This is a genomic window from Sphingobium sp. WR1 (assembly GCF_059693745.1).
Map to the genome: position 1 here is coordinate 120,693 of NZ_JCATID010000002.1, position 55,833 is coordinate 176,525.

At 66.5% G+C, this 55,833-nt stretch carries 55 protein-coding genes and 1 riboswitch (1 of these 56 cut by a window edge); of the genes, 17 read left to right on the forward strand and 38 right to left on the reverse strand.

Features of this window, described 5'->3' with window-relative positions; all coding sequences use genetic code 11:
- Both AC58EF_RS03025 and AC58EF_RS03030 read left to right on the forward strand, forming a co-directional pair.
- Positions 1 to 2,259 (forward strand): patatin-like protein (locus AC58EF_RS03025; protein WP_497274391.1); only part of this gene is annotated, 2,259 nt, incomplete at its 5' end.
- A gap of 29 nt (positions 2,260 to 2,288) precedes the next feature.
- Entirely contained in the window at positions 2,289 to 2,774 is a 486-nt protein-coding gene (locus AC58EF_RS03030) for a hypothetical protein (RefSeq protein WP_497274958.1), read from the forward strand.
- A 3-nt stretch (positions 2,775 to 2,777) separates the two neighbouring features.
- Here the strand turns inward: AC58EF_RS03030 and AC58EF_RS03035 are convergent, their stop codons facing one another.
- A complete protein-coding gene (locus AC58EF_RS03035; RefSeq protein WP_497274392.1) occupies positions 2,778 to 3,068 on the reverse strand; it encodes a 4a-hydroxytetrahydrobiopterin dehydratase in 291 nt (96 codons plus the stop codon).
- Positions 3,069 to 3,108: 40 nt separating this feature from the next.
- Here AC58EF_RS03035 and AC58EF_RS03040 point away from each other — a divergent pair, with 40 nt between their 5' ends.
- The 6 genes from AC58EF_RS03040 to AC58EF_RS03065 all read left to right on the forward strand — a co-directional run bounded on the left by AC58EF_RS03040 (position 3,109) and on the right by AC58EF_RS03065 (position 7,325).
- Positions 3,109 to 3,516: a metallopeptidase family protein gene (locus tag AC58EF_RS03040; RefSeq protein ID WP_497274960.1), complete on the forward strand. Its 408-nt coding sequence runs from the start codon at positions 3,109 to 3,111 to the stop codon at positions 3,514 to 3,516.
- The gene (gene ccmA / locus AC58EF_RS03045) at positions 3,513 to 4,124 is read left to right on the forward strand and encodes a heme ABC exporter ATP-binding protein CcmA (protein ID WP_497274394.1); all 612 of its coding nucleotides are present in this window, start codon (positions 3,513 to 3,515) and stop codon (positions 4,122 to 4,124) included. The genes AC58EF_RS03040 and ccmA overlap by 4 nt, the downstream gene beginning before the upstream one ends.
- Entirely contained in the window at positions 4,121 to 4,768 is a 648-nt protein-coding gene (locus AC58EF_RS03050) for a heme exporter protein CcmB (protein ID WP_497274395.1), read from the forward strand. Before ccmA ends, AC58EF_RS03050 begins: the two co-directional genes overlap by 4 nt.
- A 331-nt stretch (positions 4,769 to 5,099) precedes the next feature.
- The gene (locus AC58EF_RS03055; protein ID WP_497274396.1) at positions 5,100 to 5,351 is read left to right on the forward strand and encodes a hypothetical protein; all 252 of its coding nucleotides are present in this window, start codon (positions 5,100 to 5,102) and stop codon (positions 5,349 to 5,351) included.
- Between the two features lie 60 nt (positions 5,352 to 5,411).
- The gene (locus AC58EF_RS03060) at positions 5,412 to 6,308 is read left to right on the forward strand and encodes a DMT family transporter (RefSeq protein WP_497274398.1); all 897 of its coding nucleotides are present in this window, start codon (positions 5,412 to 5,414) and stop codon (positions 6,306 to 6,308) included.
- Positions 6,309 to 6,374: 66 nt separating this feature from the next.
- Positions 6,375 to 7,325 (forward strand): cupin-like domain-containing protein, encoded by a 951-nt coding sequence (locus AC58EF_RS03065; protein WP_497274399.1) that lies wholly within the window; start codon positions 6,375 to 6,377, stop codon positions 7,323 to 7,325.
- A 59-nt stretch (positions 7,326 to 7,384) separates the two neighbouring features.
- Here AC58EF_RS03065 and AC58EF_RS03070 read toward each other — a convergent pair whose 3' ends face one another.
- Entirely contained in the window at positions 7,385 to 7,834 is a 450-nt protein-coding gene (locus AC58EF_RS03070; RefSeq protein WP_497274401.1) for a chorismate mutase, read from the reverse strand.
- Here AC58EF_RS03070 and AC58EF_RS03075 point away from each other — a divergent pair.
- The 7 genes from AC58EF_RS03075 to AC58EF_RS03105 all read left to right on the forward strand — a co-directional run bounded on the left by AC58EF_RS03075 (position 7,765) and on the right by AC58EF_RS03105 (position 16,502).
- Complete coding sequence (locus tag AC58EF_RS03075; RefSeq protein ID WP_497274403.1) at positions 7,765 to 8,805, forward strand: polyprenyl synthetase family protein; 1,041 nt, start codon at positions 7,765 to 7,767, stop codon at positions 8,803 to 8,805. The two genes, AC58EF_RS03070 and AC58EF_RS03075, sit on opposite strands and share 70 nt — an antisense overlap.
- A gap of 109 nt (positions 8,806 to 8,914) precedes the next feature.
- On the forward strand, positions 8,915 to 9,694 hold the full coding sequence (locus AC58EF_RS03080; RefSeq protein WP_497274404.1) for a TSUP family transporter: 780 nt from the start codon (positions 8,915 to 8,917) through the stop codon (positions 9,692 to 9,694).
- A gap of 198 nt (positions 9,695 to 9,892) precedes the next feature.
- Positions 9,893 to 12,349 carry an ATP-dependent helicase HrpB gene (gene hrpB / locus AC58EF_RS03085; RefSeq protein ID WP_497274406.1) on the forward strand — a complete coding sequence of 819 codons (2,457 nt, stop codon included), beginning with the start codon at positions 9,893 to 9,895 and terminating at the stop codon, positions 12,347 to 12,349.
- Positions 12,350 to 12,405: 56 nt separating this feature from the next.
- Positions 12,406 to 12,684 carry an ETC complex I subunit gene (locus AC58EF_RS03090; RefSeq protein ID WP_497274408.1) on the forward strand — a complete coding sequence of 93 codons (279 nt, stop codon included), beginning with the start codon at positions 12,406 to 12,408 and terminating at the stop codon, positions 12,682 to 12,684.
- A gap of 119 nt (positions 12,685 to 12,803) precedes the next feature.
- Positions 12,804 to 13,046: an acyl carrier protein gene (locus AC58EF_RS03095; RefSeq protein ID WP_497274410.1), complete on the forward strand. Its 243-nt coding sequence runs from the start codon at positions 12,804 to 12,806 to the stop codon at positions 13,044 to 13,046.
- Positions 13,047 to 13,153: 107 nt separating this feature from the next.
- Complete coding sequence (gene spt, locus AC58EF_RS03100; protein ID WP_497274412.1) at positions 13,154 to 14,386, forward strand: serine palmitoyltransferase; 1,233 nt, start codon at positions 13,154 to 13,156, stop codon at positions 14,384 to 14,386.
- A gap of 124 nt (positions 14,387 to 14,510) precedes the next feature.
- Positions 14,511 to 16,502 (forward strand): ATP-binding protein, encoded by a 1,992-nt coding sequence (locus AC58EF_RS03105; protein ID WP_497274414.1) that lies wholly within the window; start codon positions 14,511 to 14,513, stop codon positions 16,500 to 16,502.
- Here the strand turns inward: AC58EF_RS03105 and AC58EF_RS03110 are convergent.
- From AC58EF_RS03110 to AC58EF_RS03245, 28 genes are all read right to left on the reverse strand, one after another.
- Positions 16,459 to 17,337: a hypothetical protein gene (locus tag AC58EF_RS03110; protein WP_497274416.1), complete on the reverse strand. Its 879-nt coding sequence runs from the start codon at positions 17,335 to 17,337 to the stop codon at positions 16,459 to 16,461. The genes AC58EF_RS03105 and AC58EF_RS03110 overlap by 44 nt on opposite strands.
- 69 nt (positions 17,338 to 17,406) lie before the next feature.
- Positions 17,407 to 18,060: a DUF938 domain-containing protein gene (locus AC58EF_RS03115; RefSeq protein ID WP_497274417.1), complete on the reverse strand. Its 654-nt coding sequence runs from the start codon at positions 18,058 to 18,060 to the stop codon at positions 17,407 to 17,409.
- Positions 18,057 to 19,631, reverse strand: coding sequence for an aminomethyl-transferring glycine dehydrogenase subunit GcvPB (gene gcvPB, locus AC58EF_RS03120; protein ID WP_497274418.1), 1,575 nt, complete (start codon positions 19,629 to 19,631; stop codon positions 18,057 to 18,059). Before gcvPB ends, AC58EF_RS03115 begins: the two co-directional genes overlap by 4 nt.
- Positions 19,628 to 20,986 (reverse strand): aminomethyl-transferring glycine dehydrogenase subunit GcvPA, encoded by a 1,359-nt coding sequence (gene gcvPA, locus AC58EF_RS03125; protein ID WP_497274420.1) that lies wholly within the window; start codon positions 20,984 to 20,986, stop codon positions 19,628 to 19,630. The genes gcvPB and gcvPA overlap by 4 nt, the downstream gene beginning before the upstream one ends.
- 132 nt (positions 20,987 to 21,118) lie before the next feature.
- A complete protein-coding gene (gene gcvH / locus AC58EF_RS03130; RefSeq protein ID WP_497274422.1) occupies positions 21,119 to 21,490 on the reverse strand; it encodes a glycine cleavage system protein GcvH in 372 nt (123 codons plus the stop codon).
- 30 nt (positions 21,491 to 21,520) lie between these two features.
- On the reverse strand, positions 21,521 to 22,672 hold the full coding sequence (gene gcvT, locus AC58EF_RS03135) for a glycine cleavage system aminomethyltransferase GcvT (RefSeq protein WP_497274423.1): 1,152 nt from the start codon (positions 22,670 to 22,672) through the stop codon (positions 21,521 to 21,523).
- A 175-nt stretch (positions 22,673 to 22,847) separates the two neighbouring features.
- A riboswitch (glycine riboswitch) is annotated at positions 22,848 to 22,947 on the reverse strand.
- A 63-nt stretch (positions 22,948 to 23,010) separates the two neighbouring features.
- Positions 23,011 to 24,174, reverse strand: a complete 1,164-nt coding sequence (locus AC58EF_RS03140; protein WP_497274424.1) for a deoxyguanosinetriphosphate triphosphohydrolase — start codon at positions 24,172 to 24,174, stop codon at positions 23,011 to 23,013.
- 291 nt (positions 24,175 to 24,465) lie between these two features.
- Positions 24,466 to 26,388: a tetratricopeptide repeat protein gene (locus tag AC58EF_RS03145; protein ID WP_497274426.1), complete on the reverse strand. Its 1,923-nt coding sequence runs from the start codon at positions 26,386 to 26,388 to the stop codon at positions 24,466 to 24,468.
- Positions 26,389 to 26,513: 125 nt separating this feature from the next.
- Complete coding sequence (ftsZ, locus tag AC58EF_RS03150; protein WP_497274428.1) at positions 26,514 to 27,971, reverse strand: cell division protein FtsZ; 1,458 nt, start codon at positions 27,969 to 27,971, stop codon at positions 26,514 to 26,516.
- A 108-nt stretch (positions 27,972 to 28,079) separates the two neighbouring features.
- Positions 28,080 to 29,363: a cell division protein FtsA gene (gene ftsA, locus AC58EF_RS03155; RefSeq protein ID WP_497274429.1), complete on the reverse strand. Its 1,284-nt coding sequence runs from the start codon at positions 29,361 to 29,363 to the stop codon at positions 28,080 to 28,082.
- A 6-nt stretch (positions 29,364 to 29,369) separates the two neighbouring features.
- The gene (locus AC58EF_RS03160) at positions 29,370 to 30,326 is read right to left on the reverse strand and encodes a cell division protein FtsQ/DivIB (protein WP_497274430.1); all 957 of its coding nucleotides are present in this window, start codon (positions 30,324 to 30,326) and stop codon (positions 29,370 to 29,372) included.
- Positions 30,319 to 31,266 (reverse strand): D-alanine--D-alanine ligase, encoded by a 948-nt coding sequence (locus AC58EF_RS03165; protein WP_497274431.1) that lies wholly within the window; start codon positions 31,264 to 31,266, stop codon positions 30,319 to 30,321. The genes AC58EF_RS03160 and AC58EF_RS03165 overlap by 8 nt, the downstream gene beginning before the upstream one ends.
- A gap of 166 nt (positions 31,267 to 31,432) precedes the next feature.
- A complete protein-coding gene (gene murB / locus AC58EF_RS03170; protein ID WP_497274432.1) occupies positions 31,433 to 32,374 on the reverse strand; it encodes a UDP-N-acetylmuramate dehydrogenase in 942 nt (313 codons plus the stop codon).
- A complete protein-coding gene (locus AC58EF_RS03175) occupies positions 32,356 to 32,553 on the reverse strand; it encodes a hypothetical protein (protein WP_497274434.1) in 198 nt (65 codons plus the stop codon). Before AC58EF_RS03175 ends, murB begins: the two co-directional genes overlap by 19 nt.
- Positions 32,553 to 33,980: a UDP-N-acetylmuramate--L-alanine ligase gene (murC, locus tag AC58EF_RS03180; protein WP_497274436.1), complete on the reverse strand. Its 1,428-nt coding sequence runs from the start codon at positions 33,978 to 33,980 to the stop codon at positions 32,553 to 32,555. The genes AC58EF_RS03175 and murC overlap by 1 nt, the downstream gene beginning before the upstream one ends.
- 151 nt (positions 33,981 to 34,131) lie before the next feature.
- On the reverse strand, positions 34,132 to 35,313 hold the full coding sequence (murG, locus tag AC58EF_RS03185; protein WP_497274438.1) for an undecaprenyldiphospho-muramoylpentapeptide beta-N-acetylglucosaminyltransferase: 1,182 nt from the start codon (positions 35,311 to 35,313) through the stop codon (positions 34,132 to 34,134).
- Complete coding sequence (locus AC58EF_RS03190; RefSeq protein WP_497274439.1) at positions 35,310 to 36,512, reverse strand: FtsW/RodA/SpoVE family cell cycle protein; 1,203 nt, start codon at positions 36,510 to 36,512, stop codon at positions 35,310 to 35,312. Before AC58EF_RS03190 ends, murG begins: the two co-directional genes overlap by 4 nt.
- Before the next feature lie 40 nt (positions 36,513 to 36,552).
- Positions 36,553 to 37,998: a UDP-N-acetylmuramoyl-L-alanine--D-glutamate ligase gene (gene murD / locus AC58EF_RS03195; RefSeq protein ID WP_497274441.1), complete on the reverse strand. Its 1,446-nt coding sequence runs from the start codon at positions 37,996 to 37,998 to the stop codon at positions 36,553 to 36,555.
- A gap of 4 nt (positions 37,999 to 38,002) precedes the next feature.
- Positions 38,003 to 39,076 carry a phospho-N-acetylmuramoyl-pentapeptide-transferase gene (gene mraY, locus AC58EF_RS03200; RefSeq protein ID WP_497274443.1) on the reverse strand — a complete coding sequence of 358 codons (1,074 nt, stop codon included), beginning with the start codon at positions 39,074 to 39,076 and terminating at the stop codon, positions 38,003 to 38,005.
- A complete protein-coding gene (locus AC58EF_RS03205) occupies positions 39,076 to 40,467 on the reverse strand; it encodes a UDP-N-acetylmuramoyl-tripeptide--D-alanyl-D-alanine ligase (RefSeq protein ID WP_497274962.1) in 1,392 nt (463 codons plus the stop codon). Before AC58EF_RS03205 ends, mraY begins: the two co-directional genes overlap by 1 nt.
- Positions 40,468 to 40,600: 133 nt before the next feature.
- Positions 40,601 to 42,043, reverse strand: coding sequence for a UDP-N-acetylmuramoyl-L-alanyl-D-glutamate--2,6-diaminopimelate ligase (locus tag AC58EF_RS03210; RefSeq protein WP_497274444.1), 1,443 nt, complete (start codon positions 42,041 to 42,043; stop codon positions 40,601 to 40,603).
- The gene (locus AC58EF_RS03215) at positions 42,043 to 43,746 is read right to left on the reverse strand and encodes a peptidoglycan D,D-transpeptidase FtsI family protein (RefSeq protein ID WP_497274446.1); all 1,704 of its coding nucleotides are present in this window, start codon (positions 43,744 to 43,746) and stop codon (positions 42,043 to 42,045) included. The genes AC58EF_RS03210 and AC58EF_RS03215 overlap by 1 nt, the downstream gene beginning before the upstream one ends.
- Positions 43,746 to 44,396 (reverse strand): colicin transporter, encoded by a 651-nt coding sequence (locus AC58EF_RS03220; RefSeq protein ID WP_497274448.1) that lies wholly within the window; start codon positions 44,394 to 44,396, stop codon positions 43,746 to 43,748. Before AC58EF_RS03220 ends, AC58EF_RS03215 begins: the two co-directional genes overlap by 1 nt.
- Complete coding sequence (gene rsmH / locus AC58EF_RS03225; RefSeq protein WP_497274450.1) at positions 44,393 to 45,355, reverse strand: 16S rRNA (cytosine(1402)-N(4))-methyltransferase RsmH; 963 nt, start codon at positions 45,353 to 45,355, stop codon at positions 44,393 to 44,395. Before rsmH ends, AC58EF_RS03220 begins: the two co-directional genes overlap by 4 nt.
- Positions 45,352 to 45,852, reverse strand: coding sequence for a division/cell wall cluster transcriptional repressor MraZ (locus AC58EF_RS03230; protein WP_497274452.1), 501 nt, complete (start codon positions 45,850 to 45,852; stop codon positions 45,352 to 45,354). The genes rsmH and AC58EF_RS03230 overlap by 4 nt, the downstream gene beginning before the upstream one ends.
- A 185-nt stretch (positions 45,853 to 46,037) precedes the next feature.
- A complete protein-coding gene (locus tag AC58EF_RS03235; RefSeq protein WP_497274454.1) occupies positions 46,038 to 47,246 on the reverse strand; it encodes a Gldg family protein in 1,209 nt (402 codons plus the stop codon).
- 33 nt (positions 47,247 to 47,279) lie between these two features.
- Entirely contained in the window at positions 47,280 to 47,588 is a 309-nt protein-coding gene (locus tag AC58EF_RS03240; protein ID WP_497274456.1) for a hypothetical protein, read from the reverse strand.
- A 44-nt stretch (positions 47,589 to 47,632) separates the two neighbouring features.
- Positions 47,633 to 48,628 carry a cysteine synthase A gene (locus tag AC58EF_RS03245; RefSeq protein WP_497274457.1) on the reverse strand — a complete coding sequence of 332 codons (996 nt, stop codon included), beginning with the start codon at positions 48,626 to 48,628 and terminating at the stop codon, positions 47,633 to 47,635.
- Between the two features lie 205 nt (positions 48,629 to 48,833).
- Here AC58EF_RS03245 and AC58EF_RS03250 point away from each other — a divergent pair, with 205 nt between their 5' ends.
- The gene (locus AC58EF_RS03250) at positions 48,834 to 49,802 is read left to right on the forward strand and encodes a cell wall hydrolase (RefSeq protein WP_497274459.1); all 969 of its coding nucleotides are present in this window, start codon (positions 48,834 to 48,836) and stop codon (positions 49,800 to 49,802) included.
- A gap of 356 nt (positions 49,803 to 50,158) precedes the next feature.
- Positions 50,159 to 50,287, forward strand: coding sequence for an entericidin A/B family lipoprotein (locus AC58EF_RS03255; RefSeq protein WP_497274461.1), 129 nt, complete (start codon positions 50,159 to 50,161; stop codon positions 50,285 to 50,287).
- Positions 50,288 to 50,408: 121 nt separating this feature from the next.
- Here AC58EF_RS03255 and tatC read toward each other — a convergent pair whose 3' ends face one another.
- The 8 genes in view from tatC to AC58EF_RS03295 are tightly spaced (at most 28 nt apart) and all read right to left on the reverse strand, a layout consistent with a single transcriptional unit that may run on beyond the window.
- The gene (gene tatC, locus AC58EF_RS03260) at positions 50,409 to 51,188 is read right to left on the reverse strand and encodes a twin-arginine translocase subunit TatC (RefSeq protein WP_497274463.1); all 780 of its coding nucleotides are present in this window, start codon (positions 51,186 to 51,188) and stop codon (positions 50,409 to 50,411) included.
- Positions 51,185 to 51,640, reverse strand: a complete 456-nt coding sequence (gene tatB / locus AC58EF_RS03265; RefSeq protein ID WP_497274465.1) for a Sec-independent protein translocase protein TatB — start codon at positions 51,638 to 51,640, stop codon at positions 51,185 to 51,187. The genes tatC and tatB overlap by 4 nt, the downstream gene beginning before the upstream one ends.
- 27 nt (positions 51,641 to 51,667) lie before the next feature.
- Positions 51,668 to 51,919, reverse strand: coding sequence for a twin-arginine translocase TatA/TatE family subunit (locus AC58EF_RS03270; RefSeq protein ID WP_497274466.1), 252 nt, complete (start codon positions 51,917 to 51,919; stop codon positions 51,668 to 51,670).
- Positions 51,920 to 51,947: 28 nt separating this feature from the next.
- Positions 51,948 to 52,541, reverse strand: coding sequence for an SMC-Scp complex subunit ScpB (gene scpB, locus AC58EF_RS03275; protein ID WP_497274468.1), 594 nt, complete (start codon positions 52,539 to 52,541; stop codon positions 51,948 to 51,950).
- Complete coding sequence (locus tag AC58EF_RS03280; protein ID WP_497274470.1) at positions 52,538 to 53,314, reverse strand: segregation and condensation protein A; 777 nt, start codon at positions 53,312 to 53,314, stop codon at positions 52,538 to 52,540. Before AC58EF_RS03280 ends, scpB begins: the two co-directional genes overlap by 4 nt.
- Positions 53,315 to 53,322: 8 nt before the next feature.
- Positions 53,323 to 55,146, reverse strand: a complete 1,824-nt coding sequence (gene glmS, locus AC58EF_RS03285; protein ID WP_497274472.1) for a glutamine--fructose-6-phosphate transaminase (isomerizing) — start codon at positions 55,144 to 55,146, stop codon at positions 53,323 to 53,325.
- A 15-nt stretch (positions 55,147 to 55,161) separates the two neighbouring features.
- Positions 55,162 to 55,542, reverse strand: a complete 381-nt coding sequence (locus tag AC58EF_RS03290) for a PIN domain-containing protein (RefSeq protein ID WP_497274473.1) — start codon at positions 55,540 to 55,542, stop codon at positions 55,162 to 55,164.
- Positions 55,539 to 55,833, reverse strand: the 3' portion of a protein-coding gene (locus AC58EF_RS03295; RefSeq protein WP_497274475.1) for a ribbon-helix-helix domain-containing protein. It continues 68 nt past the right edge of the window; 295 of the gene's 363 nt are visible here — the last part of the coding sequence; its start codon lies off the right edge, out of view; its stop codon occupies positions 55,539 to 55,541. The genes AC58EF_RS03290 and AC58EF_RS03295 overlap by 4 nt, the downstream gene beginning before the upstream one ends.

The following is a 55,833-nucleotide window of genomic DNA, read 5'->3' on the forward strand; positions in this document are numbered from 1 at the left end:
ACCAAGGAAGTGTGGCGGCTCGCGCGCGCGAGCCGGGCCTTCCATGACCATGCGCCCAGCGGCGAAGGCAGCGAGGCGGTCTATCGGCGGATGCTGGAAGCGATCGAGGCGCAGAGCGGCATCCGGTTGCGGGTCATGCCCGACATCATCGCCGGCGCGAGCGCGGGCGGGATCAACGGCATTTTCCTGGCGCAGGCGATAGAGACGGGCCAATCGCTAGAGCCGCTGACCGACCTGTGGCTCGACAATGCCGATGTCGACCGGCTGCTCGACCCGGACGCCCGCCCGGCCCGCGCCCTGACCAAATTCTGGGCGACGCCTCTCGTGTGGATGGCGGCACGGCGGCCGGGCGACGCGGTGGAACGCACCGTCGCCCCCGACACTCGGGAGGAGGTGCGCATGAAGCTGTCCCGCTTCATCCGCTCGCGCTGGTTCGAGCCGCCCTTTGGCGGGGAGATTTTCTCCACCATGCTGATCGACGCCTTCGACGCCATGGCGGCCGCCGACAAGGGGCCGCCGCTGCTGCCCGAGGGCCATCCGCTCGACCTGTTCGTCACCGTCACCGATTTCGAGGGGCATCCCCAGAGTCTCAATCTCAACAGCCCGCCACAGGTGATCGAAACAGAGCATCGGCTGTCGATCGGCTTCCGCGCGCGGGGCCGGGGCGAGCGGCTGTTCGCCGATCCGGCCGAGCTGGTCTTCGCCGCGCGGGCGACGGCCAGCTTTCCCGGCGCCTTCCCGCCCTTCACCGTGCGCGAACTGGACCGGGTGCTGAAGCGCAAGCATCGCGGCTGGCCGACGCGCGACGCCTTCCTCGCCCGCGCCCTGCCCCGCCACGCGGCGCGCGGCACGGCCGAGAATGCGGTGCTGATCGACGGGTCGGTGCTGGCCAACGCCCCCTTTGCCCAGGCGATCGGCGCGCTGCGCAACCGGCCGTCGCGGCGCGAGGTCGATCGGCGCTTCGTCTATATCGATCCCAAGCCGGGCATCCGCTCCATCCGCCTGAACAAGGAAGGCGAGCAGCAGGATGCGCTACCGGGCGAGCCCGCCCCCCTGCCCGGCTTCTTCCGCACCATCTTCGGCGCGCTGTCCGACATCCCCCGCGAACAGCCGATCCGCGACAATCTGGAGGCGATCGACCGCCACTCCGCGCGCATCCGGCGGATGCGCCGCATATTGGACGCGCTGCGGCCGGGCATAGAGGAGGAAGTGGAAGGCGCGATCGGGCGGATGCTGTTCCTCGACCGGCCGACGCCCGCGCGCCTGTCCGCCTGGCGCGCCAAGGCGCAGCAGCGGGCGGCGAGCGCGGCAGGCTTCGCCTATCCGGCCTATGGCCATCTGAAACTGTCGGGCATCGTCGAATCTCTCTGCGCCCTGCTGTTCCGCCTGAGCGGGGAGGACAGCGCGATGATGCGCGAAGCCTATCGTCAGGCGATCTGGGCAGAAATCCGCAGGTCCGGCGCGGATCATCTGGGCGAAGGCAATGGATCGGCCGCGGCTCCGGTCGCCTTCTTCCGCGCGCACGACCTGGCCTATCGCATCCGGCGCCTGCGCTATCTGGCGCGGCGGTTGGCCGACACGCTGGAGCTGGAGGCGGATGCCGACGATCCGGCGGTGCAGGCGATGCACGACGCCATCTATGGCGCGCTGGCCCTCTATGCCGAATGCGAGGAAAGCGATTTCCACGGGCCGGCGGTGGTCGCCGCGGCCAGGGCCGTGCCCACCGACGCCGCCGCCGCGCTGGCGGCGGTGGCGCTGGCGCGCGGCCTCAAGGCGCGGGACGATTCGGCCGACCTGATGCTGGCGGAAGCCTTCGCCGGATTGCCCAGGGCCGGGCGGCGGACGATGCTGCTCGCCTATCTGGGCTTTCCCTTCACCGATATCGCCACCCTACCGTTGCTTCAGGGTGACACTCTGGATGAATATGATCCGGTGAAGGTCGACCGCATCTCTCCCGAAGATTGCGCGGCGATCCGCCCCGGCGGCGCTCAGGCGACACTAAAAGGCATAGAATTCAATAATTTCGGTGCCTTTTTCAGCCGGGTCTATCGGGAGAATGATTATCTCTGGGGCCGGCTGCACGGCGTCGAGCGGCTTCTGGATATCGTGAATTCGGCAACACCCGCGGCAAGCCGTCTTTCCCCCGAGATGCTCGCCGACTATAGGCGGGCCGCGTTTCTGGCGATCCTCGACGAGGAAGAGTCGCGGCTGCCGCATGTTGCGGATCTGATCGCCAGCTTGCAGGAGGAAATCGGGTGAGCAGGCGAGTGGTGCTGGTTCCGATGGTGATGATGCTGGCGCTGGTCGCCGGCTGCCGCGCGTCGGACGACGGCGCCCAGGCGGACAATGGCGTGCCCACGCCGCCGCTGGCGGTCGCCGAACCGGACAATGCGGTGCCGCCGCCACCCCCCGCTCCCCCGGCCGAGCCGCCCAGGCCCGGACCGCCCAGACCCGGCCCGGTCGTGACCGTCCGCGCCCAGCCCGCGCCCTATTTCCCGCTCGACCTGCCGCCGTCGGACGTGGCGGCCAGCGCCGCGCCCTTCCCGCGCGAAGTCACCGAATTCATGGTGAACCGCGACGGCTGCGACCATTTCCGCGGCGAGGAACCCTATGACGCGGAACGCCGCGCCTATATCGAGGAAAGCGTCGCCGAACTGTGCCGCGGCACCGACGCGAAGCTGGCCATGCTGCGCCGCCGCTACGCCGGCGACCCGTCGGTCATCTCCGCCCTCAAGGGTTATGAGGACCGGATCGAGACGCCGCAGACCTACTGAGGATCACCCCAGCAGCGCGTCGATGGCGTGGGCGAGATCGATGTCGCGCCGTGACAGGCCGCCCGCGTCATGGGTGGTGAGGACGATGTCCACGCGATTATAGACGTTCGACCATTCGGGATGATGGTCGGCCTTTTCCGCCAGGATCGCCACGCGGGTCATGAAACCGAAAGCGGCGTTGAAGTCGGCGAAGGTGAATCGGCGCGACACGCCTTCGGGATCGGCCACCCATGTCCATTCGGGCAGTTCGGCCAGCGCCAGGGCGCGTTCCTCTTCGGTCAATTTGGCAATCATATCCCTATCCTGCACATTGGCTTTGCCTTATGTGGCAGCCATGTCGTCCAACGGTCAATCGCCCCGCTTCGCTCCCACCAAAGAAGAAATCGAGACGCTCGCGCTCGCGGCGCTCAATCGTCTGCCCGCGCCGTTCAGCGAGCATCTCGCCAATGTGCTTCTGTTCGTCGAGGAGTTCGCGTCGGCCGAAATCCTGAAAGAGATGGAACTGGACGATCCCTTCGAACTGACCGGCCTCTATAGCGGGCGCACCGTGGGGCAGGATGCGCAGACCGGCGACATGCCGCCCACCGTGCATCTGTTCCGCCGCCCGCTGCTGGACGAGTGGGTCGAAACCGGCGTGCCGCTCGACGCGCTGATCACCCATGTCGTGGTGCATGAGATCGGCCATCATTTCGGCCTGTCCGACATCGATATGCATGTGCTGGAGGATATGGTCACGCTATGATCGGCGCAGCACTGCGCCTAAGCAATGTCGCCTGTCTGCGGGGGCAGCGGATGCTGTTCCGGGGCGTCGGCCTGACGCTGGCACCGGGCGGCGGGGCGCTGCTGACCGGTCCCAACGGCGTGGGCAAGTCGAGCCTGTTGCGGGTCTGCGCCGGATTGCTGCCGACCTTCACCGGGACGGTCGAGCGGTCGGGCGCCATTGCCCTGACCGACGAGCGACTGGCGCTGGACCTTGAACTGCCGTTGGCCCGGGCGCTGCGTTTCTGGGCGAAGCTGGACGGCGCCGGGCCGGATGTGGTGGCGAAGGCGCTGGAGGCGATGGCGCTGACGCCGCTGGCGGGCGTGCCGGTGCGGATGCTGTCGACCGGGCAGCGCAAGCGGGCGATGCTGGCGCGGGTGATCGCCGGAGGTGCGGACATATGGCTGCTGGACGAGCCGGGCAATGGGCTGGATATGGCGGCGCTGGACCTGCTGGGCCGGGCGGTGGCGGGGCATCTGGCGGCGGGCGGGATCGTCGTCGCCGCGTCGCACCAGCCTTTGCCGATCGACGCGCCGGTGACGCTGGATTTGACCGATTTTGCCGTCGGCGACGGGGAAGAGGCGGCATGAGGCTGCTGTGGCTGCTGGCCGCGCGCGACCTGCGCCGGGCCTGGGCGTCCGCCGGCCTGTGGCTGCCGGTCGCCTTCCTGCTGCTGGTCGCCAGCCTCTATCCCTTCGCGGTCGGGCCGGATGCGGCATTGCTGGCGCGGACGGGCGGCGGGATGCTGTGGATCGCGGCCCTGCTCGCCAGCCTGTTGCCGGTCGACCGGCTGGTCGCCCCGGACCGGGATGCGGGCGTGCTGGACCAGATCGCGCTGCGCGGCATCGGCGAGGAGATGGTGGTGATGGCGCGGCTGGTCGCGCACTGGCTCGGCTTCGGCCCGCCCTTGATGATCGCCACCCTGCCCGCCGCCGCCCTGCTGAAGCTGGACGGCGCCATCATTTTGAAGCTGGAGTTTGGCCTGTTGATCGGCACCCCCGCCCTGGCCGCGCTGGGGCTGCTGGTGGCGACGCTGACGGCCGGGCTGCGGTCGAGCGGGGCGCTTGCGGGACTGCTGGCGCTGCCTCTGGCGGTGCCGCTGCTGATCTTCGGCGCGGGCACGCTGGGGGATGGCAGCGGCGCGGCGCTCAAATTCCTGGGCGCGGCCTCGCTGCTGCTGGTGGCGATCACCCCCTTCGCGGGCGGCGCGGCGATCCGGGCCGGGCGCGAATAAGGCCAATCCCAGTCATCAAGCAGGAAAGATTCCGGCAAAAAACTGGGCCGACCCGTCCAAGTCGGCCCAAGTCGGAGTCTCTTCGTCAAAAGAACCTCCGGGTCGCCCTTTGACCTTTAAGCAATCATGCCGATTCGGATTGTATAATTTGGACATGGCCAAGTATTTTTTCGAATTCATGGGAAAATATTATAAAATAGGATAATATATTGCATTATATAATTGATATTACGTGATTTTTATCGATTTTTGTCTTGTTGACGGCAAAGCGCGAATCATGCAGTTTCCGCTACGGCAGTCGAGGAACATCGACGCCGGGGAGAGGATGCCAATGAGCCGAATTCAGACGAATTCCGGAAACTTTTTTCATCAACTTTTAATTCGGTGTCTTGCCGAACAACATCGACCAACAGAAGAAGAAATAGAGTTGGTCGCGGGCAAGATTTGGCAGGACAGTCATGGCGCCACGACCGGCCAGCCATGGCCGGATGTCGCCAGGGGCAGCGATGCGCATAGACAAATGATCGAAGCGGCCATGATGGCCCTGGGCGCCCCCGTACGGGACGCCGTGCCGGTTCAATAGCCTTATATTGCGCTTTCCTCCGGCTCGACATCGCCCTGCCCTTCCGCCAAAGGCGGCGGCATGTTCGGTCTTGCCGCGTCCTTCCTCTTCGTCCTGATATGGTCCACCGGTTTCATCGTCGCGCGCGCCGTGGTGCCGCATGGCGCGCCGGAGCTGGTGCTGGCGGTGCGGCTGAGCGCGACGACGCTGCTGCTGGCGGCCGCAGCGGCCTTTGCGCGGCAAGGCTGGCCCAGAAGCAGGCGGCTGCGCCTGCACCTCACCGCCGGAGCGATGCTGCACGGCCTCTATCTGACCGTCAGCTGGTGGGCGGTGAGCCATGGTATGCCGGCCGGGATCATGGCGTTGCTGGGCGCGACCCAGCCGCTGATGGTGGCCGTGGCCAGCGTCGCGCTGCTGGGCGAGCGGCTGCCGGGACGCGCCTGGGGCGGCCTGGCCATCGCAATCGCGGGCGTGACCTGCGTGCTGCTGCCCGCGATCGAGCGCAGCGGCGCGGGCGCCGTGCCGGTGGTTCCCGTGGTGGCGGGCATCGTCGCGATCATCGCCATGACGGGCGGGACGCTGATCCAACGCGGCGCGATTGCCGGCGATCCGATCCTGATGTCCGGCGCAGCGCAGAATCTGGGCGGCGCGCTGGTCGCGATCATGGCCACGCTGATCGTGGGCGAATGGCGCTGGGACAATGATCCGCTGCTGTGGATCGGCCTAACCTGGTCGGTGCTGGGGCTGTCGGCGGCGGGGCTGTCGCTGCTGGTCTGGCTGGTGCGGCATCAGGGGCCGACGCGCATGTCGATGCTGTTGCTGCTGGTGCCGCCGCTCGCCGCGATCGAGGCCTGGCTGCTGTTCGGGGAAAGGCTGGGACCGGTGCAGCTCGCCGGCTTTGCGCTGGCGCTGGGCGGCGTGCTGATCGGACGGTCGCAGGGGAAGAAGGCCGAGGCGGAGATGGTCGAGCCGGCCTGAGGATACCCGTCACATAAATGTCATCCACTGCAACATCGCCGTCATGATGGCGCGCTATCGGAGGGCATGAGCAAGCGCCCGCCGTCCCTTCCCACCCATGCCGCCGACATGCGGATGCAGATGGCCCTGCGCCAGATCAATTTCGGCGCCGCGCCTGCTGCCCGCCCCTCCGCCCCCGCGCCCAAGCCGCAGACCGCCGAGGATGCGCTGGCGCTGAAGCGCCGCGAGTGGCTGCTCGACGTGCAGGAGCGGCAGCGCGCCCTGTCCCCCTATGCCTCCGGCCTGCTGACCGCCGAGAATCTGTCGGGCGAGGATTTTCTGCACAGTTTCTATGCGCCGGGCCGGCCAGTGGTGATCAAGGGCGCGATGGCGGGCTGGCCGGCGCTGCAACGCTGGACGCCCGATTATCTGGCCGAAATGGTCGGCGACGCGGTGATCGAATATCAGGGCGGACGCGGCGACGCGGGCGATTATGAACTGGCGAAGGACCGGCACAAGCGGCGCGGGCCGTTCCGCGACTTCATCGCGCTGGTGCGGGACGGCGGCAACGACGCCTATCTCACCGCCTATAACAGCGCGGCCAATGGTCCGGCGCTGGCCCCGTTGCAGGCGGACCTGGGCACGATCGACGCCTATCTGACGCGCGCGCCGGGGATGCTGTGGATCGGCGGCGAAGGCGCGTTCACCCCGCTGCATTTCGACCTCACCAACAATATGCTCGCGCAGGTGACGGGGACCAAGCGGGTGATCCTGGTCCCGCCGTCGCAGACGAAAAGGCTGGCGCACCGGACCCATGTGTTCAGCGAGGTGCGCGACGTGACCGACGAAGCGCGGCTTGCGCTCCATCCGCAGGCGCGCGACGTGCTGCGCTACGACGTGCTGCTGACGCCGGGCGACCTGCTCTTCATCCCGATCGGCTGGTGGCATCAGGTGTTGTCGGAAAGCTTTTCGACCATGCTGACCTATACCGGATTCCACTGGCCCAATGCCGGGCATGAGGGCTATCCGGCGGGATAGGGATCAATCGCCCAAGCGCGCTTCCCGCTTCTCGACACGCTCGAAGCGAACGGGGGTGGTCAGCCCTCGCGCAGCCGTTCGTGATGACGGATCACTTCGTCGATGATGAAGCGCAGGAATTTCTCGGTGAAGTCCGGGTCCAGATTGGCGTCGAGCGCCAACTGGCGCAGGCGCGCGATCTGGCGCTCCTCGCGGCCGGGATCGGCGGGGGGCAGGTCGTGAGTCGCCTTATATTCGCCGACCGCCTGCGTGACCTTGAAACGCTCGGCCAGCATGAACACCAGCGCCGCGTCGATATTGTCGATGCTCTCGCGATAGCGCTTCAATGTCTCGTCCACTTGGGCCTCCGGTTCAGATCGCGCGCTTTTTGCCGTATCCGGCGGCGGGCGCAAGCTATTCCCGCTTGCGTTTAGCTTTTTGCGCCGCCACATGACGCGGCATGACAGCACCAGCCCCCGGTAACGTCCATCCGATCGGTCGCGCGCCCAACGCCTCGGCGCCCGAGCCATCGCTCACGCCCATATTGAACCTGGTCGCCGATGGCATGAACCAGGTCAATGCCGTCATCCTGGACCGGATGCAGTCGCGCATTCCGCTGATCCCCGAACTGGCCGGCCACCTGATCGCGGGCGGCGGCAAGCGCCTGCGGCCGATGCTGACGCTCGCCTGCGCCGACCTGGTGGGCTATGCGGGCAGCCGCCATTACAAGCTGGCCGCCGCGGTCGAATTCATCCACACCGCCACGCTGCTGCACGACGATGTCGTCGACGGATCGGGCCTGCGCCGGGGCCGCAAGACCGCCAACATCATCTGGGGCAACAGCGCCAGCGTGCTGGTGGGCGATTTCCTCTTCTCCCGCTCCTTCGAGCTGATGGTTGAGGCCGAGTCGCTCAAGGTATTGAAAATCCTGTCGAACGCATCGGCCGTGATTGCCGAGGGCGAGGTCAACCAGCTGACCGCCCAGCGCAAGATCGACACCAGCGAAGAACAATATCTGGATATTATCGGCGCGAAGACCGCCGCCCTGTTCGCCGCCGCCTGCCGCATTTCCGCCGTGGTCGCCGACCGCAGCGAAGGCGAGGAGCAGGCACTGGACGTCTATGGCCGCAACCTCGGCATCGCTTTCCAGCTCATCGACGACGCGATCGACTATGAATCGGACGGGGCGACCATGGGCAAGGATGCGGGCGACGACTTCCGCGACGGCAAGGTGACGCTGCCGGTGATCCTGGCCTATGCGCGCGGGTCGGACGAGGACAGGGCCTTCTGGAAGGCGGCGATCGCGGGCCACAGGATCAGCGATCAGGATCTGGCCCATGCGACCGGCCTGCTGCGCCAGACCGGCGCGATCGCCGACACCATGGCGCGCGCGCGCCATTATGGCCAGCGGGCGATCGATGCGCTGGGCATGTTCGATGCCGGCAAGGCGAAAGCGGCCCTTACCGAAGCGGTCGCATTCGCTATAGCGCGCGCCTATTGAGGTTTTTCGGGGCCAGATCGTCCGATCAGCCGCCATCCCCTGACAAAGAAAGTGCAGGGCTTCGACTTGGCTCAGCCCGAACGGGTGAGAGGGCGGAGCCGATCCGCCCATGATCCTGTCCCCCGAAACCATCGCCTTCCTCATGGCCGCCGCTTTGATGGCGGGGTGCATCGACGCGATGGCGGGCGGCGGGGGATTGATTGCCCTGCCGGCGCTGCTGGCCGCGGGCGTGCCGCCGGTGCAGGCGGTCGCGACCAACAAGCTGCAGAGCAGTCTGGGCACCTTCGGCGCCTGCGTCGCCTATGCCCGGCGCGGGCATATGGACCTCAAAACCTATAAAGGGCCGGTGATGGCGGCCTTTGCCGGGTCGGTGGCAGGCGCCTGGCTGCTGCAACGGGTCGATCCGTCGATCCTGGCCGGGCTGATGCCGGCGCTGCTGATCGCCATGGCGGCCTATTTCACCTTCTCGCCCAAGCTGAGCAACGCCGACAGTCATGCACGGGTGGGCATGGCCGGCCTGTCGGGCCTGATCGGCGTGGTGGGTTTCTATGACGGCTTTTTCGGGCCGGGCGCGGGGGCCTTCTACACCACCATCTTCCTGGCGCTCGGCGGCCTCTCCATCCTGCGCGCCACGGCGCAGACCAAGGCGGCCAATTTTGCGAGCAATATTGCGGGCCTGCTGACGATGATCGCGGGCGGGCATGTGATCTGGATCGCGGGGCTGGCCATGGCGGTGGGCAGCATCACCGGGGGGCAGATCGGCTCCTATCTCGCCATGCGCTTCGGATCGCGCCTCATCAAGCCGCTGCTGATCGTGATGTCGCTGGCGCTGACCGCCAAGATGCTGCTGGACCCGAAGAACCCAATCCACAACTATCTGTTCGGTTAGAGCCTGTTTGAAAATGCGCGGAAGAGCGCATTTTAGAGCGGCACCAGCCCTCTCCCCCACCCGGCCACCCATATGATACTGCCGTTGGGTGGCCGGGTGGGGGAGAGGGCCGGCGCGGCAACGCGCCGAAGGCGCATTTTCCAACACACTCTTGGGCCCGCCTTGCGCTCCGCGCCGATTGGCGCGAGAGGAACGGCGATGAGCGCCCTCCCCATCCATGCCGTGCTGCCCGACCTGCTTGCCGTCCTGCGAAAGGGCAGCAACGCCGTGCTGGTGGCGCCGCCGGGCGCGGGCAAGACGACGGCGGTGGCGCCCGCGCTGCTGGACGAACCCTGGTGCACGGGCCAGGTGCTGCTGCTCTCCCCACGCAGGCTGGCGGCGCGGGCGGCGGCGGAGCGGATCGCGGAGCTGATGGGCGAGCAGCCGGGCGGCACGGTCGGCTATGCGACGCGCATGGACAGCAAGCTCAGCGCCCGGACCCGGCTGCTGGTGCTGACCGAGGGCATTTTCGTGCGGCGGATACAGGATGATCCGGAACTGGCGGGTGTGTCGGCGGTGCTGTTCGACGAAGTGCATGAGCGCAGCCTGGACAGCGATTTCGGGCTGGCGCTGGCGCTGGATGCGCAGGACGCGCTGCGGCCGGACCTGCGGATCGTGCCGATGTCGGCGACTTTGGACGGGGCGCGTTTCGCCGCTCTGCTGAACGGCGCGCCCGTGATCGAGAGCGAGGGACGCATCCAGCCGCTGGACCTGCGCCATGTCGGGCGCGCGTCGGAAAAGCGGATCGAGGATGAAATGGCGGCGACGATCCGCCGCGCGCTGACCGAGGAAGCGGATGGCGACCTGCTCGCCTTCCTGCCCGGCGTGGCGGAGATCGAGCGTACGGCGGAGCGGATCGAGGGCGGGCCGTTCGAGGTGCACCGGCTGCACGGGTCGCTCGATCCGGCGGCGCAGCGGGCGGCGATCCGGCCGTCGCGCGAGGGGCGGCGCAAGGTCATCCTCGCCACCTCGATCGCGGAAACCAGCCTGACCATCGACGGCGTGCGGATCGTGGTTGACAGTGGATTGGCGCGGCGGCCGCGCTATGACCGGGCGGCGGGCGTGACCCGGCTCGTCACCGAACGCGCAAGCCAGGCGTCGGCGACCCAGCGCGCGGGCCGCGCGGCGCGGCAGCGGCCGGGCGTCGCCTATCGGCTGTGGGAAGCGGCGGCGAGCGCGGGGATGCCGCCCTTCGATCCGCCGGAGATAGTGGAGAGCGACCTGTCCAGCCTGCTGCTCGACTGCGCGCTCTGGGGCGTGAGCGATCCCGGCGCGCTGCGCTGGCTGGATGCGCCGCCCGTCGCGGCGGTGGAGGAAGCGCGCAAGCGGCTGACGGTGCTGGAGGCGCTGGACGCGGACGGGCGGATCACCGCGCACGGCAAGGCGTTGGCGAAGCTACCGCTCGCGCCCCGTATCGCTCATATGCTGGTGCGCGCCGGGGAAATGGGGCTGGCGGAGGTTGCGGCCGAAGTCGCGGTGCTGCTGGGCGAACGCGGGATTGGCGGGCAGGACATCGACCTGACCTTGCGACGGCAGCGCTGGCGGCGCGAGAGCGGCAAGCGCGCGGATGCGGCGCGAGGGCTGGCGAAGCGGTGGGCGAAGCTGGCGCCAGGCACGCAGAACGCGGCCTTTGGCGATCATCAGGTCGGCCTCTGCCTCGCCCTCGCCTTCCCCGACCGGGTGGCAAAACGCCGCTCGGCCGACGGCGCCGACTGGGCGAGCGTGGGCGGGCGCGGATTCCGGCTCGATCCCCTGTCGCCGCTGGCGCGGGAGGACTGGCTGGCGGTGGGCGAGGTGCAGGGCAGCGCGGCGGGCGCGCGCATCCTGTCCGCCGCGCCGATCGGCGAGGCGGACGTGATCGCCCTGTTCGGCGCGCGGATCGCCGAGCATCGCACGGTGCGCTTCCGCGCCGCCAATGGCGGAATCGAGGCGTTGCGCGAACGGCGACTGGGCGCGGTGCGGCTGTCGTCCGGGTCGGACGACAGCCCCGATCCGCAAGCGGTGGTCGCGGCGCTGGTCGAAGGCGTGCGGCAGGGCGGCCTCCCCCTCCTCCCCTGGTCGGAGGCGGCGCAGTCGCTGCGGATGCGCGCTGGGTTCGCCGGGATCGATGCGCTGTCCGATGCCGCGCTGATGGAGACGCTGGATCAATGGCTGCCGCCTTTGCTGGCGGGCAGGCGGCGGCTGTCCGACATCGATCGTTCGCAGCTTTCGGGCGTGCTGGACGGGCTGATCGGCTGGGACGGCAAGAGCCAACTTGGCCGGCTCGCCCCGCCCGACTTCCGCTCCCCCGCCGGAAGCCACCATGCGATCGACTATGCGGCCGAGGGTGGGCCGCGCGTGGAGTTGCGCGTGCAGGCGCTGTTCGGCCTGTCCGACCATCCCACCGTGGGGAGCCAGCGCATTCCGCTGGTCCTCTCGCTCACCTCGCCCGCCGGGCGGCCGATCCAGACGACGCGCGACCTGCCCGGCTTCTGGGCGGGCAACTGGCGCGACGTCGCCAAGGAGATGCGCGGCCGCTATCCCCGCCATCCCTGGCCCGACGATCCGGCCGCCGCCAGCGCGACATTACGCACCAAAAATGCGGATGCCAGAGGACATGGCTCCCGCAAGTCTTGACTTCGCATCGGCCGCTGGTGCAACGCACCATGACGCATTACCGGAGTCCCATCGCGATGAACGCGCGCATCTATCAGATCCAGAAGAACGCCCTCCAGTCCGGCAAGGCGCTGACCCGCAAATGGGTGCTGGAATATGCGCCCGCCGAAGCGAAGCAGCCCGATCCGCTGACCGGCTGGGCCGGTTCGGGCGACACGCGGCAGCAGTTGACGCTGACCTTCCCCTCGCAGGATGCCGCCATCGCCTATGCGCAAAAGCAGGGTGTCGCCTATACCGTCATCGCGACCCCGCCCAAGACGCTGAAATTGCAGGCCTACGCCGACAATTTCCGCTGATCGATCGTTTTTGGCTTGCACATTCGGGCGCGATGCTGCCCGATTGACGCCTTATTCCCCTGCCAAAGAGCGGGCTGAGGCGGCAATGGCCGCGCTTTGACGGAAAGATTTTCACGATAATGACGGATCGCACCGAGATTTTCGACAGCGTTGCGGCGCAGATCGCCCTCTTCAACAAAAAGGGCGTCGAACTGACCGAAGCCACCACCTTTGCCGGCGACCTGGAATGGGACAGCCTGACGGTGATGGATTTCGTCGCGGCCATCGAGGATGAGTTCGACATCATCATCACCATGAACATGCAGGCCGAGATCGAGACCGTGGGCCAGCTGGTCGACGCGGTCGCCAAGCTGAAGGGCTGATAAGCTCTTCCTCCTTCCGTTCGGTTCGAGCTTGTCGAGAACCATGTGCTGATGGTTCTCGACAAGCTCGAACCGAACGGCGGTTTTGACTTGAACGGAATTCTTCTATGACCGACGCCGCCATCGCTACCGAAACGCGCGACCTCTTTTCCAAATTCGATCCGCTGATCGCCGAGCGCGAGGCGCTGCTGGCGACGGGCGTGCGCGATCCCTATGCGATCGTGATGGACAAGGTGCTCTCGCCCACCCGCGCGATCATCAAGGGCAAGGAAACCATCCTGCTCGGCACCTATAATTATATGGGCATGACCTTCGATCCCGAAGTGGTCGCGGCGGGCAAGAAGGCGCTGGACGAATATGGCGCGGGCACTACCGGCAGCCGCGTCCTCAACGGCACCTATCAGGGCCATAAGGAAGTCGAGGACGCCCTCAGGGAATTTTACGGCACGTCGGGCGCGATGGTCTTCTCGACCGGCTATCAGGCGAATCTGGGCATCATCTCCACCCTCGCGGGCAAGGGCGACTATGTCGTGCTCGACGCCGACAGCCATGCGTCCATCTATGACGGCTGTGGCCTTGGCAATGCGGAGATCGTCCGTTTCCGCCACAACAGCGTCGAGGATCTCGACAAGCGCCTGGGCCGCCTGCCTGCCGACGCGCTGAAGCTGGTGGTGCTGGAAGGCGTCTATTCGATGCTGGGCGATGTCGCCCCTCTGCCCGAAATGGTCGCCGCGATCCGCAAGCATCCCAATTGCATGATCCTGTGCGACGAAGCCCATGGCATGGGCTTTTTCGGCCCCAATGGCCGCGGCGCCTATGAGGAGCAGGGCGTCGAGGGCGAGATCGACTTCGTGGTCGGCACCTTTTCCAAGTCGGTGGGCACGGTCGGCGGCTTCTGCGTGTCGAACCATCCCAAGTTCGAGATATTGCGCCTCGTCTGCCGTCCCTATGTCTTCACCGCGTCGCTGCCCCCCAGCGTCGTCGCCACCGCCGCGACCAGCATCCGCAAGCTGATGCACGCCGGCGAAAAGCGCGCGCATCTGTGGAAGAACAGCCAGCGGCTGCACAAGGGCCTCTCCGACCTCGGCTTCAAGCTGGGCAGCGAAACGCCGCAGTCGGCGATCATCGCCGTCATCCTGACCGACCAGACGCAGGCCGTCGCCATGTGGCAGACGCTGCTGGAGCTGGGCCTTTACGTCAACATGGCGCGCCCGCCGGCGACCCCGGCCGGCACCTTCCTGCTCCGCTGCTCGCTGTGCGCCGAGCATAGCGACGAGCAGGTGGGCCAGATCATCGCCATGTTCGAAACGGCGGGCAAGGCGACCGGCGCAATCGGTTGACATCGCGCCATAACGCGCAGATTACGATGGATCGAGCCTTAACCACGACAAAATGTTGCGGGCCAATGGAACCTCTGATCTATCATATTCCGCCGTTAATCTTGTTCGTCTAGTGTAACGGTCGATGGCCGAGGGCGATTTTCAGGATGTTCAGACCAGCGGCTGGCGCGCCTTGGCGCGGCGCGTCATGCCGTTGCTGCTCGTCGTGCTGCTGATCGGCTCGCTCGGCGCGCTGCTCTATACCGCCAGCAATGCCTCGCGCGATCATCAGCGCGCGCTCGCCGAACAGCAGCGCAGCTTCGAAATCATCGCCCTCGCCCGCGCGTTCGAGGCCCGCACCGCCCGCGCCGAAGTGACGCTGGCCCGCTATGTCATCAGCCTCGACCCCGACACTGGCCGCCTGTTTCAGGACCAGTGGCGCAGCGCGGCGAGCCAGCTCAAGGCGCTCTATTATGCGACGCGCCGGGCCGGCTGGCAGCGCGGCAATGTCGAGGCGCTGCAATATGCCTTCGAACAGCGCGGCAAGACCCTCAACGAAATCGGCCTGCGCACCACCTACGACCAGAAGATGTCCGCGCTCGGTCGCTTCCATCAGGCCGGCAAGAGCCAGGATCTGCGCCGCATCACCGCCCTGCTCGATCTGGTCATCAATGCGGAGAATGCGCGACTGCGCGAGCGCAGCCTGGCGGTGACGATCGCCGGCGACCGGAACGAATGGGTGGGCAAGACGTCGCGCCTGCTGGGCCTGGCCATGCTGGTCTGCATCCTGTTCGCCGCCTGGTTCGCCAATTCCGCCTATGGCGAGCGGCGCAAGGCGCGGCGGCAGGCGGAGCTGGAAACCGAGCGCGCCGATCGGCTGGAGGCCGCCGTGCGCGCCCGCACCGCCGAACTGTCCGACGCCTATGAACAGCTGAAGCGCGAATCGGCCGAGCGCGCGGCGGTGGAGGATAATCTGCGCCAGATGCAGAAGATGGACGCGGTCGGCCAGTTGACCGGCGGTATCGCCCATGACTTCAACAATATGCTGGCCGTCGTCGTCGGCGGGCTGGAACTGGCCAAGCGCAAGCTGCGGCTGAAGCCCGAAGAGGCCGGGCGCCATCTGGACAATGCGATGGAGGGCGCCAACCGCGCCGCCGCGCTGACCCGCCGGTTGCTGGCCTTCGCCCGGTCCGAGCCGCTGCTGCCCAGCGCAATCGATCCCGACTCGCTGCTGCGCGGCATGGCCGACCTGATCGATCGCACGATCGGCGACCAGATCATCGTCAGCTTCACCCAGCAGGCGCAGGGCTGGCGCATCTTCGTCGATCAGCATCAGATGGAGAATGCGATCCTGAACCTGTGCGTCAATGCGCGCGACGCGATGGAGGGACGCGGCAAGCTGATCCTGTCGACCGACCGCACGACGCTCCGGGCGGGCGAGATCGGCGAATGCGCGGCGGGCGACTATGTCATGCTCAGCGTGACCGACGACGGCTGCGGCATGACCCCCGACGTGCTGGCGCGGGTGTTCGAGCCTTTCTTCACGACCAAGCCCGTCGGCAAGGGCACGGGCCTTGGGCTCAGCCAGATTTTCGGTTTCGTGCGGCAGAGCGAGGGCGAGATCCGAATCGAGTCCGAGGCCGGCAAGGGCAGCAGCGTGCATCTCTACCTGCCGCGATCGACGCGCGAAGTGGAGGAGACCGAAGGCGATGGCGGCGGTTTCGCTCGCACGCCGGTGCAGCATCCACCCACCCGCATCCTGGTCGTGGAGGATGATCCGCGCGTGCTGAACCAGACGCTGGCGGCACTCAGCGAACTGGGGCATCTGCCGATCCCCTGCGACCATCCGTCCAAGGCGGTCAAGCTGCTGGCGAACAACGCCGATATCGGCCTGATCATGAGCGACGTGCTGATGCCCGACATGACCGGGCCGGAAATGATCAGGAACCTGCCGCATCTTTTCCGGCATTTGCCGGTGCTGTTCGTCACCGGCTATGCCGGCGACGCCAATGACAGCGCGGCGTTCGAAGGGCACGCCGTGCTGCGCAAGCCCTATACGCTGATGGCGCTGGGTCAGGCGCTCTCGATCGCGCTCAACGGATCGCACCACCCCGGAACAGCCGCGGCAGCAGAGTGACCGCGCCCAGCAGCGGCCAGCGCCGCTGCCAGGGCTTGATCTCTATCCGCGTGCCGGCGTGGCGATTGATCTTCCACGCGAGATAATCGATGCCGCCGGCATAGGTGAAGCTGGCCTTGACCAGACGCAGCACCGACAGCCGCTTGCCGCGCCGTTGCAGGCGGCGCCAGATCGCAGGCGCATCCTGCGGCGAAGGCGGCAGGCCGTCGGCCAGCGCCGCCTCGCCAAAGCGGCGATAGCGGTCGGGATCGGCCTCCACGATGGAGAGCGAACGCCCCTTCTTCTCCGCGCGCAGTTCCGCATTATAGGTCTGCGTGAAGCCCGCCTTCCACAGAGCGAGCGCATCCCCCTGCCCTTCGGTCATGGGCCGGGCCAGCGACAACAGGGTCGGCGCCGCCTGCGCCACGGCGGCGATGGCGCGCTGGCGGGCGAGATCGTCGGCGGCCCAGAGCAGGCGCGAGGGCTGGGCGAAGCGTGCCCAGACCGAGACATTATCCGCCGCGGGGCTGTTGAGCCGGGCGAAATCGGCTTCGGACAGGATCGCATATTTGGCGATCAGGCCACCATGTTCGAAGGGGAAGACATTGGGCGGGATCAGACGGTTGGCTGTGGCCAGCCAGCTTTTGCCATAGGCGGCCGGATAGTCCGACACGATCAGGTAGAAATCCAGCATCAGACCGTCGAGATTCTGTTCGCGCAGGCAGGAACCGTAGAAAAGGACGGCGCGGGCGGCTTCGGGATATTTCGCTGCGAGCGCGCCCGCCATCGCCGCGGCGCGCGGATCGGCGGGCGCGGTCAGTTCGGCGGTGACGAGGGGGAGGAGTTGGCTGGGCATTGGACCGTTGAAATGGCTTTCACGCATGTTCCGTTCGGGCTGAGCCTGTCGAAGCTCGGATAATGTGGGCTATCGCTTGCGAAACAGCAATGACAGGTTGTTCGCTGGCATTTCGATCAAGCGTTCGAACACCAGCCCCTGCGCCTCGGCCGCCGCGACCACATCCTCCAGCCGCCGCAAGCCCCAGTGCGGGTCGCGGGCCTTGAGCGAGGCGTCGAAAGAGACATTGCTGGGTGCGGTGTCCACACCATCACGCAGATAGGGTCCATAGAGATAGAGCAGGCCACCGGGCGGCAGCAACGCCCCTGCCCCCTTCATCAACCCCAGCGTGGCCGCCCATGGGCTGATATGGACCATGTTGATGCACAGGATCGCATCAGCCTGCGCGATCGGCCAGTCGGCGCTGGCGTCCAGCAGGATCGGCGGGCGGAGATTCGGGAGGTTCGCGTCGGCGCGCCATGCCGCGATCGAGGCCAGAGCGGCCGGATCGGGATCGCTGGGTTGCCAGATCAGATCGGCAAAGGCGTCGGCGAAATAGACATTATGCTCGCCGCTGCCGCTCGCCACCTCCAGCACGAGACCGGAGGATGGGAGGGCGTCGCGCAGCACGGCGACGATAGCATCGCGGTTGCGCCCGGTCGCGGGGGCATGGCGCCTGAGATCAGGCTGGCCCGCCGCAACGGGGCCGGAACCGGGTTCCCACGGCTCCGGCCCATTCGTCATTCGGCGGCCTGCGCCAGCGCCGGCTCGGTCCAGGTCAGCACCGGCTTGCGCGCGGCCAGCGTCTCGTCCAAGCGGCGGCGCGGCGCGAAATAGGGCGCGCCCTTCAGCGCTTCATCTCCTGCCTTGGCGCGTTCCGCCAGGCTGCGCAGCGCCAGGATGAACTGGTCGAGCGCCGCCTTGCTTTCCGTCTCGGTCGGTTCGACCAGCATCGCACCATGGACGACCAGCGGGAAATACATTGTCATCGGGTGGAAGCCCTCGTCGATCAGCCCCTTGGCGATGTCGAGCGTGGTGAAGCCTTCGGCGAGGCCTTTGTCGCTGAACAACGCCTCATGCATACATGGGCCGCTGCCGCCGAAGGGCGCGTCCAGCACATCGTCCAGGCTGCGCAGGATATAATTGGCGTTGAGGACGGCGTCCTCCGCCACCTGACGCAAACCGTCGGCGCCGTGGCTGAGGATATAGGTGAGCGCGCGGGTGAACATGCCCATCTGGCCGTGGAAGGCCGACATGCGGCCGAAGCTCTGCGGCATTTCCTCGCCGACATTCTCCTCCTCAATGAGGTGGATCGTGCCGTCGGCCATGCGCGCGGTATAGGGCAGCGGGCCGAAGGGCGAAAGCGCCTCCGACAGCACCACCGGACCCGAACCCGGACCGCCGCCGCCATGGGGCGTCGAGAAGGTCTTGTGCAGGTTGATGTGCATGGCGTCGACGCCCAGGTCGCCGGGGCGGACCCGGCCGACGATGGCGTTGAAGTTCGCGCCGTCGCAATAGACGAAGGCCCCGGCGGCATGGACCGCGTCGGAAATCACCTTCATGTCGCGCTCGAACAGGCCGCAGGTATTGGGGTTGGTGATCATCACAGCCGCGACATCGGGGCCAAGCCGCGCCTTGAGCGCTTCCACATCGACGCGGCCGTCCGGGGTCGCGGGAATATCCTCGACCTTGTAGCCGCAGAAGGCGGCCGTCGCGGGATTGGTGCCATGGGCACTTTCGGGCACCAGCACGACGCTGCGCGCATCGCCCCGCGCTTCGAGCGCGGCGCGGATGCAGAGCAGGCCGCACAGTTCGCCATGCGCGCCAGCCTTGGGCGTCATCGCGACGCCGTGCATCCCGGTCAGCGTGATGAGCCACATCGCCAGTTCGTTGATGACGCCCAGCGCGCCCTGCACCGTCGATTGCGGCTGGAGCGGATGAAGGTCCGCGAAGCCGGGCATACGCGCCACCTTTTCATTGAGGCGCGGATTATGCTTCATGGTGCAGCTGCCGAGCGGGAACAGGCCCAGGTCGATGGCGTAGTTCTGACGGCTGAGGCGGGTATAGTGGCGCACCGTTTCCTGCTCCGACAGGCCGGGCAGGCCGATGCCGTCGGTGCGGGCGAGGCTGCCGAGGCGGCTGGCGACCTTGGGCGCGACAGCGAAGTCGACACCTGTGGTATCGGTCGAGCCGATCTCGAAGATCAGCGCTTCCTCCAGCATCAGCGCGCGATTGCCGGTGGCGGTGGCGGGGTTATTGTCTATTTCGGTGACGGCTTGCGGCGCGGTGGGGCGGCCTTCCTTCAGCATGGTCATGCCAGTTCCTCCTCAAGCGCTTGCGCCAGGGTTTCGATATCCTCCGGCGTCACCGTTTCGGTGACGGCGACGACCAGGCCGTTGCCGATCTGCGGCGCGTCTGGGAACAGGCGGCCGAGCGATACGCCGCCCAGCACGCCCTTGTCGGCAAGATTGCGGACGATTTCGCGCGCGTCCTTCGACAGGATCAGAGTGAATTCGTTGAAAAAGCTGTCGTTGAGCAGCGTGACGCCCGGCACCTTGGCAAGGCGGTCGGCAGCCTGACAGGCGAGCGCATGATTGAGGCCCGCCAGTTCGCGCAGCCCCTTCTCGCCCAGCAGGGTCATGTGGATGCTGAACGCCAGCGCGCAGAGGCCGGAGTTGGTGCAGATGTTCGACGTCGCCTTCTCGCGGCGGATATGCTGTTCGCGGGTCGAGAGGGTCAGCACGAAGCCGCGCTTGCCCGCCGCATCGACGGTTTCGCCGCACAGGCGGCCGGGCATCTGGCGGACATATTTCTGCTTGCAGCCGAAGAGGCCGAGATAGGGACCGCCGAACTGGAGGCCGACGCCGATCGACTGGCCTTCGCCCACGACGATATCCGCGCCCATCTCGCCCGGCGCTTTGATCGCACCCAGCGCGACCGGCTCCGTCACGACCGCGACCAGCAGCGCGCCGGCGGCATGGGCGGCGTCGGCGAGCGGGGTCAGGTCGGCGATGCGGCCGAGAATGTCGGGATATTGGACGACGACGCAGCTCACATCCTTGTCGATGCCCGCGATCAGCGCGTCGATATCGGTCGCGGCGTCGAGGGTCGGCGCCTGATGCTCCAGCACGTCGCCGGTGAACTTCGCCATGGTGTTGGCGACCGAGACATAATGGGGGTGCAGGCCGGAGGACAGGATCGCCTTGCCGCGCTTGGTGATGCGGCGGGCCATGCCGATCGCTTCCCAGCAGGCGGTCGAGCCGTCATACATGGAGGCGTTGGCGACGTCGCAGCCCAGCAGGCGGGCGACCTGGGTCTGGAATTCGAACAGCACCTGGAGCGTGCCCTGCGCGATTTCCGGCTGATAGGGCGTGTAGGCGGTCAGGAACTCGCCCCGCTGGATCAGATGATCGACGCTGGCGGGAACATGATGCTTGTAGGCCCCGGCGCCGAGGAAGAAGGGCGCCTCCCCTGCCGACAGGTTTTTCCGCGCGAGCGCCGCCATATGGCGCTCGACCGCCAGTTCGCTGGCATGGGGCGGCAGGCCCTCGATCGTGCCGGTCAGGCGGGCCTCGGCGGGGACGTCCACGAACAGGTCGTCGATGGACGCCGCGCCGATGACGGACAGCATCTGCTGCCGGTCGGTGTCGGTAAGGGGTAGGTAGCGCATTTCCAAAAACTCCCCCCTCGCCCCTTGGTCTCCCCTCCCGCTTGCGGGAGGGGTCGGGGGAGGGTCTGTTACGGAGATGGCGCTACACGCCCTCCCCTAGCCCCTCCCGCAAGCGGGAGGGGAACTTCAAAATCAAAGCGCGGCCACGAACGTCTTGTAGGCGGCTTCGGTCATCAGGCCTTCCAGTTCGCTGGCGTCGGCGATGCGCAGCTTGAAGAACCAGCCATCTTCCTCGGCATCGCTGTTGACCAGCGCGGGTTCATCCTCCAGCGCGCTGTTGGATTCGACGACCTCGCCCGAGATCGGGGCGTAGACGTCGGATGCGGCCTTGACCGATTCCACGACGGCAGCGTCGTCGCCCTTTTCAAAGCTGGTGCCCTCAGCCGGCAGTTCGACGAACACGATGTCGCCCAGCTGCTCCTGCGCATAATCGGTGATGCCGACGGTGGCGATATCGCCCGCGACGTCGATCCATTCATGTTCGTCGGTGAAATAACGGCTCATGATGATACTCCCCTCGGAAAATCTGAAAATTCAGGCCTTGCGGCGGTAACGATGCGGAACGAACGGCATCGGCGCAACCGTGGCGGCGATGCGGCGCCCGCGCACATCGATTTCGAGCGCTTCGTCCAGCCCGGCATGGGGCAGGCTGACCCAGCCCATGGCGATCGGCGCGCCCACGGTCGGCGCAAAGCCGCCGGAGGTCACTTCGCCCACCAGCACGTCGCCGGCGTAGATTTGCGCGCCTTCGCGCGCCGGCAGGCGGCCCTCGATCCTGAGGCCCACGCGCTTGGAGCCTGGACCTTCGGCCAGTTCCTTCACCACCCGGGCATGGCCGATGAAGCCGCCTTCCTCGCGGCGGCGCTTGCCGATGGCGAAGCCCAGATCGGCGCCGATGGTGCTGACAACGGGTGTCAGATCATGGCCGTAGAGCGGCAGTCCCGCCTCCAGACGCAGCGAGTCGCGCGCGCCAAGGCCGATCGGCTTCACCTGCGGCAGCGCGCACAGCGCATCGGCGAGCAAGGTCACATCCTCGGCAGGCACGCTGATCTCGAACCCGTCCTCGCCGGTATAGCCCGAACGGCTGATCCACAGCGGAACGCCGCGCCAGGCGAACAGGCCCGACTGCATGAAGAGGAGATCGGCGGTTTCGGGGATCAGCGCCGCCAGCGCCTCGCCCGCTTCCGGACCTTGCAGCGCCAGCAGCGCCTGTTCGTCCATATGGTTCATCACGACTTCGTCGGGCAGATGCTCGATCATCCAGCCCATATCGTCATATTTGGTCGCACCGTTGACCACCATGTAGATGGCCGCGCCGTCAAAGGCACTGTCGCCGAGGCGCGAGATCATCAGATCGTCGAGAATGCCGCCCTCTTCGTCGAGCAGCATCGAATAACGCTGGCGGAAGGGCTTCAGCCCCTTGATGTCGCTGGGCAGCAGATGTTCCAGCGCCTCATCCACGCCCTCGCCCGAGAAGGTCAGCTGGCCCATATGGCTGACATCGAACAGGCCGGCATGTTCGCGGGTCCAGCCATGTTCGGCCATGATGCCTTCATATTGGATCGGCATGTGATAGCCGGCGAAACCGACCATACGCGCGCCTTTCGCGCGGTGCCAGGCATCCAGCGGCAGATCCTGCAGCGGCAATTCTTCTTCGAGATGGGTGATATCGTCGATGCCGGACATGGGGCAGCCTTTCCGTGCGGGGTTGGGTGCGACAGCTTAGCCATGCCCGGAGTCGGGCCGGTTACATCTGCCACCCCCTCTGTCACGGAACCTGAGAGCTTTGACCAGCAGCCGTGCGGCCACTTGGCTTACCCCTTCGGTGGGACGGAAAAACGTCCGCTTTCCAGAGTGCCTTGCGCGCGATGCGGTCCTTTGGCCTGAGAGATTCCGGGGCGGTTGCTCCTTCGGCGACGGGGTGGCCTGAAAGGCTTCCCATGCTCTCCCGCATCATGCCCGGCGGACGAATCCGCCAGAGACATAAGTGCATTGCGTCAAAGGAGGGAGCGCGTCAATCGCTCTTATTCGCCGGCCGCCGCGACCGGCCCATATATCTCCGAATGGCGCTTTTCGGCGTAGCGGTCGGTCATGCCGGCAATGAAATCGGCGATGTGGCGGCTGCGGGTCGGTTCCTCCAGTGCGCACTCGTCGCGCCATTCTTCGGGCATCAGCGCGGGATCGGCCTGATAGGCGCGAAACAGGTCGGTAACGATCACCCGCGCCCGATCGGCCGCCGCCAGCTGGTCGGGATGATGGTAGAGGGTCGCATACATGAAGCGCTTGAGGTCGCGCTCCTGCCGCGCCAGTTCGGGCGAGAAGGCGACCAGCGTGCGGCCGAGCGCGCGGACATCCTCGACCGTCTGGACACCCGACTCCGCGATGTTGCGCCGGGTCGCGTCGATCAGGTCGTTGGCCATGACGCCGATCTGCTCACGCACCAGTTCGCGCAGCAGCCGGTCCGGCGCCACATCGGGATAGCGGCCGCGCACCCGGTCCCAACAGCGCCGCACCAGCGGCACCTCCAGCAACTGGTCGAGTGTCAGCAGCCCGGCGCGCAGGCCATCGTCGATATCATGATTGTCATAGGCGATATCGTCGGAAATCGCCGCCAGCTGCGCCTCCAGCGAGGCATGGCTGGCGAGGTCGAGCGGATAGAGCGCGTCCAGCTCGCGCATCGCCCAGCCGGGGCGGCCGATCGGGCCATTATGCTTGGCCAGCCCCTCCAGCATTTCCCAGCTGAGGTTGAGGCCCCGGAAACGCGGATAGGGGCTTTCCAGCAGCATCAGCGTGCGCAGCGTATGGGCGTTGTGATCGAAGCCGCCATGATCGTCCAGCGCCACCTCCAGCGCATCCTCGCCCGCATGGCCGAAGGGCGGATGACCGATGTCGTGGGCGAGGCAGAGCGCTTCGGTCAGATCCTCGTTCAGACCCAGCGTGCGCGCCGTGGTGCGGCCGATCTGGGCGACTTCCAGGCTGTGGGTCAGGCGGACGCGGAAATGATCGCCGTCGGGCGACACGAACACCTGCGTCTTGTGGCGAAGCCGGCGGAAGGCGATGGAATGGATGATCCGGTCGCGGTCGCGCTGGAAGATGTCGCGCGGCCCGCGCATCTCCCCGTCCGGCTCGACATGCAGACGTCCACGGCTGGCGGCGGGATGGCAGGCATAGGGGGCGAGCGTCGTCATGCGCCGCCTCTTAGAGCAGTATCGGCCGAGATTGAACGGCTACTATTCCCCGGTCGGCATATTCGCGCATTTTTGCGCGGCGATGGCCGGCTTTGGTGGAAACATGATCACCTCCCGCTTGCGGGAGGGGGAACGAAACTTAATGACCCCGGCTTTGTGCCGGGGGAATTTAGTCGCAGCGGGCTGGGTATAGCATCAAGGTCGCGCAGGCCCACCCCCTAACCCCCTCCCGCAAGCGGGAGGGGGAACAAGGTCCGCTCCCAATCGCGCCTGTCTACCGGAGGCAACCGATCATTCTCCCGCCAATTTCTCCACTTCTTCCCCCGCCTCGCTTTTCCACGCGAACACGTCGGCGCCGTCCTTCTTCAGATCGGCTTCCAGTTCCCTGGCGCGGGTGAAGCTGGCGAAGGGACCGACCAGCAGGCGGTTGGTGCGACCCCAACTGGCGCTCCAGCCATCCTGCTTCGCCAGGATCGCATATTTCTTGCGCAAACCCCGCATGGTGAAGCCCAGCGCCGGCTTGCTCTGGCCGACACCGACCTGAAGCCAGTTGCGCGCGGGATTGGCGGCGAGGCGCTTCTTTTCCTCCGCCTCGGCCTTCGCCTTGGCATCGGCTTCCGCCTTGGCCTTGGCGGCGGCTTCCTTCTTCGCCTTGTCGGCTGCGGCCTTCGCCGCCGCCTGGCGCTCGGCGCGGCGCTGGGCCTGGAGCGCGGCCACTTCGTTCAGGTCGACAGCGGCGACCGTCGCCCGGCGCTCGCTCTCGGGCACGTCGATCGCGTGGATGATATCGGCCAGCGTGCGGGTCGCCTCTGGATTGGGTGAAGGCGGGACCGGGGCTATGGGCTGGACGGGCTGAGCCGCCGGCGGCGGTGTGGGCAGAGAAGCGGCAGGCTGAGAGACGGGCGGCGGCGCGGTCGATACCGATGCTTGCGGCGGTGGCGATGGCGGCGGGGCCGGCGTTCCGGCCTGCGCCAGCGCGATCGCGTTGAGCTGCGACCCGGCGCCGGAGGGCTGAGCCGCGGGGCGTGGGGCGCTATCGATCGATTCGAAGCCGGGCGCGGGCGGACCCTGCACGGCGGCGGACGGCGCGGCGGGCTGGCGCACCGGCGGCAAAGCGGGTGCGGTGGCGGGCGCGGCGCTGGAGGGCGCGGGCTGGACCGGACGCGCTGCGGGCAGCGGCGTCGGCTGGGTCGCCTGCGCCTGCGCGACCTGCGGCTGGCGGGTCGCGGGGGGTGGCAAGCGCTGGACAGAGGGCGCCGTGCGCGTGGCGGAGAGCCCCTCGGCGCGGGCGATGCGCGCCGCCTCGCGCTGCTGGCGACGCTGTTCGGTGCGCGTGAGCGGCCGGGCCTGGGCCGGCGGCGAAGCGGGCGCGGCGGCGACGACAGCGGGCGTCCTCGGCGCGGCCGTCACGCCCGGCGCAGGCGGCGTCGGCGTGATCGCGGCGATGCGCGTGCCGATTTGCGCCGGAAACTGCCCGAAATGCACGGCCGCCGCCTTTTGCGGCGCGGTCAGATAAGGCATTTTCTGCATGTAGGGCGTGATCGCGGCGGCGAGCTGCGCGGGCATGGTTTGCTCCGCCACCTTCTTCGCGTCGGCCTGCCGGTTGTTCATCGCATAGATGAATGCGCGATAGCGCCACGCCGCCCGGTCGCTCTTGTAGAGCAGCGGCTCCAGCGCCTTGTCGGCCGCCTGGACCTGACCCGATATGCCGAGCGAGGCGGCATAGCGGCGGATCAGTTCGGCATCGCCGGGCGTGCGGGCGAGCGCGGCCTGATAATCGCGCTGCGCCCCGGCCTGGTCGCCGGTCATGTCGCGCGCCAGCCCACGATCGGACAGGATGGTCGTGTCGGGATAACCCAGGCGCGACGCCTGATCGAACAGGCGGACCGCCTCAACCGGATTCTGCAATTTCAGCATGACCCGCGCCAGCCCCGCCTTGATCCGGCCATTGCCGCTGTCGATCGCATCGGCGCGCGCGAAGAAACCGGCGGCGCCATGGGGATCGTCCAGCGCCAGCGCCGCCTCCCCTGCCCCGATCAGCGCGGCGACGTCCCGCGGATTGGCCGCAAGCCGGGAAAGATTGCTGTTGAGATCGGCGGCGCCCAGCGGGCGCATCATCTGGGCCTGATCGGTCTGGGCCAGAGCGGCGCCGGGGAGAAGCACGCCCCCGATGGCGACGGTGGGAGCGAGAATCCAGGAAAGAGATTTTATCACATGCCCGCCTTAGCCCATCCGGCGTGAATGGCAAATTGACGCAGCAAAAAAGCGCGCCGGACCGCTCCGGGCGGTCGATGGCGCGCTTTGCCAAGGAGGGCGCGGCGGAACCGCGCCGCTGGCCTTTACTGGTTGCTCTGGCGGTTGAGGAATCGCGGGATATCGACGCCCGGCGCGCCCTCTTCCGAGGTCGGCGCCTTTTCGCCGCCGCGGGTCAGGCCCGCCATGCGCTCGAACAGCGTGCCGCCGGTAGCGACGCGCGGCGTGGGCTGGGCGGGAGCGGCCGGCGCAGGCGGCTGCTCGGCATTGTCGGCACCAAGGACCAGTTCGTCCTGGTCCGGGCCATCATCCGAGAAGACGGCGGACGGCTTGGTCGGCGCGAAGGCGGCCGGGGCAGCCGCCTTCTGAACCGGGGCAGGAGCCGGCGCTTCGGGCACGTCCAGTTCCAGCGTTTCCGGCTCCGGGGCGGGGGCAGGAGCCGGCATCGGTTGCGGCGCGGGCGCGGCGGCCACCGGCCTGGGCTGGGGCGCTGGCTGGGCCGGGGCCTGCGGCACGGCCACGGTCGGGCGGCTGGCGAAGCTGAAGGGCTGGGTTAGCGGCGCAGCCTGGGCACCGACGTCGCTGTCGATGCCGGTGGCGACCACCGACACGCGGATCTTGCCGTTGAGGCCGTCGTTGAAGGCGGAACCCCAGATGATGTTCGCGTCCGGGTCCACCAGTTCGCGGATATGGTTGGCGGCTTCGTCCACTTCCATCAGACGCATATCGTCGCCGCCGACGATCGAAACGATGACACCCTTCGCCCCGCGCATCGACACGCCGTCGAGCAGCGGGTTGGCGATCGCCTTTTCAGCGGCTTGGAGCGCACGGCCGTCGCCTTCGGCTTCGCCGGTGCCCATCATCGCCTTGCCCATTTCGCCCATCACCGAGCGGACGTCGGCGAAGTCGAGGTTGATGAGGCCCGGCATGATCATGAGGTCGGTGATCGAGCGCACGCCCTGCTGCAGCACCTCGTCCGCCATCTGGAACGCTTCCTTGAAGGTGGTGTTCGGGTTGGCGATCAGGAACAGATTCTGGTTCGGGATGACGATCAGTGTATCGACATGCTTCTGAAGCTCCTCGATGCCGCTTTCCGCCGACTTCATGCGGCGATTGCCCTCGAAGGTGAAGGGCTTGGTGACGACGCCGACGGTCAGGATGCCACGATCGCGCGCGGCCTTGGCGATGACGGGGGCCGCGCCGGTGCCGGTGCCGCCGCCCATGCCGGCGGTGATGAAGCACATATGCGCGCCGTCGAGCGCCTGCTCGACCGAAGCGATGGTTTCTTCCGCCGCCGCCTTGCCGATTTCGGGACGCGATCCGGCGCCCAGGCCTTCAGTGATCTGCGGACCAAGCTGGATGCGGCGTTCGGCCGGCGAGCTGTTCAGCGCCTGCGCGTCCGTATTGGCCACGATGAAGTCCACGCCCTCGACCGAGGCGGCGATCATGTTCGCGATGGCATTGCCGCCCGCGCCGCCGACGCCGATTACCGCGATGCGCGGCTTCAGTTCGTCCACATGAGGCGGGCTGATTTCAATGCTCATAATTACTGCTCCCTCAGCTTCCTCGTCAGGAAGCGACACCGTCATCATTTGTTAACACCAGAAAATAGAGGATTTCACCAGCTATTTTCGTCTTTGTCTTCATTCATCTCAATAGTTGGTCCGCATGGCGCGCATCATGCGTTGCCACCACAAGGGTGCGCCCAGACGATGCACGGTCTGCGGCGCAGGCGCCATCGTGCGGAGATCAACCGGGTTGGAAGCGCCGTAAAGCGCGAGTCCCGCCAATGTCGCGAAAGCCGGCCCACTATGCGCTTCAGGCATGGCGGACAAGCCCCTTGGCCGCCCGATCCGCACGGCCCGTCCCAAAGCGCCCTGCGCATAATCAGCGACGCCCTTCATTTCCGCGCCGCCGCCGGTCAGCACAACCTGACGCCCGGTGCTGTTGAAACCCATGCCGGCCAGCGCCGCATTCACTTCGGTCATGATCTGGTTCAGCCGTTCGCAGATGACGCCGACCAAAGCGGCGCGGGTGATCTTGCCCCCTTCCGCGTTCGGTCCGGCCGCCTGCCCCGGCACCGCCACTTCGCCATGGGGCGGTGCGATCTCGATCATCTCCCGGAAATCGCGGGGATTTTGCATCGCCGATCCATAGAAGCATTTGATCCGTTCCGCCTGGCTGCGGCGGATGCCGAAGGCCGAGGCGATGTCGTCGGTAATGTCCGATGCGCCGATGGGTATGGAATGGAGGCCCACCAGCATACCGCCGGCATAGAGCGAAACGTTGGTGACGCCCGCGCCCATCTCCACCAGCGCCACGCCAAGGTCGCGCTCCTCCTCCGACAGGCAGGCGAGGCCGGTCGCGATCGGCGAGGCGACGATCGAATTGACGTTGAGATACGCCCCGCGCACGCAGAGGTCGAGATTGGCGAGGGGCGCGCCATCCGCCAGCACGACATGGATGTCGACGCCCAGCAGGTCGGCGTGCATCCCCAGCGGCTTCTTCACAGGCACCTTGCCGTTGATGGTGAAGCAGGTCGGCTGGGCATGGAGGACGATGCGGCCGTCGGGATCGATGCCCTGCTGGCCGGTGGTGAGCAGATCGTCGATATCGGGCTGTTCCACGCGATAGCCGCCCATGTCGCGCTCGACCGTGACGACGTCGCTGACCAGCGATCCGCCGGAGAAGCTGACCCAGACATCCTCGATATTGGTGCCGGCGACACGCTCGGCCTGTTCCACCGTCTCGCGCACCGCGAGTTCGGTCCGCTCCATATCAGCGATGAAGCCGCGGCGCACGCCACGGCTCTCGCGCTGCCCCGTCCCCAGGATGGCGAGTTCGCCAGTGTCGGTGCGGCCTGCGATCAGCGCCGACACTTTCCAGGAGCCAATGTCGATCGCGGTGATCAGCTTTTCGACCTTGGGCTGCGCCATCTCGTCTTAGCCTTCCTCGCCTTTACCCGGCGCATTGGCGGTTTCCGCCGCGGCGTCGGTGGGCTTTTCCTCGACCCGGCCCTGCGGCAGGCGCAGGACGAAACGGTCGGGATCACGCATGTCGAACTTGACGATGCCCCGGCCGAGCAGCCGGTTGACCCCATCCATCCGCGCGAAATTCACCAGCGCCGAGGCTGAGTCCCTGTCGCCCTCCGGCAGGGAGAGCGTCTCACCCGATTGAAAGCGCAGATCCCAGCGACGGTTCCCGACCCAGGTCGCGCCCGCCAGCATGGGCTTCAGCGCCGGGGCATTCTCCATCAGCTTGTTGAGGCCCGCGGTCTGGAGGTTCGCATTGGGGCCGACGACCAGCGGCAGGTCGGGCATCGCATTGCTGGCCACCGACTGAAGCACCACGCCCTGCACGTCGATCAGGTTCAGTTGTCCTTCATGCTGCCACACCGCTACCGGATCACGCTCGACGATATCGACGACCAAAGTATCGGGCAGGCGGCGGGAGACGCGCGCATCCTTGACCCAGCCAAGCTTCAGCATCTCGTCACGGACCTTGGGCAGGTCGAGCGAGAGCATGGACCGGTCCACCTGGCCCAGCGCGATATTGTAGACGGGCAGTTCGTCCATCCGCTCGACGCCGCGCACCTCGACCTTCTCCACTTCGAAACCCGCGCGGGCGGCGAAGTCCGCCGCCTGCTGCCGGGCCATGGCGGGCAATCCCAGGAAGATGGCGATGGCGATGACGAGGCCGCCGAAAATGCCGACGATCGCCCAGCTGGCCATGCGCTGGAGCGTGGCTTCGCTGACGGGCAGATATTGGATGAGCTGATCGACCCAGCTGCGGCGCTTGAGCGCGCGGCCGCGACCGCCCCCGGACCTGCCCCCGCTCGCCCTGCCCTTCGCGCTGCTCAGCCGCGCTGTGCCGCCACGCCTGATCCGTGCCTCAGCCATGTTTCGCCCCTTTGGCGCGGTTCAGCGCCTCCTCGACAATAGTCTCCACCAGCGTCGCATAGTCAATGCCCAGCTTCGCCGCCTGCTCCGGGACAAGGCTGAGCGGCGTCATGCCCGGCTGGGTGTTGACCTCCAGCAGGTAAAGCCCCTCGACCCCCTGATCGTCGTCCCAGCGGAAATCGGCGCGCGACGCGCCCTTGCAGCCCAAGAGCTGGTGGGCGCGGAGCGCGATCGCCTTGCAGGCTTCGGTGATCTCCGGCGGAATGTCGGCGGGGCAGACATGCTCCGTCATGCCGTCCGTATATTTGGCGTCGAAATCGTAGAAGCCGCTCTTGGGGCGCAGTTCAGTGACGAGCAACGCCTCGTCGCCCAGCACCGCGGTCGTCAGTTCGCGGCCGCGAATATAGGGTTCGGCGAGCAGTTCAGGGAAATCCTGCCATGGGCCGGCGCTGTCGCGGGCGATGGGATTGCCATAATTGCCCTCCGCCGTGACGATGGCGACGCCGACCGAGCTGCCCTCATTGACGGGCTTCAGCACATAGGGACGCTGCATCGGGTCGGCGGTGAAGAGGCTTTCGCTCTCCACGATATGGCCGCCGGGCATGGGGATGCCGTGCGGCACCAGCGCCTGCTTGGTCAGTTGCTTGTCGATCGCGATGACCGATGTGGCGAGGCCGCTATGGGTGTAGGTGAGGCCCATCAGGTCCATCATGCCCTGCACCGTGCCATCCTCGCCCGGAACGCCGTGCAGCGCGTTAAAGATGACGTCCGCCCTCGTCTCGGCCAGGCGCGCGGCGACATTGCGGTCCATGTCGATCCGCGTTACCTTGTGCCCGCGCGATTCCAGCGCCCTGGCGACGCCCTCCCCGCTCGACAGCGACACCGGCCGCTCCGCCGACCAGCCGCCCATCAGGACGGCGACATGCCAGGGACCACGCATTACAATCCTCCCCTGCAAGGGGAGGTGGCAGGCCGCAGGCCTGACGGAGGGGTGTCCCCCTCACGATAGGGCGACACCCCTCCACCATTTGCTGCGCAAATGGTCCCCTTCGGCAGAGTCACGTGCCTCTGCCGAACCTTGCAGGGGAGGATTTGGTTCGTGCCGATCACTTCGTAACTCCCGTAAAATCATCGCCGGCAAACACCCCAACACGCTGGATTTCCCATTCCAGTTCGACGCCGCTCTTTGCCTTCACGCGGCGGCGGACTTCCTCGCCCAGCGCCTCGATGTCGGCGCTGGTGGCGTCGCCGGTGTTGAGCAGGAAATTGGTGTGCTTCTCGCTCACCTGCGCGCCGCCCAGTTGGAGGCCGCGACAGCCCGCTTCATCGACCAAGGCCCATGCCTTGTGGCCGTCCGGGTTCTTGAAGGTGGAGCCGCCGGTCTTGCTGCGCAGGGGCTGGCTTTCCTCGCGCGCGGCGGCGATGCGATCCATTTCGGCCTGGATCGCGGCCGGTTCGCCCGGATGGCCCCGGAAGGTCGCGCTGACCACCACCGCGCCATCGGGCAGGGTCGAGTGACGATAGGTGTAGCCAAGATCGGCGTTGGAGAGCGTCACCCGCTCGCCCGATCGCAGCACGACATCGCATTCGACCAATATGTCGCATGTCTCGCGGCCATAGGCGCCACCGTTCATGCGCACGAAGCCGCCAACCGTGCCGGGGATGGAACGGAGAAATTCGAGGCCCGCAATCCCGGCGTCGCGCGCGGTCGAGGAAACGAGAATGCCCGACGCGCCGCCGCCGCAGACGAGCGTGGTGGCGTCCAGCCGCTCGACCTTCGCAAAGGGCTTGCCCAGCCGCACGACCACGCCCGGCACGCCGCCGTCGCGCACGATGAGGTTGGAGCCAAGGCCCAGCGCCATCACCGGCACCGACGGATCGGACATGCGGAGGAAATCGGACAGGTCCTCCGCATCCTTCGGCTCGAACAGCCATTGCGCCGCGCCGCCCGCCTTGAACCAGACGAGCGGGGCCAGCGGCGCATCGGCCTTGAGCGTGCCGCGAACGGCCGGAAGGGCAGTCGTCTCGATCAAGCGCGCACGCCCCACAGGCTCATCCAGTTCTTCATCGCCTTCATGTTCGCCTGCCCCGCATCCTGCATGGCCATGCCGGTTTCGAGCTGGCGCTGCGCCGCCTCCACCATGTCGCGCGCGACCTCCACGCCCTGCATCTGGGCGTCGATCATGCGCTTCTGCATTTCCAGGCCGACGGCGAACAGCTCGAACATCAGGCGGACTCCTTCACCTTGTCGGAAACGGCGGCGGCCAGGCCAGCGGCCCATTTCGTGATGTCGCCCGCGCCCAGGCAGATGACCATGTCGTCGGGCTGGATGTCGGCGGCGATGGCCGACGCCAGTTCATCCGCGTCGGCCACGGTCGAGGCATGGCGATGGCCGCGCCGCTTGAGGCCCGCGACCAAAGCCGCGCTGTCCACGCCCTCGATCGACTGCTCGCCGGCAGTGTAGACCGGGGCGGCATAGACGATGTCGGCGTCGTTGAAGGCCTGCTGAAACTCGTCCATCAGGTCGTGCAGGCGGGTGAAGCGGTGCGGCTGGACCACGGCGACGACCCGGCCTTTCGCCCCTTCGCGTGCGGCGGCGAGCACGGCGCGGATTTCGACAGGGTGGTGGCCATAATCGTCGATGACGGTCGCGGTGCCGCCCGCCACTTCGATCTCGCCGACCTTGGTGAAGCGGCGCTTGACGCCGCCGAACTTGGCGAAGCCGGTCTGGATGGTCGCGTCTTCGATCCCCATCTGGAGCGCCACGCCGATCGCCGCCATGGCGTTCAGCACATTATGGCGGCCGGGCATCGGCATCTCGATCCCCTCGATGCGGCGGATCGACCCGTCGCGCTCGCGGATCTGCACGTCGAAGCGGTTGCCGCCGGGAATGGGCTGGACATTTTCGCCGCGAATGTCGGCCTGCGCCGAAAAGCCATAGGTGACGATGCGGCGGTCCTGCACGCGCGGCAGGATCGCCTGCACCTCGGGATGATCGAGGCAGAGCATCGCCGCGCCGTAGAAGGGCACATTGCCGACGAACTCGACAAAGGCGTCCTTCACCCGGTCAAAGCTGCCATAATGATCCAGATGTTCAGGATCGATATTGGTCACGACCGCGATCGTGCCGTCGAGGCGCAGGAAGCTGCCGTCGCTCTCATCGGCTTCCACGACCATCCAGTCGCTGTTGCCGAGGCGCGCATTCGAGCCATAGCTGTTGATGATGCCGCCATTGATGACGGTCGGGTCCACCCCGCCCGCGTCCAGCAGCGCCGCGACCATGGAGGTGGTCGTGGTCTTGCCATGGGTGCCCGCGACCGCGACGGTCGACTTCAGGCGCATCAGTTCGGCCAGCATTTCGGCGCGGCGGATCACCGGGATGCGAGTTTCCAGCGCCAGCTCGACTTCCGGGTTGCCGCGCTTGATCGCGGTGGAGGTGACGACCACGGCGGCATCGCCCAGATTTTCGGCCTTGTGGCCGATCATCACCTTGATGCCCTTCTTGCGCAGGCCTTCCACGACATAGCCTTCGGCCATATCGCTGCCCTGCACGCTGTAACCCAGATTGTGCATCACTTCGGCGATACCGGACATGCCGATGCCGCCGATGCCGATGAAATGGATCGTGCCGATGTCGGTGCCGACACCCTTCATGCGCGGAATTCCTTATACATAACGCCGTTCGGGCTGAGCTTGTCGAAGCCCTGCCCTTTCTTTTGAGCGATGGACGAAAAGAAGTGCGGCCCTTCGACAGGCTCAGGGCGAACGGAGGTTGAGTGTAGCCCGAACGGGGAGAGCTTTGTGTTCATGCAGGGACACCCTGCAAATTCAGCGTGGTCGGCGTCGGGCCGACCTTGACCGGATCGTTCATGATCGGCGCCTTGCCGATGCTTTCGAGCAGGTCGGCCATGTCGCGCGCGGCGTCGGGGCGGCCGCAGTTGCGGGCACGCTTGGCAGCGTTCTGGAGCGCGCCGGGTTCCAGCGCCATCTTCTGCATCTGCTTGGCGAGTTCCACCGCGGTGAAACGCGCCTGCGGAATGGTGCGCGCGCCGCCTGCCTCGGTCATTTCCTTCGCATTGGCGGTCTGATGGTCGTCCATCGCGCTGGGCAGCGGGATCAGGATCGCCGGGCGCCCCGCGCAGGTCAGCTCCGCCAGCGTCGAAGCGCCCGCACGCGCGATCACCAGATGCGACCAGCCCAGTTTCTCAGGCACGTCGTTGAAATAGGTGGCGAGGTCGGCGGGGATTTCCATCTCCGCATAGGTCTTGCGGACGCGCTCAATATCCTCGGCCCGGCATTGCTGCGTGACTTGCAGGCGGCGACGCAGCGCGACCGGGAGCATCGACAGACCTTCCGGCACGACGCTGGACAGGACGGTCGCGCCCTGACTGCCGCCGATCACCAGCACGCGGAAGACACTTTCGTCGGTCAGCGCGGGAAATTCCTCCTCGCGCAGCGCCTTCACTTCCTCGCGCACCGGGTTGCCGATCAGATGCACCTTGGCGGCATATTTGTCCTTGAGGCGCTCGACATCGGGATAGGCGGTGGCGATGGCGCCGACGCGGCCGGCGAGCAGGCGGTTGACCCGGCCCAGCACCGCATTCTGCTCATGGATGGCGGTCGGGATGCCGTCGGCCAGCGCGCCCAGCAGAGCGGGCATGGCGGGATAGCCGCCAAAGCCGACCACGGCGGTCGGACGGAAGGTTTCGTTGAGGCGGCGGGCCATGGCGCGCCCGGCGAGAATCGCCTTCATCGCGCTTGGCCAGCTTGCCGGATTCCTGGTCATGCGGCCGGCGGGCATGACATGGACCTGCGCCCGATTGCCCTGCACACCGTCGAAGATGCCGGGGATTTTCGCACCCCGCTCATCGGTGACGAGCGCGACATGATGGCCGCGCGCCATCAGCTCCTCGGCCACGGCATGGGCTGGAATCATATGACCCCCCGTCCCGCCGGCGGCGAGGACGAAGTGACGGGAAATGCTCATCGACCACTCCATTTGACGACCGTGTGCCGACCCATGAAGGGATTGCGCCGCGTGAATGCGAGCAGCAGGCCGACGCCGATACAGAGCGCCAGCATAGAGGAGCCACCGTAGCTGATAAAGGGCAGCGTCATGCCCTTCGACGGAAATATCTGCGCATTCACGCCCATGTTGATGATCGCCTGCAACCCGAACTGGGTGGTGAGGCCGGCGGCGGCGAGGATGGTGAAAACATCCTCCTCGTCCAGCAGGCGCAGCAGCACGCGCACGACAATGGCGAGATAGACACAGGCGATGGCGATGCAGGCGAGCAGGCCGAACTCCTCCCCGATCACCGAGAAGATATAGTCGGTATGGGCTTCGGGCAGGCGGAACTTGTTCTGTCCCCCGCCCGGCCCGACCCCGGTAAAGCCGCCATGGGTGATGGTGCGGAAGGCAAGATCGGTCTGGTCCGGGCCAGTGTCCATCTGGACGCCGATGCCCAGGAAGTCGTTGATGCGCTGGCGGCCATTTTCATAGAACATATAGACGCCGACAAGGCCCGCCAGCCCCGCGCCGCCCAGCATTGCGATCCAGCGCATCTCAAGGCCTGACAGCAGCAGCAGGCAGCCCCAACAGGCCAGGAAGATCACCGTCTGGCCGAAGTCGGGCTGGCGCATCAGGATCACCGCGATCAGCAGAGTCATCGCGCCGGTCAACTGCATCACCGGCAGATTCTGATCCTTGGTGCGCAGCGACAGCAGCCAGGCCAGCGTCACCACATAGGCAGGCTTGAGGAATTCCGAGGGCTGGAAACGGAAGCCGGGCAAGTCGATCCAGCGCTTCGCCCCGTTCACGGTCGAGCCGAGCAGCGGCACGAACAGCAGCATCAGGAAGAAGAAGGCACACATGAAGATCGCCAGCCGCCGCGCCTGCGGCCGGGGCAGCATGGAGATGACCAGCATGATCGGCAGGCCGATGAAGACCCACATCAACTGGCGATAGAAATAGATGAGCGGATTGACCGCGACTTGCGCGGTCGATCGGTCGATCGCGGCGACGGGCGACGCGGCGGCGACGGCGACCAGGCCGATCGCCATCAGCGCGACGATCAGCGACAGGAGAACGCGGTCGATTTCCCAGAACCAGATGGCGAGCGCCGTCCGCTCGCGCGGGACGGTGCGGGTGCGGAAACCCTTCACCAGTTCGCCAGCCCTGGACATGCCTGTTCCCTTCTTGCTCATCGCCGCCCCAAAGCCTTCTTCACTCGAGCGCATTCACGGCGGCGGCGAAGGCATCGCCGCGCGCCTCGAAATCGCGGAACTGGTCGAAACTGGCGCAGGCCGGCGACAGCAGCACGACGTCGCCCGGCCGGGCGATGCGCGCCGCGCGACGGACGGCGGCCGATAGCATTTCGCTGTCATCCACCGCCATATGCGGGCGCAGCAGATCGGCGAACATATGCCCCGCTTCACCGATGGTGTAGGCGTGGGCGACATTGGCGAAATGCGGCGCGCATTCGTCCAGATTGTCCGTCTTGGCCAGGCCGCCGACGATCCAGTGGATGCGGGGCCTGCCCTCGATCGCGGGCCATGCGGCAAGCGCCGGCGCGGTCGAGGCGGGATTGGTCGCCTTGCTGTCGTTGACGTAGAGGACGCCTTCATGCTCGCGCACGCGCTGCATCCGGTGCGGCAGGCTGGCATAGCTGGCGAGCGCGTTGGCGATGGTCGCGTCGTCAATCTCCAGCGCCTTGGCGACGGCGATGGCGACGGCGGCATTTTGCGCATTATGTGGCCCCTGGAGCGAGGGCCAGGTGAGTTGTTCGACCGGATCGATATCGGCCGCCTTCACTTCCTCCAGCGTTCCGACGGCGCCTGCGGCAACGCCCCGGCTCGGATCATCCTCGGTCGCAATGACGGCGACATGCTCCGACGACTGCATCGCGAACAGCCGCGCCTTGGACGCGATATAGCCCTCGAAGCCGTTATAGCGGTCGAGATGGTCCGGCGTGATGTTGAGCAGCACTGCGACGTCGCAGTCGAGGCTGTGGGTCAGGTCGATCTGGTAGCTGGACAATTCCAGCACATAGACGCCCACGCCGTGCAGGTTCGGCTCCAGCGGCGGCTGGCCCAGGATCGGCAGGCCGATATTCCCCCCCATGGTCGTGGGATAGCCGGCCTGTTCGATGATGTGATGGATCAGCGCCGTCGTGGTCGACTTGCCGTTGGTGCCGGTGATGCCGACGACCTTGTGCGGCGGCAGCGTCGGGCGGGCGAGCGCGAACAATTCGATGTCGCCGATGATCGGCACGCCCGCCAGCTTCGCGCGCATGGCGATGGGATGCTTGTTGAGCGGCACGCCCGGCGACACGACGATGCCGTCGAAGCCGGCTAGGTCGATCTCCATCGGGTCAGCGATATCCAAAGACCCGTTCGTTTCGAGCCCTTCGACTGCCTGCGAAGGCAGGCGCTCAGGATAAACTTCATCCCTTTGGGATGAAGTCGAGAAACCCCGGCCAGCACTCTCGTCTCTCGACTTCGCTCGAGACGAACGGATGAGGTCGACCGCCGCCTCACGCGCTTCCTCGCGGCTGTCCCAGGCGACGACACGCGCGCCGCTCGCCACCAGCGTATCCACCGTGGTCAAGCCCGACCGCGCCAGACCCAGCACCGCGTAGCTCTTGCCCCTGAAAACCTCCGAAACGATCATGCGCTTACCTCAGCTTCAGGGTGGCGAGGCCGGCGAGCGCCAGCACGAAGGCGATGATCCAGAAACGGATCACCACGGTCGGCTCGGCCCAGCCAAGCTGCTCGAAATGGTGATGGATCGGGGCCATCTTGAACACGCGCTTGCCGGTGCGCTTGTAGAAGAAGACCTGGATGATGACGCTCATCGCCTCCACGACGAAAAGACCGCCGATGATGCCCAGCACGATTTCATGATGCGCGGTGACAGCGATCACGCCGATCGTGCCGCCCAGCGCCAGCGACCCAGTGTCGCCCATGAAAACCGCCGCCGGCGGCGCGTTGAACCAGAGGAAGGCAAGGCCCGCGCCGATGATCGCGCCGCAGAGGATCGTCAGGTTGCCCGCGCCCGGCACATGGGGAATGCCCAGATATTGGGCGAAGTCGGCGCGGCCGACGAGATAGACGATCGCCATGAAGGCCATGCAGGCGATGATAACCGGCATGGTGGCAAGGCCGTCGAGCCCGTCGGTCAGGTTCACCGCATTGCCGAACGCCACGATCACGAAAGCGGCGAAGCAGAAATAGAAAGGCCCAAGCTCGATCGCCGGACCATTGTAGAAAGGCACGTAGAGCGCGGTATTGCCATGCTGGTGGACGATCATCCACGCGGCGAACCCCGCGATCAGAAATTCGAACAACAGGCGCATCCGGGCCGACAGCCCCTTGTGGCTGGCCTTTGTCACCTTGTCATAATCGTCGAGGAAGCCGATCGCGCCGAAACCCAGCGTCACGCACAGGCAGGCCCAGACATAGGTGGAGCTGAGATCCATCCACAGCAGCACCGACACGACCATGGAGGTCAGGATCATCAGGCCGCCCATGGTCGGCGTGCCGCGCTTTGCCAGATGGCTTTGCGGGCCGTCGCTGCGGATCGGCTGGCCCTTGCCCTGGCGCACGCGCAACCAGCCGATGAATTTGGGTCCGATCAGCAGGCCGATGATCAAAGCGGTCGCGATCGCTGCACCGGCACGGAAGGACAGGTAACGGATAAGGTTGAAAATACCCGCGAAATCGAGGGTTTCGGCCAGCCAATATAACATCAGTTCTTGTCTCCGTCGCGGGCAGCCTCGGTCAGGGCGGCGACAAGGCGCGACAGTCCGACACCGTTGGAGCCCTTGACCAGGATCGCGTCGCCCGCGCGCATTTCGGTTTGGATGAGGGGGATGGCGCTCGCCGTGTCGGGAACATGGGCGTAGGAAATGACGCCATCCAGCGCATCGGCAAGCGGCGCCATTTCCGCGCCGACCAGGATCGCGAAATCGACCTGCCCCGCCGTCATCGGATCGACCAGACCCGAATGCAACTCGGCGCTGCGGTCGCCCAATTCGCGCATACCGCCAAGGATGGCGATGCGGCGATCGGCATTTTCGCGACCCAGTTGCTTGAGCGTCGCGGCCATGGACAGCGGGTTGGCATTGTAGCTTTCGTCGATCAGCAGCGCCTCGCCGCCGGCCACGGGCAGGATGCGCCGTTCGCCGCGGCCGGGAAGGCCCGGCATTTCGGCAAGGGCAAGGCCCGCCGCCGCCAGATCGCCGCCCACCGCCTCGACCGCCGCCAGCACGGCCAGCGCATTGGACACCCAATGGTCGCCGGGCGCGGCGACGGTGAAGCACAGCTCCGCTTCGGGCAGCTTCGCGGTGACGAGCGTGCCGCCACCGGACGCCGCGATCGTCTCCAGCGCGTGAATGTCCGCCTCGGCGCTCATGCCGAAGGTCAGGATGCGGCCGGCATGGCGCTCCGCCTTGCTGTAAAGGGCGGCGACATGCGGGCTGTCATAGGGGATGACGGCGGTGCCGCCGGGTTCCAGCCCCTCGAAAATCTCCGCCTTGGCTTCGGCGATCTTCGCCTCCGTGCCGAAAAATTCGATATGGGCGGGGGCGATGGCGGTGACGATCGCGACATGCGGGCGGACCTGCCGTGTCAGCGCAGCCAGTTCGCCGGCATGGTTCATGCCCATTTCGAACACGCCAAAGGCTGCGTCGCGCGGCATCCGCGATAGGCTCAAGGGCACGCCGACATGATTATTGTAGCTCTTGACCGAGCGATGCACCCGCCCCGGCGCGGCACGATCCAGCGCATGGAACAGCGCCTCCTTCGTGCCGGTCTTGCCGACCGATCCGGTGACGCCGATCACCTTTCCGTCCATGCGCTTGCGCGACGCCCTTCCCAGCGCTTCGAGCGCGGCGGCGCTGTCGGGCACCAGTATATGGGGATGGGTGACCGGTTCGCTGACGATCGCCCCGGCCGCGCCCTGCCCGAACGCCTTGTCTACGAATTTATGGCCGTCGGTCGTCTCGCCCTTCATTGCGACGAACAGGTCGCCCTGCCCCACTTCGCGACTGTCGAAGGCGACACCCGAAACGGCGAACGGCGCCGACGCGGCGCCGCCTGTGGCCTGGGCGATGTCCTGCGAGGTCCAGAGCGACATTATAGCCCCTCCCCTTCAGGGGAGGGGTTGGGGGTGGGGGCATGCCCCAAGCGCGGCGTCAGGCCGATAGCCCCCACCCCAACCCCTCCCCTGAAGGGGAGGGGCTCTAGAATTGCCGGGAAGAAAAGTAGACGCATCAACCCGCGCACTCCCGCGCGATAGTGACGTCGTCGAAGGGCAGGACGCGATCGCCGATGATCTGGCCCTGTTCATGCCCCTTGCCTGCAAGCAGCACGATATCATCCGCGCCCGCCTGACCGATAGCCGCGGCGATGGCGGCGCGGCGGCCACCGATTTCCTCCGCCTCCGGCGCGCCCGCCAGCACGGCGGCGCGGATGGCAGAGGGTTCTTCCGAGCGCGGATTGTCGTCGGTGACGATCACATGGTCGGACAGTTCCGCCGCGACCTTGCCCATCAAGGGCCGCTTGCCCGCGTCCCGATCGCCGCCCGCGCCGAACAGGGTGATGAGACGGCCCTTGGTATGCGGGCGCAGCGCCTCGATCGCGGCCTTGAGACCGTCGGGCGTATGGGCATAGTCGACATAGACGGGCGCGCCCGCCTTGCTGATGACCGCGCGTTCCAGCCGGCCGCGCACCGGCTGCACCCGGCCGAGCAGTTCCAGCACCCTGGCCATATCCGCGCCGGTCGCAATGACCAGGCCCGCGGCGGTCAGCGCATTGGCGGCCTGATAGGCGCCGATCAGCGGCAGGTTGACCTTATATGTCTTCCCATCCGCCTCGATCTCCAACGTCTGGCCCAACTGGGTCGGGGTGCGGTTGGCAAGCCGGAGGGCTTCCCCCTGCACCCCGACGCTCAGCACACGAAGCCCCCGCTTCGTAGCCCGCTGGATGACCTTGTCCGACCATATATCGTCGGCCCAGATGACGGCGCTGCCATGCGGCGCGACGACTTCGTCGAACAGCCGCATCTTGGCGTCGAAATAGCTGTCCATGTCGCCATGATAGTCGAGATGATCGCGCGACAGGTTGGTGAAGGCGCCCGCGAGCACCGGCAGGCCTTCGGTGCGATACTGGTCGAGGCCGTGGCTGGACGCCTCGAACGCGGCATGGGTGATGCCCTCGCGCTTGAGACCCGACATATTGGCGAGGAAGGTGACAATGTCGGGCGTGGTAAGACCCGTCGACACCTGATCGACCGAGGTGGTGACGCCCAGCGTGCCGATCGACGCGGACTTGTGGCCCAGCATCCGCCACAGCTGGCGGGCGAGTTCGACCGTGCTGGTCTTGCCGTTGGTGCCAGTGACGGCCACGGTCACGTCCGGGAAAGGCGCGAAATAATGCGCGGCCATCTGCGCGAAGAGGCGGCGGGGATTGGCGTGGGCGATGTGGATCGCGCCTTCGACCTTCGCCTCCGGCCGGGCGACCACCGCGATGGCGCCGGCCTTCACCGCGTCGGGGATATAATCCTCCCCATTGACGCGCAGCCCCTGAAAGGCGCCGAAGACGGTGCCGGGCGCGACCTTGCGGTTGTCGATCGCGAAGCCGGTAACGGACGTGTCGAGGCCGGTGGTGTCACCGACCTCGACGTCCAGCTCCTCGATTAGCGACCCGAGGCGCATCACTCTTTCTCCTTGTCGCCGTGCAGCAGCGGCATCAAATCCGAAATATCCACGTCCCGCCGTTCGTCCGGCATCACGCCCAGCATCGGCCCGGTCCGCTCGATGACCCGCTTCACCACCGGCGCGGCGGTCCATGCAGCGGTACGCAGGCCATATTGCCCCGTCGCCTCGTCCATGATCGCAACCACGACATAGCGGGGATTATCCATCGGGAAGGCAGAAGCGAAAGTCGTCACCAGCGAAGTCTTGTTGTAGCGCCCTTCCTGGGGCTTTTCGGCCGAACCCGTCTTGCCGCCTACCCGGAATCCCTTGGCGTCGGCGCTACGCCCTGTACCCGCCGACACGATCATCCGCAACAGTTGCCGCATCCGCGCGCTGGTCGCGGCGGAAAAGACCCGGCGCCCTTCGGGCACCTCGTCCGGGCCAAGCTTGCGGACCGTCGCCGGACGCCAGATGCCGCCGTTCACCAGCGCGGCATAGGCCGCCGCCAGATGCAGCGGCGTCACCGCGATGCCATGGCCGTAGGAGGTGGTCATGCTAGTGATTCGACCCCAGTTCGACGGCCACAGACCGCCTGCCCGTTCGTTGAACTCGATCGGCGCGCGCTGGTCGAAATCGAGGCTGCGGAACAGCTTCTGCAACGGCGCCGCGCCCATTTCGTCCGCGATGCGCGCCGTGCCGATATTGGAGCTGTGCACCAATATTTCCGGCACGTTGAGCCAGCGGCCGAGCGAGTGATCGTCCTTGATGCGGAAGCCCGCGACGGCGAGCGGCGCGGTGGCGTCATAGCGCTTGCTCATCGACGTCACGACACCGGCGTCCATCGCCGCCGCGATCGACAGCGGCTTGAAGGCGGACCCCAGCTCATAGCGGGCCTGCACCATATGGTTGCAGAGCGGCGATTCGCTACACCTTTTGCCGGCGTAATTTTGCAGCTTGTTGGGATCGAAGACGGGGATGGAGGCCATGGCGATGATCTCGCCGCTATTGGCGTCCAGGATGATGCCGCCCGCGCCCTTGGCCTTGGTCTGCACTAGCTGCGCGTAAAGCTCGCTTTCCAGCGCGCCCTGCACACGGCTGTCGATGGAGAGGGCGAAGGGCTTGCCGCGCTGCGCCGCGTCGGTCAGCCTGTCGTTGAACGCCGCCTCCACGCCCATGCCGCCCACGCCCTCGCTATTGGGGGCGAAGCCCAGCACATGGGCCGCCAGGGTGCGCTGCGGATAGAGGCGCTCCTTTTCGCGCGGAAATTCGATGCCGATCTCGCCCAGCGCGTTCACCGCCGCCACCTGTTCGGGCAGCGCGCGGCGGCGCAGATAGGCCCAGCCCCGGCCGGTCAGCTTCTTGCGGAAGGCCGCCTCGGATTCGTCGGGGAAGATTTCGTGCAGCTTGCGCGCCAGTTCGGCCGGATCGCCGATCAGCTTCGACGGGCGCACCGCGATCGAATAGGCGTCCATGGTCCGCGCCAGCGGCACGCCGTTGCGGTCGACGATATCCGCGCGCGCCGGCACGAATGCGCCCAGCGCGCCGTCGCCGCCTGCCCCATGCGCGAAAATGCCGACCCACAGGAGCCGGCCGACCAATATCGTCGTGATCGCCATGAACAGGATGAGCAGCAGCATCAGCCGGTTATGGGCGATGGCGGTCAGGTTGACCCGCTGCTTGCCCGCCCGCGGCCCGCCCGGCTGGACGATGATTGTGGCCATCAGCGCGCTCCCTTCCGCCGTTCGCGCGCCGCCTTCGCGGTCAGGTCGCCCAGCGTGCTGTCGTCCAGCAGCTTGGCGTCCAGCATCGCCATCCGCTCCGCCTTGCGCGCGATCGGATTGGGCTTCGACACGTCGGCGTCGGCCTTGGCCTGCTGCACCGGCGTGCGCTTGGCGGGCTTGGGCAGCTTTTCGACATTGTCGGCGGCATGGGCTTCGCGAATGACCGCGATGTCGCTGCGTATCTGGGTCGCGGCCGGGCTTTCGGGCGCCTTCTGCGGCGCGGAGGGCAGGTCCGCCGGGCTTTCGACCATCGCCACCATCACCGGCGGCGCGACATAGTCGGGACCGTTGGGCTGCACGCCGTCCAACTGCGCCAGCGCCCGCTCGCCCGCCAGATATTGCTGCGCGGTCGGAGTCGCATAGAGAAAGTCGTGCTGGTTCCAGCTTTCGAGCTGGCGCATCGACGCGCGCGCGCTGAATTCCGTTTCCAGATAGCGGATGTCCGCCTTCGTCGCCGCGATCTGCGCCCGCACGCGCATCAGGTCGTTGCGCTCGGTCGCGACCTTGAGCGACACCATATAGGCGCCGAGCGCGCCCAGCGCGACGAGGATCACCCAGATCAGGCTCTGCAACCTCTTGACGGCGATCATGACCGAGGACTCCGGGAGGACGAGGAAGACGAAACGGGGGCGGATGTACGGACGGCGCTGCGCAGGGTGGCGGATCGGGCGCGGGGGTTGCGCGCCAGTTCCGCCTCGCCGGGGCGCACGGCCCTGGCGGGCTTGGTGAAGGTCGGCGCAGCGCCCGCGGCGCGTTCGGGCAGGTGCCGGGACCCAGCCCCCTCGCCACCGCTGCGCTTGCGCAGAAACTGCTTGACGATGCGGTCCTCCAGGCTGTGGAAGGTCACGATCGCCAGCCGGCCGCCCTCCTCCAGCAGCGCCTCGGCCGCGTCCAGCCCGCGTTCCAGCTCCTCCAGCTCGCGATTCACATGGATGCGGATTGCTTGGAAGGTGCGGGTCGCCGGGTCCTTCTTGTCATGCGGCTTGTAGCCGAGCGCCTTGCGGACCACGGCGGCGAGCTGGCCGGTGCGTTCCAGCGGGCGCGCCTCCACGATCGCGCGGGCGACGCGGCGCGAGCGCGGCTCCTCCCCATAGCGATAGATGACGTCGGCGATCTCCCCTTCCGGGGCGGTATTGAGGAAATCGGCGGCGCTCATGCCGTCCTGGCTCATCGTCATGGTGAGCGGGCCGTCCGACTGGAAGGAAAAGCCGCGCTCGGGCCGGTCGAGCTGCATCGATGACACGCCGATGTCGAGCGTGATGCCCGACACCTTGTCGACCCCGCGCTCCGCCAGCAGCTCCGCCATGCGCGAAAATTCGCCGGGGATCAGCGTGACGCCATGCGCGTCGGCCACGGCCTGCCCTTCGCGGATCGCATCGGGGTCGCGATCGAAGGCGAAGACGCGCGCGCCGGCGCGGGCCATGGCGCTCGAATAGCCGCCCGCGCCGAAAGTGCCGTCGACATGGACCTCGCCAGGGGCAATGGCGAGCGCATCGAGCACTTCGTCGATCAGGACGGGGATGTGCGGCGCGGTGGCGGCGCCGCTCACTTGCCCGCCCCTTCCGCCGCGCGGGCGTCGAGCCAGCGCTTCACCTTGTTGCGGATCAGCGCCGGACGGTCGGGGCTTTCGACGAGCGCTTCGGGCTTCCAGAGCTGGAAGTAACGGCCGACGCCGTAGAAAAAGACCGTATCGGTGATGCCGGCTTCTTCCTTGATATCGGGGTGCAGGAAGAAACGGCCGCCATCATCGAAATTGACATCCTCGATCGTGCCGAGGCGATTCTCGCGCTCCAGATCGCCGTTGAAGGGACGGTTCGCCTCACGCGCCAGTCGCTCCAGTTCCTCGACCTCGTCGAACAGGAACTGCTTGTGCGACAAGCCGAAGCCGGTGGCGCAGCCATTGTCGAAATGGACAGACAGGCACAGGCGATTTTCGCCGCCGCTGGCCTGCTTGACCAGCTTGCGCATCTCCAGGGGCAGCACGAAACGGCCCTTACCGTCCGCGACGCTGAACGCGTTGCCCGAATAGAGAATGACGTCCGACACGCTGGCAACAGGCCCCTTTTGTCCGGGACGCAGGCCGCCCTTCGCCGGAATCGCGAAGAGACCATCCGGCGCACAGGACTGCACAAAGCCTGACGAACCCCAATGCTGGTTTTTCTACCAAGCATGAGGCCGACTGAAAAGGGGAAAAGTCGGGAAATAATGGGAAAAGCTGGTCAAAAGCGGGTTTAACTGTGCTTCCGGCTCCTTTCAGGCTGATTTTCGCTTTTTGTTCCTGACCTTTTTGCGACGAATTGCTTGGAGAACAGCATCGCTCCCAATATTGCCCAGCCTGTCCCAGCCAGAATCGCCCAGCGCAGGCCAAGAATCACGTCGGCGGGGTTGCGCATCCAGCGGCGCTCGCCGGGAATTGGAGCGCCGAGCCACTCGCTCAGCAGCGCGGGCGTATCCGCCACCCAAGCGCGCGGATCGAGCGGGTGCGCCGGATCGGCCAGCCAAAGCCGGTCGTCGATCAGATCTGCGTCGCCCAGCAGCAGCGCTTCTCCCCGGCCGATCCGTTTGCGCAGCGGCAAGCCCTTCCCCATCGCAGCGCCGGACAGGGTGACGAGACGACCATCGGACAGGACGTGACGGGCTTCCGCGGGCAGCAGCGCACCGTGACCAAACCCCCAATGGCCGAGCAAGGGCTGCAACAGGCTGGCCGAAGGCGCGCGACGGCGGTCGCCAAGCGGCAGGGTAGACGGCCAGCGGAGCAGCGGATCGGCAATCACCAGCACCGTTCCGCCTTCCCTCACCCACCGGTCGATGGCGACCAGTTGCTCCGGCGACAGCGCGCGGGGTTGGGCGATGAGCAGCCTGCGCGCGCCCGAGCGGGCGAGATGCAGCGGATCGTCAAGCGGTTCCACGGTGAAGCGGGTGCGCAACACCGTGACGATCGGGGCGTCGCGCGGCCCGTTCCCGGCCTGTCCCGGCTCCGCCCAGAAAAGCGGCAATGCGGTGAGGACGGCGAGTTTCGGCCGATCGGCGACGGGTGTGACGGATTGGGCTGGACCAAGCCAGAGGAGAACGCCAGCGAGTGCGAGCAGAAAGAGGCCAGCAAGACGCCCTAACGGAGGAGGAAAGCGCAGCCATGCCCCCCCAAATACGGACAGCAGCGCCAGTGCAACCAATCCTGACGCCGCCAGCATGTCCGGCATCCGCGCCGCCGCCAGCGCGCAGAAGATGAGCACAGGCCCAGCTACACCCATCGCCACCCAGCACAACACCGCCCAGCCGCGCCGCGCGAGCAACAGGCCGACGATCGCCGCCATCGCCAGCGCAGCGATACCCCAGTCCCACGGATCGGCCTGCCCAGTCCTCCAGGCGCGCGCTAGCCCGGCGAGCAGCACGGCCAGCATCGGCAGCCAGAGCCAGAGGAATCGCTTCAGCGCCGCCATCACGGCGTCCCTCCCCCGCTCCGTGCCATCGGCTCAGCGCGGCTGCTGCTGCGCCGGGTCGCGGTCCATGGGCTTGTTGAGATTGGGATCGGGCTGGAGATCGGGGACGATCGGCGCCTGCTCGGGCGCGGGCTGGACGCCGAGTTCCGCCAGCGGCTCCTTGGGCGAGACGGCGTTGGCGGTGAGCGTCGGGACGGTCGGCGGCGGCAGGGCGGCATCGTCGATCCGGGCTTTCTCGATCACGATATTGGCCAGGCCCACGAGCAGCACGACGCCGGCCAGACCGGTCAAACCGATCTGGACGCGCTGCAACCCTTCCTGACGGCGGGGTGTTTCAGCCATGCTCGCGCTCTTATTCTCTTCTTCGCCGCGACCCGTGTCGGCGTTCATGCAGTCTGCGCGAGCCAGGGGAACACCGTCAAGCCCTTCGATTCGAGCCATTGGCGATTGTAGAGCGTCGAGAGATAGCGAAAGCCGGTGTCGCACAATATGGTCGCGATCCGCTTGCCCGGCCCCAATTGCTTCGCCAGCGCGACCGCCCCCGCAACATTGATGCCCGACGACAGGCCCAGGCACAGCCCCTCCTCCGCCAGCAGGCGACGGACCCAATGCAGCCCCTCCTCATCGGAGATGCGGAACTGGGTGTCGATCGGCGCGCCCTCCAGATTGGCGGTAATCCGCCCCTGACCAATGCCTTCGGCGACCGAATTGCCTTCGGCCTTCAATTCGCCATGGGCGTAATAGTTGAACAGCGCGGCGCCATGCGGATCGCTGAGCGCGATGGTGATGGTCTCATCCTTGGCCTTGAGGCCCAGCCCCACGCCCGCGATCGTCCCGCCGGTGCCCGCCGCACAGGTGAAGCCGTCGATCCGCCCGTCCATCTGGGTCCAGATTTCCTCGGCGGTGCCGACGATATGCGCCTTGCGGTTGGCGATATTGTCGAACTGGTTGGCCCAGACCGCATTTTCCGTCTCTTCCGCGATCCGGCGGGATGTGTGGACGAAATGGCCGGGGTTGGAATAGGCCGCCGCCGGCACCGTCACCAGTTCCGCGCCCAGCGCGCGCAGCGTGTCCATCTTTTCGCGGCTCTGCGTCTCGGGCATGACGATGATCGACTTATAGCCCTTCGCATTGGCGACCAGCGCCAGGCCGATGCCGGTATTGCCCGCCGTTCCCTCGACGATCGTGCCGCCGGGCTTGAGCAGCCCCTTTTCCTCGGCGTCATTGACGATGAACAGCGCCGCCCGGTCCTTCACCGAGGCGCCGGGATTGGCGAATTCGCATTTGGCGTAGATGTCGCAGCCCGTTTCTTCGGACGGCCCGGCGAGGCGCACGAGCGGCGTGTTGCCGATCAGCGCGAGACTATTGGATACGAGCAGCATGGCGCAACGCATAGCGGAGCGCGCGCGGCTTTGCCAAGCAAGGGATTGCTGATGGATGCAAAGGGGTGGTTTTCCGTCGACATTAACGCCTTCCCCGGCGGGCGTCCCATCGCGGCACGCCCGCAAAAAGGCAGCGATGTGGAAAGGATTTTCGCGTAAGGGCGATACTGAGCGGCGTCATGCCGCGATTTTTCAGGGCGTTGGCATGGGGCAATGGCTGCGGATGACGGGGTGGAAGGGGAAAGGCGGCATCGCTGCGCTGGCGCTGACCGCGCTCGTCGCGCCGCGCCTGATCACCGCCGCCCCGCTCGACCTGCTCGACGGCGCGCCGGTGCCGGTCGATCCCGCCGAACAGCCGGGCGACAATTTCCCCGGCTCCGCCTTCTTCTATGCGGAGGGCGCCTTCGATCCCGTGCCCGGCGTCGAAACAGTGCAGAGCCGGCATGTGCTGGGGCTGGACTCGGTCAAGGCCGCGCCTGCCGCGATTTTCCGCGGCATCACCGCGCTCGACGGCTATCGCGCGCTCAACTGCCTGACCAACGCCGTCTATTATGAGGCCGGAAACGAACCGGAGGATGGACAGCGCGCCGTGGCGCAGGTAGTGCTCAACCGGGTGCGCAGCCGCCTCTGGCCCGACACGGTTTGCGGCGTCGTCTATGAAGGATCGGAGCGGCTGGACTATAAATGCCAGTTCACCTTCAGCTGCGACGGATCAATGGCGCGTATGCCCGATGCCGCCGCCTGGGCGCGGTCGCGGCGCATCGCGCAACAGGCGCTGGCCGGGCAGGTCTATGCGCCGGTCGGCCTCGCCACCCATTATCACACGCTGGCGGTGCGGCCGGAATGGTCCTCGACCCTGCACCCCGTCGCCGTGGTCGGCGCGCATATCTTCTACCGCAATCCGGGCCTCAACGGCGCATTGGCAAGCTTTACCGCCGTCTATCGCGGGCGGGAGCTGATTTCCGGCCCGGCGCGCAGAATATGGCCCGACAAGCCGGTAACGCCGCCCGGCTATTGGGCGCCGCCCGGCGGCGCGGGCGCCGCGCCAGCCTTTCCCGCCATGCCGGACCCGGCCCCGGCCGGAACTCCCCCTTCCGCCATGCCGGCCGACCAGGGTCTGCCGGAATCCACCATCCGGTCCGAATATCGCAATAGCGGCCGGCCGCTGATCTGATCCGGCCTTTGGCCGTGGGAAAAGTTTTTTGGGTTAACAGCATGTTGACCAGCGAAGTCCTTGGAAAACCCACCAAATAAAAAACGCATTTAATCGCTCTGGCGCGGAACCTATTCCGGTGGTCGAGGGTTTTGCACATCGGATAGCAAATCTTTTGCCCCCCGCTCTTGCTATCCAAAAAATATGAGCCCGGAACGTTTCCCCCCCCCGACGCGTTCCGGGCTCAGACTTTTTTGGCAATATCCATCTGAAATCATTATTCTTTTCGACGTCGGAACGGAAATCGGCGGCACGGGTTCTTCCTGTGTCACCGCCATGGCGCCGCCCATGCGGTACGAAGTTTAAGGAGATTTTCGATGGCGAAGAAAATTCTGACCGCCCTGCTGCTCACCGGCTCGCTGATGGTCGCCGCGTGCAATACCGTCGAAGGCGCCGGCCGCGACGTGCAGAGCGCCGGCAAGGCTGTGGAAGATTCGGCGAACTAAGCCTGTCGACCGCGGTTCATTCGCGGATTTCATTCCCCTCCCTGGCATGGCCCGCCCCGACAGGCGGGCCTTTTTTTTGGGCGCAGGAATTCGCGGGAGATAAACCGGGTTCCTCAGCCGATCAGGCCGAAACCTGCCCCGCCGCCTCTTCCTTCGCCTGCTTGCGGTCGGTGAACCAGATGGCGATGATCGTGATTTCGTAGAGCAGCAGCAGCGGGATGGCGAGCATCAGCTGCGACACCACGTCGGGCGGGGTCAATACCGCCGCCAGGATGAAGGCGGCGACGATCATGTAACGGCGCAGGCCGATCAACTGCGCCCGCGTCACGAAGCCCGCCCGGTTGAGCAGCATCAGCAGCACCGGCATCAGGAAGCTGATGCCGAAGGCGAGGATGAACTGCATGACGAGGCCGAGATAGGCGTCCGCGCTGGGCAGCGCCTCAACCGACAGGCCGCTGCTGTTCCCCTGAAATTCCAGGAAGAAATGGAAGGCGGTCGGCATCACCACGAAATAGGCGAGGCTTGCGCCCATCGCGAAGAGGAAGGGCGTCGCCAGGATGAAGGGCAGCAGCGCCTTCTTTTCCTTGGCATAAAGGCCCGGCGCGACGAAGGCCCAGAGCTGGTTGGCGATGATCGGGAAGGACAGGCAGAAGGCGCCGAAAACCGCGATCTTCACCTGCACGAAAAAGGCTTCGTAGAGCTTGGTATAGACCAGCTTGCCGCCGCCGTCGCCGAACGCTTCCTTGAGCGGATAGACGAGGATCGCGAACAGCTGTTCGGAAAAATAGAAGCAGACCGCGCCCGTGATGACCAGCGCATAGACGCATTTAAGCAAGCGGCTGCGCAGTTCGATCAGATGGTCGAGCAAGGGCGCCTTGCTGTCGTCGATATCGTCGATCATGCCGCAGCGTCACCCTTGCGCGGTTCCGCCACATAGGGCGGGCCGTCGGCGGCCGGTGCGGACACCGGGGCCGATTCGGCCACGAAGGGCGGCGGTTCCGCGGGCGCTTCGGCGACATAGGGCGGCTTGTCGTCCACCGGCGCCGATTCGGCCACGAAGGCAGGCTTGTCCTCTACGGCCGGGGCGGGCAGCGCATCGGTCGCAGGCGCGGGCGCAGCCGGATGCTCGTCCATGATCCGCTTGTTCTGCGCGGCCCATTTCTTTTCCAGCTCTTCCAGTTCCACTTCGCGCACCATGGCGTCGATGCCGGTGCGGAAATGGCGGGCCATGCCCTGCGCCTTGCCCACGATCTGCCCCACCTTGTAGAGCGCGCGCGGCAAGTCCTTCGGCCCGATCACGATCACCGCAATGATCACGATCACCAGAAGTTCGGACGAATCGATGCCAAACATGCGGGACTTTCAGCCTGTGCTAGAGAATCAGGCCTTGGTCTTTTCTTCGGTCGCGCTTGTGGTCGCGTTCGGTGCGTCCTGCTCGGGCACGCGATGGCCCTCGATCCGGGTCGCGGGCTTGGTGGGGGCGACATCGTCATCGTCGTCGGCCATGCCCTTCTTGAAGCTCTTGATACCCTTGGCCACGTCACCCATCAGGCCGGAAATCCGGCCGCCACCGAACAGCAGCATGACGACCAGGAGCACGATCACCCAGTGCATCAGCGAAAAGGAACCCATTTTTCAACACTCCTAGTAGAAGGCCTATCTAGGCCTCTTCCTCGTCATTTTCCACAACGGATTGGCCGGTCAGACCCTCCAGCGCAAGATCGATCGGATCGAGCAATCCTGCGGCGCGCAAATCTTCCAATCCCGGCAGGTCGCGGCGGCTGCTAAGCCCGAAATGTGACAGGAATTCTACGCTGGTCGCATAGATAAGCGGACGGCCTGGCACTTCGCGCCGTCCGGCGGGGCGGACCCAGCCCGCCTCCATCAGCACGTCAAGCGTCCCCTTGGCCACCTGAACGCCGCGGATCGCCTCGATCTCGGCGCGGCTCACAGGCTCATGATAGGCGATGATCGCCAGCGTCTCCATCGCCGCGCGCGACAATTTGCGCTGCTCGTCCTTTTCCCGCCGCAGGATGTGAGCCAGGTCGGGCGCCGTCTGGAAATGCCAGCGCCCGCCCCGCTCGACCAGATTGACGCCGCGCCCGGCATAATGGTCGGCCAGCGTCGCGAGCGCGGCGTCGAGGTCGCCCCCCTGCCCCACATGCAGCTTCAGTTCGGCAGGCGTCATCGGCGCTTCGGCCACGAACAGGGCGGCTTCGATCGCGCGGAGGAAATCATCGGGTTCCTGTGTCATATCTGGGTTCCGCCCGGCGCCGCGGCGCGCAGATAAATGGGTTCGAAAATACCGTCCTGCTGGATATCGAGCCGCCCCTGCCGCGCCAGTTCGAGCGCAGCGACGAAGCTGCTGGCCAGCGCCGACTTCACCTTGGGCAGGTCGAGATCGGCGGGCAGGAACGCCTCCAGCCGGGTCCAGTCGAGCGCCGCGCCGACCAGCGATCCGACGCGCTGGATCGCTTCGTCCAGCGTCATCACCGGCCGCGCGGCGATGGTGTGGACCACCGGCTCGGTGCGCGCGCGAATCTGGCCATAGGCCTGGATCAGGTCGTAGAGGCTCGCCTTCCACTGCGCCTTCTTGACCAGCCGCAACCCCTCGGGCTTGCGGCGCGGGAAGACGTCGCGGCCGATCCGGTCGCGCGCCATCAGCCGGGCAGCGGCGTCGCGCATCGCGTGGAGGCGTTGCAGCCGCAATTGCAGGCGCAGCGCCAGTTCCTCGGGACTGGGATCGGGTTGTTCCTGCCTCGGCAGCAGCAGCGAGGATTTGAGATAGGCGAGCCAGGCCGCCATCACCAGATAATCGGCCGCCAGTTCCAGCTTCAACTGCCGGGCGCTGTCGATGAAGGCGAGATATTGTTCGGTCAGCGCCAGGATGGAAATTTCGCGCAGATCGACCTTCTGCCCCCGCGCCAGCGTCAGCAGCAGGTCGAGCGGCCCTTCCCAATGGTCGAAGCTGACGGTCAGCATGTCCGGCCGCGACGCCTGAAGGCTATGCGCCGGCGGCTCGAACATATCCTCGCTCACTCCACCGTCACCGACTTGGCGAGGTTGCGCGGCTGGTCGACATCGGTGCCCTTGGCCACCGCGACATGATAGGCGAGCAGCTGCACCGGCACGGCATAGACAAGCGGCGCGATCAGCGGATGGACCTGCGGCATCTCGATCGTCGCCATGCAGCCCTCGCCGGCCAGGGCAATGCCCTCCGCGTCGGAAATCAGCACCACCTTGCCACCGCGCGCCTGCACCTCCTGCATATTGCTCACCGTCTTTTCGAACAACGGGCTGCTAGGCGCGATCACGATCACCGGCACGGCGTCGTCGATGAGGGCGATCGGGCCATGCTTCATTTCGCCTGCGGCATAGCCCTCGGCGTGGATATAGCTGATTTCCTTGAGCTTCAGCGCCCCTTCCAGCGCCATCGGATAATCCGGCCCGCGCCCCAGATAGAGCACATCGCGCGCCGGCGCGATCAGGTGCGCCATCGCCTCGATCTGGCCGTCGCGGCCCAGCGCCTCGTTCAATGCGGCGGGCGCCTCGGACAGGTGCCAGACGATTTCCGACTCTTCCTGCGGGGTCAGCTTGCCCTTGGCCCGCGCCAGATTGGCGGCCAGCGCCGCCAGCACGGCGAGCTGGCAGGTGAAGGCCTTGGTCGATGCGACGCCGATCTCCGGCCCGGCATGGGTGGGGAGCAGCAGATCCGCCTCGCGCGCCATGGAACTGGTGGGGACGTTCACGACCACGGCGATGATCTGCCCCTCCGCCTTGGCATGGCGCAGCGCGGCCAGCGTGTCGGCCGTCTCGCCCGACTGGCTGATGAAGAGGGCGAGGCCGCCCTGCTCCAGCACCGGCTCGCGATAGCGGAACTCGCTCGCCACATCGATGTCGACGGGGACGCGGGCGAATTTCTCGAACCAATATTTGGCGACCAGCCCGGCATAATAGCTGGTGCCGCAGGCGACGATGGTGATGCGCTTCACCTGGCCCAGATCGAAATCCATGTCGGGCATGGCGATCTGATTTTCCATGCGGCGCAGATAAGAGCGCAGCGTCTGGGCGACGACGACCGGCTGCTCGTAAATCTCCTTCTGCATGAAGTGGCGATGATTGCCCTTGTCGATCATCGCGCCCGACACGCCGCTAATCGTCACCGGCCGCTCGACCGGATGGTTGTCCCTGTCGAAAATCTCCGCGCCGTCCTTCGTGATGACGACCCAGTCGCCCTCGTCCAGATAGGCGATGCGCTGGGTCAGCGGCGCCAGCGCCAGCGCGTCGGACCCAAGATAGGTCTCCCCGTCGCCATAGCCGACCACCAGCGGCGACCCGAGCCGCGCGCCGATCAGCATATCGGGATGGCTGCGAAAGGCGATGGCGAGCGCGAAGGCGCCGTGCAGGCGGGGCAGCACCTGACGCACAGCGTCCTTGGGCGACGCGCCCTGCTCCACCAGTTCGCTCACCAGATGAGCGACGACCTCAGTATCGGTCTGGCTGTCGAAACTGCGGCCGCGCGCGATCAGTTCCTCGCGCAGCGGCTTGAAATTCTCGATGATGCCATTGTGGACCAGCGCGACTTCGCCGGTCGCGTGCGGATGGGCATTGCTGGTCGTCGGCGCTCCATGGGTGGCCCAGCGGGTATGAGCGATGCCGGTGGTGCCCGGCAGCGGCGCGGCGCCCAGTTCCTTCACCAGATTGGCGAGCTTGCCCTCCGCCCGGCGGCGATCGATCGCGCCGTCATGGACGGTGGCGACGCCCGCGCTGTCATAGCCGCGATATTCGAGGCGCTTGAGGCCGTCGACCAGCCGGTCGGCCACGTCGTCCTTGCCGATGATTCCGATGATACCGCACATGCTCTGGGGAGCCTTTCAGATTTGATAGGGAACACGGATGCCCGGCATTTCTGCCGGAAAATCCTTGGTATTTCGTGTCACCAAGATGCGGCCGCGAATCTGGGCGGTCGCCAAAATGATGGCGTCGGGTGATTTGAGCCGGGGCCGTTGACGCCGCAACGCGGCGGCGCGAAGGGAAATTTCCTCATCCATCTCGTCGATACCGAAACGCCCGAGAAAGACGAGCGCTTCCCGCACCGTCGCGTCGTTGCCCTTGGACAGAACCTCGATCCAGGCCAGCCGGCTGATCCACATCCGCGCGCCGCTTTCCGCGATGCGCGTCATTTCGCGACGCGCCGGCGCATAGTCGAGCAGCGAGTCGATCAATATGTTGGCGTCCAGGCTATAGCCGCTCATGCGCCGTTCTTTTTGGGCTTCGCCGCGGCCTTCTTCGCCAGGGCCAGATAATGGGCGCGCTCCCTGTCATCGTCGGGCGTGAAACAGTCCGGCGCTTCGGCGCGCACCTCCTCATAATCATCGTCCCAGGGCCTGGTCCATTCCGCCCGCCGCTGCCGGTCATGACCGAGCGGGTCGATGGCAATGCCATGCCGCGCCCACAGGCCAAAGCCCGCTTCAAGGCTATCCTCGGGCGTGTCGGCCCGATACGCAGCCACAGCCTCTCGCAGGACAGCCGCCCGCGACTTGCCC

Bases quoted from the DNA above. Each gene is read 5' to 3' on its own strand.
- AC58EF_RS03095 (WP_497274410.1), top strand. From the start codon at position 12,804: ATGACGGATCGCACCGAGATTTTCGACAGCGTTGCGGCGCAGATCGCC.
- gcvPB (WP_497274418.1), bottom strand. From the start codon at position 19,631: ATGACCATGCTGAAGGAAGGCCGCCCCACCGCGCCGCAAGCCGTCACC.
- AC58EF_RS03245 (WP_497274457.1), bottom strand. From the start codon at position 48,628: ATGCTGCTCGTATCCAATAGTCTCGCGCTGATCGGCAACACGCCGCTC.
- gcvPA (WP_497274420.1), bottom strand. From the start codon at position 20,986: ATGCGCTACCTACCCCTTACCGACACCGACCGGCAGCAGATGCTGTCC.
- AC58EF_RS03050 (WP_497274395.1), top strand. From the start codon at position 4,121: ATGAGGCTGCTGTGGCTGCTGGCCGCGCGCGACCTGCGCCGGGCCTGG.
- AC58EF_RS03140 (WP_497274424.1), bottom strand. From the start codon at position 24,174: ATGACGACGCTCGCCCCCTATGCCTGCCATCCCGCCGCCAGCCGTGGA.
- AC58EF_RS03060 (WP_497274398.1), top strand. From the start codon at position 5,412: ATGTTCGGTCTTGCCGCGTCCTTCCTCTTCGTCCTGATATGGTCCACC.
- AC58EF_RS03065 (WP_497274399.1), top strand. From the start codon at position 6,375: ATGAGCAAGCGCCCGCCGTCCCTTCCCACCCATGCCGCCGACATGCGG.
- mraY (WP_497274443.1), bottom strand. From the start codon at position 39,076: ATGTTATATTGGCTGGCCGAAACCCTCGATTTCGCGGGTATTTTCAAC.
- AC58EF_RS03220 (WP_497274448.1), bottom strand. From the start codon at position 44,396: ATGATCGCCGTCAAGAGGTTGCAGAGCCTGATCTGGGTGATCCTCGTC.
- AC58EF_RS03240 (WP_497274456.1), bottom strand. From the start codon at position 47,588: ATGGCTGAAACACCCCGCCGTCAGGAAGGGTTGCAGCGCGTCCAGATC.
- AC58EF_RS03165 (WP_497274431.1), bottom strand. From the start codon at position 31,266: ATGCGTGGTCCCTGGCATGTCGCCGTCCTGATGGGCGGCTGGTCGGCG.
- AC58EF_RS03190 (WP_497274439.1), bottom strand. From the start codon at position 36,512: ATGTCCAGGGCTGGCGAACTGGTGAAGGGTTTCCGCACCCGCACCGTC.
- AC58EF_RS03040 (WP_497274960.1), top strand. From the start codon at position 3,109: ATGTCGTCCAACGGTCAATCGCCCCGCTTCGCTCCCACCAAAGAAGAA.
- AC58EF_RS03030 (WP_497274958.1), top strand. From the start codon at position 2,289: ATGATGCTGGCGCTGGTCGCCGGCTGCCGCGCGTCGGACGACGGCGCC.
- AC58EF_RS03250 (WP_497274459.1), top strand. From the start codon at position 48,834: ATGGGGCAATGGCTGCGGATGACGGGGTGGAAGGGGAAAGGCGGCATC.
- scpB (WP_497274468.1), bottom strand. From the start codon at position 52,541: ATGACACAGGAACCCGATGATTTCCTCCGCGCGATCGAAGCCGCCCTG.
- AC58EF_RS03290 (WP_497274473.1), bottom strand. From the start codon at position 55,542: ATGAGCGGCTATAGCCTGGACGCCAACATATTGATCGACTCGCTGCTC.
- AC58EF_RS03175 (WP_497274434.1), bottom strand. From the start codon at position 32,553: ATGTTCGAGCTGTTCGCCGTCGGCCTGGAAATGCAGAAGCGCATGATC.
- gcvH (WP_497274422.1), bottom strand. From the start codon at position 21,490: ATGAGCCGTTATTTCACCGACGAACATGAATGGATCGACGTCGCGGGC.
- glmS (WP_497274472.1), bottom strand. From the start codon at position 55,146: ATGTGCGGTATCATCGGAATCATCGGCAAGGACGACGTGGCCGACCGG.
- AC58EF_RS03035 (WP_497274392.1), bottom strand. From the start codon at position 3,068: ATGATTGCCAAATTGACCGAAGAGGAACGCGCCCTGGCGCTGGCCGAA.
- murC (WP_497274436.1), bottom strand. From the start codon at position 33,980: ATGAAGGGTGTCGGCACCGACATCGGCACGATCCATTTCATCGGCATC.
- AC58EF_RS03075 (WP_497274403.1), top strand. From the start codon at position 7,765: ATGACAGCACCAGCCCCCGGTAACGTCCATCCGATCGGTCGCGCGCCC.
- ccmA (WP_497274394.1), top strand. From the start codon at position 3,513: ATGATCGGCGCAGCACTGCGCCTAAGCAATGTCGCCTGTCTGCGGGGG.
- murD (WP_497274441.1), bottom strand. From the start codon at position 37,998: ATGATCGTTTCGGAGGTTTTCAGGGGCAAGAGCTACGCGGTGCTGGGT.
- AC58EF_RS03235 (WP_497274454.1), bottom strand. From the start codon at position 47,246: ATGGCGGCGCTGAAGCGATTCCTCTGGCTCTGGCTGCCGATGCTGGCC.
- AC58EF_RS03110 (WP_497274416.1), bottom strand. From the start codon at position 17,337: ATGCCCAGCCAACTCCTCCCCCTCGTCACCGCCGAACTGACCGCGCCC.
- AC58EF_RS03215 (WP_497274446.1), bottom strand. From the start codon at position 43,746: ATGGCCACAATCATCGTCCAGCCGGGCGGGCCGCGGGCGGGCAAGCAG.
- AC58EF_RS03255 (WP_497274461.1), top strand. From the start codon at position 50,159: ATGGCGAAGAAAATTCTGACCGCCCTGCTGCTCACCGGCTCGCTGATG.
- AC58EF_RS03055 (WP_497274396.1), top strand. From the start codon at position 5,100: ATGAGCCGAATTCAGACGAATTCCGGAAACTTTTTTCATCAACTTTTA.
- AC58EF_RS03070 (WP_497274401.1), bottom strand. From the start codon at position 7,834: ATGGCTCGGGCGCCGAGGCGTTGGGCGCGCGACCGATCGGATGGACGT.
- gcvT (WP_497274423.1), bottom strand. From the start codon at position 22,672: ATGTCCGGCATCGACGATATCACCCATCTCGAAGAAGAATTGCCGCTG.
- hrpB (WP_497274406.1), top strand. From the start codon at position 9,893: ATGAGCGCCCTCCCCATCCATGCCGTGCTGCCCGACCTGCTTGCCGTC.
- AC58EF_RS03160 (WP_497274430.1), bottom strand. From the start codon at position 30,326: ATGGCTGAGGCACGGATCAGGCGTGGCGGCACAGCGCGGCTGAGCAGC.
- AC58EF_RS03080 (WP_497274404.1), top strand. From the start codon at position 8,915: ATGATCCTGTCCCCCGAAACCATCGCCTTCCTCATGGCCGCCGCTTTG.
- ftsZ (WP_497274428.1), bottom strand. From the start codon at position 27,971: ATGAGCATTGAAATCAGCCCGCCTCATGTGGACGAACTGAAGCCGCGC.
- AC58EF_RS03090 (WP_497274408.1), top strand. From the start codon at position 12,406: ATGAACGCGCGCATCTATCAGATCCAGAAGAACGCCCTCCAGTCCGGC.
- tatB (WP_497274465.1), bottom strand. From the start codon at position 51,640: ATGTTTGGCATCGATTCGTCCGAACTTCTGGTGATCGTGATCATTGCG.
- AC58EF_RS03115 (WP_497274417.1), bottom strand. From the start codon at position 18,060: ATGACGAATGGGCCGGAGCCGTGGGAACCCGGTTCCGGCCCCGTTGCG.
- ftsA (WP_497274429.1), bottom strand. From the start codon at position 29,363: ATGGCGCAGCCCAAGGTCGAAAAGCTGATCACCGCGATCGACATTGGC.
- AC58EF_RS03270 (WP_497274466.1), bottom strand. From the start codon at position 51,919: ATGGGTTCCTTTTCGCTGATGCACTGGGTGATCGTGCTCCTGGTCGTC.
- AC58EF_RS03210 (WP_497274444.1), bottom strand. From the start codon at position 42,043: ATGCGCCTCGGGTCGCTAATCGAGGAGCTGGACGTCGAGGTCGGTGAC.
- murG (WP_497274438.1), bottom strand. From the start codon at position 35,313: ATGAGCATTTCCCGTCACTTCGTCCTCGCCGCCGGCGGGACGGGGGGT.
- tatC (WP_497274463.1), bottom strand. From the start codon at position 51,188: ATGATCGACGATATCGACGACAGCAAGGCGCCCTTGCTCGACCATCTG.
- AC58EF_RS03105 (WP_497274414.1), top strand. From the start codon at position 14,511: ATGGCCGAGGGCGATTTTCAGGATGTTCAGACCAGCGGCTGGCGCGCC.
- AC58EF_RS03280 (WP_497274470.1), bottom strand. From the start codon at position 53,314: ATGTTCGAGCCGCCGGCGCATAGCCTTCAGGCGTCGCGGCCGGACATG.
- spt (WP_497274412.1), top strand. From the start codon at position 13,154: ATGACCGACGCCGCCATCGCTACCGAAACGCGCGACCTCTTTTCCAAA.